Below are 57,209 nucleotides of genomic sequence, written 5' to 3' on the forward strand. Positions count from 1 at the left end.
CCCGGGCCTGGTGGCCGGGCCGCCGGTGGTGGTGGCGCCGGCCGCACCGGGCCGGATCTGAAGGTCCGTCATGGGCCCAGCCTGCGGCGCGCCCGGTACTGGTGGTTAGAGCCTGCCGATCCTGGTACTGGCAGCACCTGTCTCGGCCGCCCGGTCTGCGGCACGATGGCGGGTATGACCGTCCTGGACGACCGCACCGCCACCACCGTCGGACCGCGCCGGCAGGACCGCCGCCGCACCGAGCTGGCCGGCTACCTCAAGGCCTGCCGCGCCCGGGTCACCCCCGAGGAGGTCGGCCTGCCGCCGGGGCTTCGCCGCCGCACGCCGGGGCTGCGCCGGGAGGAGGTGGCGCAGCTCTCCGGGGTCGGCGTCACCTGGTACACCTGGCTGGAGCAGGGGCGGCCGATCAACGCCAGCGAGCAGGTGCTGGCGGCGGTGGCCCGGACGCTGCGGCTGGACGACACCGAGCGGGAGCACCTGTTCCGGCTCGCGGGGGTGTCCGCGAGCCCGAGCAGCCGGCCCGAGCCCCCCGTCCTCGACCCGTCCACCCAGGCCATCCTGGACGCCCTCGCGCCGCTGCCGGCCGCGGTCTCGAACACCCGGTTCGACGTGCTGATGTACAACCGGTCGTACGAGTCGCTGTTCGGGACGAACCGGAACGTCACGCCCAGCGGGCGGTTCAACAGCATCTGGTGCACGCTGCTCATGCCGCCGTGCTGCAACCCGTTCCTGAACCGCGCGGAGGCGCTGCCGCGGATGGTGGCGGTGCTGCGGGCCGCGTACGGCAAGCACGTCGGCGAGCCGGTCTGGGAGCAGCACATGCAGGGGCTGTCGGCGAAGAGCGAGCTGTTCCGGGACCTCTGGGCCCGGCAGGAGGTGGCGCCGCCGGAGACGTCGCTGCGGGTGTTCCGGCACCCGCAGGTCGGGGTGCTGCGGCTGAACGCCTCGTACCTGACGCTGCCCGGGGTGCCCGAGACCTATGTGGTGGTCTACCTCCCGGAAGGCGCCGGCGACCGTGAGCGGATCGAGGAGCTCGCCGCGCTGCCGCCCGGCGGCTGGCTGAACAGCTGCCACTCCTGAACGGCCGGGGGCCCGGCGCGCCTGCGTCCGGGGCCCGGGGAACGCCGAAGGCCGCCACCCGGTGGGTGACGGCCTTCTCGCGGTCTGTGGAGCTACGGGGAATTGAACCCCGGACCTCTTGCATGCCATGCAAGCGCTCTACCAACTGAGCTACAGCCCCGCGACACGCACGGCCCTCGCGGACCGCAGGTGCGGAGTGGAGCTACGGGGAATTGAACCCCGGACCTCTTGCATGCCATGCAAGCGCTCTACCAACTGAGCTACAGCCCCGCACTCACCGGATTTCCCGCTTCCCTTCCGGGCCGCGTTTCTTCCGTGCGAACGAGGAAGACTCTAACCGGTCAGGCCCGGAACTGCGAAATCCGTCCCCGCGCGGTGCCGGCGAACGGCGGGGGCGCGGCTCGACCGTCGCCGATCGGCCGTCGCCACCGGTCAGGTGCCGTCGCCGGTCAGGTGTCGTCGCCGATCACCGGCTGCGGGAGGGTGCCCGCGTTGTGCTCCAGCAGGCGCCAGCCGCGCGCGCCGCGGCCCAGCACGGACCAGCAGCAGTTGGACAGGCCGCCGAAGCACTCCCAGAGCTCCGGCTCCAGTCCGAGCAGCCGCCCGAGCATGGTGCGGATGGTGCCGCCGTGGCTGACGACCACCAGCGTGCCGTCCTCCGGCAGCTTGCCGACCGCGTCCAGCACCACCGGCACCGAACGGTCGGCGACCTCGGTGGAGAGTTCTCCGCCGCCGCGCCGGACGGGCTCGCCCTGCGCCCAGGCCTCGTACTCCTCCGGGAACCGGGCCCGGATCTCCGCGTTGGTCAGCCCCTGCCAGGAGCCGGCGTAGGTCTCGCGCAGCCCCTCGTGGTGCTGCACGTCCAGGCCGGTGATCACGGCCAGCTCGTCGGCGGTCCGCCGGGCGCGCTGGAGGTCCGAGGAGATCAGCAGGTCGGGGCGCAGGCCGGAGAGCAGCCGGGCCGCCCGCTGGGCCTGCAGGACGCCCTGGCCGGTCAGCTCGATGTCCGTGGTGCCCTGGAACCGCGATTCGAGGTTCCAGGAGGTCTGGCCGTGCCGCCAGAAGACGATGCGCGGGCCCCGCGCCTCCCGGCTCAGCTGTAGTCCTCGGCGCCGAAGTTGTCGGCCGGGGCGGCCTCGGCCGGGGCGAGGGCGTTGCCGGCCTCGTCGGTGTGCGCGTCGGGGCGGTTGCGCGAGGCCAGCGCGTCGGCCGGCAGCGGCAGCTCGGGGCAGTCCTTCCAGAGCCGGTCCAGGGAGTAGAAGGAGCGCTCCTCGGAGTGCTGGACGTGCACCACGATGTCCAGGTAGTCGAGCAGGATCCAGCGGCCGTCGCGCTCGCCCTCCCGGCGCACCGGCTTGATGTCCAGCTGCTCGCGCAGCTTGTCCTCGATCTCCTCGGCGATGGACTTGACCTGGCGGTCGTTGTTCGCGGAGGCGATCAGGAACGCGTCGGTGATCGACAGCACGTCGCTGACGTCGAACGCGATGATGTTGTGCGCCAGCTTGTCGGCCGCCGCCTGGGCGGCGACGTTGATGATTTCCTGGCTGTGCTCGGTGGCGGTCACGATGTTCTTCCGGCTCGGCGGCTTGGGGGCGATGCCCGGCACGCGGCCGGGCATCGCCTTCCAGGATCTCACGCCGCCCAGGTGGCCCAGGAACCGTTTACCGGCCCGCGCCCGCCGCGGCCCCGCCCCGAGCCCCCACGACCCTGCGTGGAGGAGGCGGGGCCGCCGACGCCCTACGGGGTCTTCGGCGGCTGGTAGTCCTTGCCGAGGACGACCACCAGGTCGGCGTTCTGCGCGTCGGTGACCTTCCTCGCCGCCGTCTCCGGCAGGTTGAGGCTCAGCGCCAGGGACTTCGCCGCGGCCTGCCGGGCGTCGTCGGTGTAGCGGATCTCACTGGCGGCCTGGGCCGCGGTCTTCGTCCCGCCGGGGATGAAGGTGAGGCCCGCGTTCACCACCTGGACCTGCGCGGCGGCGGCCGCCTGGTCGTTGCCGGTGGCGTCCTGGATCGAGACCCGGGCGGGGGTGTCGGCCGAGGTGGCGGACTTCACCGTGCCGCCCAGCACGTCCTTGACCTGCTGGCCGGCGGCGGCCTCGTCCAGCGAGCCGTCCGGCTTCACGGTCAGCACCGTGGTCCCGAGGTGGCCGTCCTTCGCCTGCTGGGCGAGCTGGACCAGCACGCCGGCCAGGGCGTCCTCGGGCAGCGACGGGTCGAGCACCGCGTTCATCCGGTGCACGTCGTCCTTGGCGTCCTTGAACTCGGTCGGCATGGTCCGCACCACCGCGTCCATCACCTGCCCGAACCGGGCCAGTTGGGCGTCGCGGCCCTCGCCGGCCCCCTGCAGGGTGGCGTAGGCGACCGCGGCCTTCCCGCTCAGCAGGGTGTTCTTGCCCGCGGCGGCGAGCAGCTTGCCGTCCGGCTTGCCGCCCTCGTGGGTCTCGGCGTTGGTGTCCACCCGGACCCCGCCGAGCTGGGCGACCAGCAGTTCCAGGTACGGCGTGTCGAGCCGCCAGGTGCCGGCCACCGGGGCGCCCAGCACGGTGGCCAGGGCGTCCCGGGTGGCGGACGGACCGACGCTGTCCATCGCCTGGCCGACCGTGGTGACCGGCGGGTCGCCCGGGCCGGGCAGGCGCAGCGTGTCCGGGAGCAGCAGCACGGTGCCCTTGTGCCCCGAGGCGTCGTTGACCAGCAGCGCGCTGGAGACCTTGCCCTGGAGGTCCCGCAGGTGCACCACGTTGACCTGGCGCGGGCCCGCGGCGGTCGCCGCGCTCTGCTTGTCGCCGGTGAACCAGAGGTAGCCGCCGGTGCCGGCCGCGGCGAGGGCTAGCACCACGCCGACGCCGACCAGCCGGTTGCGGAGCTTGCGGCGGCGCTCGGCGCGCACCTCGCTGCGCGACTCGGCGAACTTCAGCCAGTCGATGACGTCCTCGGTCTCCTCCGCCTCCTCGTCGACGAAGGTGAACTCACCGGTGGGGTAGTCGCCCGTGGGCGTCTTGCCGGCACCGCCGGCGGCCTTGGCCGCGCGGCTTCCGCCGACCTGCTCGGACGGCGCCGCGGGCCGGGCCGGCGCCGCCTCGGCGGGGGCCGGCCGGGGCGTCCGGGGTCGCGGCGGCGCCGGGGCGGCCTGCTCGGCCACCGGCTCGGTGACGACCGGCTGCGGCGCGGTCGCGTACTGCTGCTCGTAGCCGCCCTGCTGGTCGTACCCGCCACCCTGCTGCGGCTGCTGCTGCTCGTACGGCTGGTACCCCTGCTGGTACTGCCCCTGGTAGACCCCGGGCTGCTGGTACGCCTGGCCGCCGCCCTGCTGCGGCTGCCCGTACGGGTCGTACTGGTCGTACTGGTCGTACTGCTGCTGGTCGTACCCGCCGCCCTGCTGCGGCTGCTGCTGCTCGTACGGCTGGTACGCCTGCTGGTACTGGTCCTGGCCCTGCCCCTGGTAGGCGGTGTACTGGTCCTGCCCGTAGGGCTGCGCCGGCGGGACCGGCTGCCCGTACTGGTCGTACTGCTGCTCGTAGCCGCCCTGTTGCCGGGGCGGGTACTGCTGCTGGTACTGCCCGGTGGACCAGTCGTCCTGCTGTCCCCTGCGATCGGTCATCCGTCGGCCCCTCCGGGGATCAGGTCCGGTGCGGCGCGTAGAGCGCCCGCTTGTCGATGTAGCGGACCACGCCGTCCGGGACGAGGTACCAGACCGGTTCGCCCTTGGCGACCCGGTTGCGGCAGTCCGTGGAGGAGATGGCCAGCGCCGGGACCTCCACCAGGGAGACCCCGCCCACCGGAAGTCCGGCGTCCGACAGAGTGTGCCCCGGCCGGGTGCAGCCGATGAAGTGGGCGAGCGAGAAGAGCTCCTCGGAGTCCCGCCAGGAGAGGATCTGCGCGAGCGCGTCGGCGCCGGTGATGAAGAAGAGGTCGGCGTCCGGGTGGAGCGCGCGCAGGTCGCGCAGGGTGTCGACGGTGTAGGTCGGGCCCTCGCGGTCGATGTCGATCCGGCTGACCGAGAACTGCGGGTTCTCCGCCGTGGCGATGACCGTCATCAGGTAGCGGTCCTCGGCCGGCGTCACCAGGCGGTCGGTCTTCTGCCACGGCTGTCCGGTCGGCACGAAGATCACCTCATCGAGGTGGAACGCGCTCGCCACCTCGCTGGCGGCGACCAGGTGCCCGTGGTGGATCGGGTCGAAGGTGCCGCCCATCACACCGAGCCGCTTCTTCACCGGTTCCGGTCCGCCGGGATTCCCGGCCTGCTCTCCCATGGCGCCACACCTTACGCGACGCCCGTGACGGGGCGGGAACGACCGGGTGGCGGCCGCCGGGAGGACGCGTGAGGGAGCGGCCGGCGCTCCCGCCGGACGCTCCCCGGGCCGCCCCGGCGGGGGCTCGGTGCCCCGCTCAGCGGTCCCGGTTGAAGCGCGTGGTGACGTAGAGCAGCAGCAGCAGGATGAACAGCGCGGCGCCACCCGTCAGGTACGGGTTGAGGCTGTCGTGATTGCCCCCCTCGCCCTCGGAGGCGAGCAGGTTCAGGACGGGGAGTGCGGCGGCAGTGCTCATGGTCGGCGGACCTTCTCGGCTCGGATGACGGACCAGGGGTGTGCGGGCCGGTGAGGGCCCATCTGTCATCGTACGGGTGCCGACACGGCAACCGCTCGGCGGCCCACCGCGTCTGATCCGGCGTGAGCCGGGCGCCCGGCGGGGCCCGGCGGGCGGGTGCTCAGTTGTTGCGGCCGGCCCGCAGCAGGACCCACGCCAGCAGGCCGACGCCGACGAAGGAGGCCACCACGATGATCCGCAGGAAGAGCCCCGGGCCGTTCTCCGTGGAGATCGGGCCGGCCAGGCTGACAAGGGCGGAGGTGGACATCTGCGGGCTCCTCGGACTGCTCGGTACCGCGGCCAGGTCTGGTCTCGGCTCTCCAGGGCATTCAGGGTAAACCGGCCTCACACCCGCGACGGCCACCGCCCCCTGCGGCGCCGTTCGCGCCGCGTAGGGTGAGCGCGGGGACGAGTACGCAACCACGGACGTTGCACAGACAGTCGTTGCAGGCGAAGACCAGCGGGGGCCGGCCAGCTGCCGGGGCCGCCGTCGACCAGGAGGGTACTCACACCATGACCGATACGACCTCGAAGACCCCGAGCCGGCGCCGCCAGCGCTTCCCGGAGATCTCCACCCGCGCCTGGGAGCACCCGGCGGACCGCTCCGCGCTCGTCGCGCTGCGCAAGCTGACCGGCTTCGACGACATCCTGAAGAAGCTCGCCGGGCTGGTCTCCGAGCGCTCGATCCGGCTGATGTTCCTGGCCACCGCGGTGAAGACGTCCGAGCGGCAGTTCCCCGAGCTGCACGGGATGGTGCGCGACGCCGCGTACGTGCTGGACCTGGAGAAGGTCCCGGACCTCTACGTCTCCCAGGACCCGACGGTCAACGCCTACTGCATCGGCATCGACACCCCGATCATCGTGGTGACCAGCGGCCTGGTCGAGCTCCTGGACGAGGAGGAGCTGCGCTCCGTCATCGGCCACGAGGTCGGCCACGCGATGTCCGGCCACGCGGTCTACCGGACGATGCTGCTGATCCTCACCAACATCGCCGCCCGGATCGCCTGGGTGCCGCTCGGCAACCTCGCGATCATGGCGATCGTGACGGCCCTCAAGGAGTGGTTCCGCAAGGCCGAGCTCTCCAGCGACCGGGCCGGCCTGCTCGCCGGACAGGACCTCCAGGCCTCCATGCGGGCCCTGATGAAGCTGGCCGGCGGCCACAACCTGGCCGAGATGAACGTCGACGCCTTCCTGGAGCAGGCCGAGGAGTACGACAAGGCCGGGGACCTGCGCGACGGCGTGCTCAAGCTGCTGCAGGTGCTGCCGCAGAGCCACCCGTTCGCGGTGGTGCGGGTCGCCAAGCTGAAGAAGTGGGCGGAGAGCGAGGAGTACCGCTCGATCCTGGCCGGTGCCTACCCGCGCCGCTCCGACGACGGCGACACCTCGGTCGGCGAGCAGTGGAAGGCCGCGGCCGACCACTACACGACCTCGGTGAAGGAGAGCAAGGACCCGCTGATGGGCCTGATCCGCGACGTCGCCGGCGGCGCCGCCACCGTCGGCGGCAAGCTCCGCGACACCTTCACCGGCGCCACCCGCGCCAACGGCTCCTCGACGCCGCGCGACGAGGACTGATCCCGCGACGGCTCCCGACGGCTCCCGGCTTCCCGCCGGGGGCCGTCGGCGTCCCCGGCCCCGGCACCCGCCGTGCCCCGGCGGCGGCCCCGGTGTGCCCGAGCGGCCGGCCGCGACGGGGCCCGCCGCCGGACGTCAGCTGCCCGCCAGGACCCCGCAGACCTGCCAGGCCGGACGGGCGTGGTTGCCCGGATCGATCGGCTGCGCGCCCTCCGGCGACTGCGCGCCTTCCGTCGGCTGCGCACCGGTCACGGCGCCGTCCGCCCCCGCCAGCAGCGGCCGGACGTACCCGGCCAGCGAACCGGCGCACGGCGCCGGCCCGGCCTGGAGCACCGAGTCCACCAGCCGCAGCTGGGCGGAGGCCAGGTCGATCCGGTCGAACTGGAAGGTCAGCTGCCGCCGGACGGTCTCCAGCGTCACCGGTGCGCCGCTCGGGGTCCCGGCGGGCTTGAGCGCGTAGACGAAGGTGTGGTCGGTGGTGATCTGCAGGGTGGTGCTGTCCGCCTCGTCGATCCGCATCGCTCCGGCCACCTTCACGCTGTCGGCCGCCAGCGCGACCTGCGCCGGGTCGAACCGGACCACCCACCCGGTCAGCGCGTGGTGGCGGTCGTCGACGGGGTGCGCCGCACTGGCGTCGAACTGGGCCTGCTCGCCGGGCGTCACGAAGGCCCGCACATCGGCGGTCGACCCCTGGACCAGGGCCGTCGGCGCCAGCGAGGACGCCACCAGATAGCGCTGGACGGTGTCGAGCGCCTTGGTGACCTCGATCTTGCTGAAGTGCGCGGTGGCCGCCCCGGCGGGCGTCCCCAGCCCGATGGCACCGTCCCCGTAGCCGGGCGGCAGCGCGGCGAACGGGGCGGCCGGGTCGGCGACCGGCCGCACGGCCGACGCCGGGCTCAACGCCACCAGGCTGACGGTCAGTTGGCTGCCCTCGGGGCGGGAGGTCTGCCGGTTCGGCGTACTGATGCCGAAGTACACGGCGGCCGCGAAGGCCAGCAGGATCAACAGCAGCAGCGCGAGCGCCTGCCGCGGCACGGTGCCCAGCGGACCGAGCCGCACCCGCGGGCGGGTGGCCCGGCCGAACGAGCCCGCCAGCCGCTCCCGGGCGGAGAGCTCCTGGATCCGGGCAGCACGGACGAAGGATTCGTCGAAGACGACGGACCGGTACTCGTCATCGCTTCCGGAACCACCGTCGGGCGCACCCTCCGGAGGCTCTCGCGGGTCACCCATGACACCAGGGTAAGCCGCATCCGCGCCCCGCCACGAGGGTGTTCACCCAGATTCCCGGGAGCGCTCCGTGACCGGAGGCCCGGCGCGCGAACGCGCTCCGGCGCACTCCGGCGCAGCGTCCGCGAACCAGTGCCTCAGCCCGCCGGCGCGGTGACCACGAGCGACGGTTCGGCCGGCGTGGGCGCCGGATCGACACCCGCGCTGCTGCTCCCCGAGTCGGGCCGCCGGGGCGTACCGCCACCGGAGCCGCCCACACCCTGGTAGACCGCCGCGACCGCCACCGCGACCAGGCTCACGCCCATGATCACGGCGAGCACCCAGGCCACCGGCCGGTGCCAGCGCTGCTGGGCGACATAGCGCCCGCGCCGCGACCGGACCGGGTCGTAGACACTGTCCCGCCCCCAGCGCCCGGCCCGGCGCCCGACCACCCGGCCGGGGCCCGACCACGGATCGGGGTAGAGGCGGTCGTCGTCCAGTCCGCTCGGGTAGGGGCGCAGCTCCAGCGGCACCCCGTCCCCCACGGGAACGTCATAGCCCCAGCCCGGTACCACCGCGTCCGGCTCGAACCGGGCCTCGGCGGCGGCGAGCTGCCGCTCCTTGGCTGTCGGCTCGTGCACGGCGGCGGACCGGACGAAGGCCTCATCGAAGACCACGGTGGCGAACTCGTCGTCCGCACCACCGTGGTCGGCGCCGTCGGGGTACGGCAAGCCCCCCACATCGTCAGCCACGGATTCAGCGTATTACCGGTCGGGCGTTTTGTCTGTGGCTCCTCGCACTTGGTCCGTCACCCGTGTGACGCGGACCGCCCGCCGGGGGCTCCCGGCCGGCTCAGCCGGCGTCGGCCGCCCCGCCCACGGTCTGCGTCGCCTCGCCCCGGACATGCCCGTCACCAGTGACGATGTACTTGGTGCTGGTCAGCTCCGGCAGGCCCATCGGGCCGCGGGCGTGCAGCTTCTGGGTCGAGATGCCGATCTCGGCGCCGAAGCCGAACTCACCGCCGTCGGTGAACCGCGTCGAGGCGTTGACGGCCACCGTCGTCGCGTCGACCAACTGGGTGAAACGGCGGGCCGCGGCCTGCGAGGTGGTCACGATCGCCTCGGTGTGGCCGGAGGACCAGCGGCGGATGTGCGCGACGGCGGCCTCCAGTGAGGGCACCACGGCCGCCGCCAGGTCGTGGGAGAGGTACTCGGTCTCCCAGTCCGCCTCGGTGGCCGGCACCACGGTCGCCGCCGAGCCCTCGGCGGCCTTGAGGACCGCGTCGTCGCCGTGCACCGTCACCCCGGCCTGGGCCAGGGCCGCCAGCGCGAGCGGCAGGAAGGCTCCCGCGACGTCCTGGTGGACGAGCAGGGTCTCGGCCGAGTTGCAGACGCTGACCCGCTGCGCCTTCGAGTTCAGCAGGATGCCGACGGCCATCGCCAGGTCCGTCTCGGCGTCCACGTAGACGTGGCAGTTGCCCGTCCCCGTCTCGATCACCGGCACGGTCGAGCCCTCGACCACGGTACGGATCAGCGCGGCCCCGCCGCGCGGGATCAGCACGTCCACCAGGCCCCGGGCGCGCATCAGTTCCTGGACGGAGTCCCGGCTCTCGCCCGGGACGAGCTGGATCACGTCGGCGGGCAGGCCCGCCGAGACGACGGCGTCGCGCAGCACCGCGATCAGCGCGGTGTTGGAGCGGTAGGCCGAGGCCGAACCGCGCAGCAGTACCGCGTTGCCGGACTTCAGGCAGAGCGCGGCGGCGTCCACGGTGACGTTCGGACGGGCCTCGTAGATGATGCCGACGACGCCGAGCGGGACGCGGACCTGCCGCACGTCCAGGCCGTTGGGCAGGGTGTAGCCGCGCACCACCTCGCCGACCGGGTCGGGCAGGCCGGCCACGTCGCGGACGTCCGAGGCGATCGCGGCGATCCGCTCGTCGGTGAGGGTCAGGCGGTCGATCACCGACTCGGCGGTACCCGCCTCACGGGCCCGGGCGACGTCCTCGGCGTTGGCGGCGGTGATCTCGGCGCTCCGGGCCACCAGGGCGTCCGCGATCGCCGACAGCGCGGCGTCCTTCGCCCGGCGCGGGAGCGGGGCGAGCACGGCGGCGGCCTCCCGGGCTCGGCGCGCTACGGCGAGGACGGGGCTGTCGGCGGTGGCGAGGTCGCTGGTCATGCGCCAAGGGTAGCGAGTGCGCCGCCCCCGCCCGCCGGGCATTTCGCCCGGTGAGACATGGGCGCCCAGCAAGGCCCGCACGTGCCGTGCCCCGGGCAGGGCACACGTGCGTCAGTACGGGTGCACCCCGCCCGGATGGGGTGGCGGGCCGCCGAAGCCCTCGGCGACGCGCTTGTGGTACGTCGCCCGGTCGACCACCTCCAGCCCGACGATCTCCCACGGCGGCAGGTTCGCGGTCACCTTGTGCTCGCCCCAGAGCCGCAGCGCGATCGCCGCCGCGTCGTGCAGGTCCCGGGCCTGCTCCCAGTAGCGGATCTCCGCGTGGTCGGCCGCGTAGCGGGCGGTCAGGAAGAACGAGTGGTCGTGCGCCAGCCGCTCCAGCCCCGCCCGCAACGCGGACAGCGGGGTGGTCTGCCCCGCCACGCTCAGCACCACGTGCCAGAGCCGGGCCTGTTCGGGCACCGTGGGCGGCTCCCCCTCGTCCCGGCGGTCCGGCCGGACCCCGCGTAGCGCGCCGGGCTCCTGCGGCGGCGGACCGGCCGGCCCGGCCGGGGTGTCCGCCCCGCGCCCGCCGTCGATGCTGGTCAGCCGTCGGCCCGCCGTTCCTCCGGTCAGCGCTGCCTCGCGCCTGCGTTCCACCGGCGGCCTCCTGTTCGGCGATCTCGTGTCGTCGTACCCGCCGGCCCCGGTCCGGCGCGTACGGCTGCGCCCCCTCGCCCGCGGCAAGGCCCGCACCGCCGCCGCGCCCGCGGACCGGTCAGCCCCGCAGGACGACCAGGTCGTCGCGGTGGACGACCTCGCGCTCGTACGCGGCACCGAACTCCTGGGCCAGGTCTCGGGTGGACCGGCCGAGCAGCCGGGGCAACTCCCTCGCATCAAAGTTGACCAGTCCGCGCGCCACGATGTGGCCGTTTTCGCCAAGAAGGTCCACCGGATCACCCGCGGCGAACTCCCCGTCGACCTTGGTGACCCCGGCGGGCAGCAGCGAGGCACCCCCGGAGACGACCGCCGCGACGGCCCCCTCGTCCAGGTGGAGGGCGCCGCGCGGGCTGCTCGCGTGCGCCAGCCAGAGCAGCCGGTCGGAGGAGCGGCTGCCGGTGCGCAGGAAGAGCGTGCCGGTGGGCCGGCCGGCCAGCGCGTCGGCGGCCCGGCTGGCGGCGGTGAGCACCACGGGGATGCCCGCGCCGGTGGCGATCCGGGCCGCCTCCACCTTGGTGACCATGCCGCCGGTACCGACCCCGGCCTTGCCCGCGCTGCCGATCGAGACGCCGTCCAGGTCGTGCGGCCCGGCCACCTGGGCGATCCGGCTGGTGCCGGGGCGGCTCGGGTCGCCGTCGTAGAGCCCGTCCACGTCGGAGAGCAGCACCAGCAGGTCGGCCCGGACCAGGTGGGCGACCAGCGCGGCCAGCCGGTCGTTGTCACCGAACTTGATTTCGGCGGTGGCGACGGTGTCGTTCTCGTTGACGATCGGCATCGCGCCCATCGCCAGCAACTGGTCCAGCGTCCGGTAGGCGTTGCGGTAGTGGGCGCGCCGGCTGGCGTCCTCGGCGGTCAGCAGCACCTGGCCGACCCGGATGCCGTACCGGGCGAAGGAAGCGGTGTAGCGGGCGACCAGCAGGCCCTGGCCGACGCTCGCGGCGGCCTGCTGGCGGGCGAGGTCCTTGGGCCGGCGGTCCAGGCCCAGCGGGGCCAGGCCGGCCGCGATGGCACCGGAGGAGACCAGGACCACCTCGGGGGCGTCCGGGCCGCTGCGCACCTTGGCGAGCGCGTCCACCAGGGCGTCGACCCGGTCGGCGTCCAGGCCGCCGGCCGCCGTGGTGAGAGAGGAGGAACCGACCTTGACGACGATCCGTCGTGCGGTCAGGACCTCCTGCCGCAGTGAGTCCTCGCTCATCTCGCTGTACGCCCTTCCGGTGTGGTGCGGGTACGGCCGGGCCCGGGCCCGGCCGTCACCCCCGCAATCTACGCGATCGGCGCAGTCCGTCCGCAGGGCATTTCACCGGCTGGACCGCGCCCCTCCCCGGTCACGGGCCGGCCCGGACCGGTCGCGGGACGCCGGGCGGACCGCACCCGCCCGGCGGGCCCCGTCCCGCCACCCGGGCCGGGGGCGGTCCGCCAAGTCCGGCTCCCGCCAAGCGAAGTGACGTTCATCAACGCACCGACGCACCGACGCACCGCGGCCCCGCCTCCGGGAGGGAGGCGGGGCCGCGGCACTACACGGGTCGGACCGGCCGGTCCTACTCCTCGTCGTCGTCGCCCTCGACGGCGGCCTGGCGGCCACTGGAGAGCGCCTCGAAGGCGAGGAACTCGGACTCGGCCGCGTCCCGGTTCTTCAGCTTGTCGCGGCGGCGGTCGACCGCCGGACGCGGGCTCTCCAGGCGGTGGTCCTCACCGCGGCGGCCGAGCATCTCGGCGCCGGCGGCCATGGTCGGCTCCCAGTCGAAGACGACCGCGTTGTCCTCCGCGCCGATGATGACGGTGTCGCCCTCGTGGGCGCCGACCTTCCAGAGCTTGTCCTCCACGCCGAGGCGGGCCAGCCGGTCGGCGAGGTAGCCGACGGCCTCGTCGTTGGAGAAGTCCGTCTGGCGGACCCAGCGCTCCGGCTTGATACCGCGGATGCGGAAGGCGCCGTCCTCCTCGGTGATGGTGAAGCCCGCGTCGTCCACGGCGGTGGGCCGCAGCACGATCCGGGTGGACTCCTCCAGCGGCTTGGCGGCGCGGGCCTCGGCGACGATCTGCGCCATCGCGAAGTTCAGCTCGCGCAGGCCCTTGCGGGAGGCGGCGGACACCTCGAACACGCGGTAGCCGCGCTCCTCCAGCGAGGCCCGGGTGAGGTCGGCGATGTCCTGGCCGTCCGGGACGTCGACCTTGTTGAGCGCGACCAGTCGCGGCCGGTCCTCCAGGCCGCCGTACTGCGCCAGCTCGGCCTCGATGGTCTCCAGGTCGGTCAGCGGGTCGCGGCCGGGCTCCAGGGTCGCGCAGTCCAGCACGTGGACCAGCGCCGAGCAGCGCTCGACGTGCCGCAGGAACTCCAGGCCGAGGCCGCGGCCCTGGCTGGCGCCCGGGATCAGGCCGGGGACGTCGGCGACGGTGTAGACGAAGTCGCCGGCGGTCACCACGCCGAGGTTGGGGACCAGGGTGGTGAACGGGTAGTCCGCGATCTTCGGCTTGGCGGCGGAGATCACCGAGATCAGCGAGGACTTGCCGGCGCTCGGGTAGCCCACCAGGGCCACGTCGGCGACGGACTTGAGTTCCATGACGATGTCACGGGCCTCACCCGGCTCGCCGAGCAGCGCGAAGCCGGGCGCCTTGCGGCGGGACGAGGCCAGCGCCGCGTTGCCCAGGCCGCCCCGGCCGCCGGCGGCGACGACGAAGCTGGTGCCGTGGCCGACCAGGTCGGCGAGGACGTTGCCCTGCCGGTCCATCACGACGGTGCCGTCCGGCACCGGCAGGACGAGGTCGTGACCCTCGGCGCCGGTCCGGTTGCCGCCCGCGCCGGGCTTGCCGTTGGTCGCCTTGCGCTTGGGCGAGTGGTGGTACTCCAGCAGGGTGGTGATCTGCGCGTCCACGGTGAGGATGACGCTGCCGCCCTGACCGCCGTTGCCGCCGTCGGGGCCTCCCAGCGGCTTGAACTTCTCCCGGTGAACGGAGGCGCAGCCGTGGCCCCCGTTACCCGCGGCGACGTACAGCTCGACGCGGTCCACGAAGGTGGTCATGGTTGTGCCTCCAGTGCGAAGAAAGTGTTGCCTGCTTCTCAAGCATGAAGGGTGGACCGGATCATTCCGGCCCACCCTTCATTGTGAGTCTTGTCGGACTCAGGCCTCGACGGCCACGATGTTGACGACCTTGCGGCCGCGACGGGTGCCGAACTGCACCGCACCGGCGGACAGCGCGAACAGGGTGTCGTCGCCACCACGGCCGACGTTGGCGCCCGGGTGGAAGTGGGTGCCACGCTGGCGGACGATGATCTCGCCGGCGGAGACGACCTGGCCGCCGAAGCGCTTCACGCCGAGGCGCTGGGCGTTCGAGTCACGGCCGTTCCGGGTAGAGCTTGCGCCCTTCTTGTGTGCCATCTCGCTATCCCCTTACTTGCTGACGGAGTCGATGCTCGTGATCCGCACAGCAGTGTGCTGCTGGCGGTGACCCTGGCGGCGACGGTAACCGGTCTTGTTCTTGTAGCGCAGGATGACGATCTTGTCGCCCTTGGTCTGGTCGACCACCTCGGCGTGAGCCTTCACGCCGGCCAGCACCCACGGGTCGGAGGTGACAGCTTCACCATCGACGACCAGGATGGTGGAGAGCTCCACCGAGTCACCCGGCTTGGCCTCGATACGGTCGATCTCCAGCACGTCGCCGACGGCGACCTTGTGCTGGCGGCCGCCTGCGCGAACGATCGCGTACATGCGGTACCCACTTTCCTAACTCGGTCGGAGCTCCAGATGCCAGCCACCTGGGTACGGACACAGGGGCCTCTCCCCGACTCCTCTGACGAGGGGCCCGGAAGGTGATGTGTTCGGGAGCGACGGCGTAGACACGCCGAGGGTCAAGAATACGGACCGGCCCCCTCGGGGGCAAACCGGGCCGTCCCGGTCCGGGGCGGGCGCGAGCCCGCCCCGGACCGACGCACTACTCGGCTGCCGAATCACCCTCGGCGGCCGCGGCCTTCTTGGCCGCCGCGCTCGTCCGCTTGGTGGCGGTCTTGCGGGCGGTGGTCTTCTTCGCGGCGGCCGCCGTGGTGGTGGTCTTCTTGGCGGCCGTCTTCTTCGCGGTGGTCTTGCGGGCGGCCCGCTTCCTCGGGGCCGGCGCCTCCTCGGCGGGCTCCTCGGCCGGGGCGGCCTCGGCGGCGGGCTCCGGCGTACCGGTCTCCGCGGCCGGCTCGGGCTCCGTCGCGACCGGCTCGGCCGCGGCCGGGGCCTCGGCGGGCGTCTCGACGGCCGCGAAGGCCGCCTGCAGCGCCGCGTCGGCACGGGCCTGCAGCACCACGATCTCGGCCTCGGCGGGCGCCCCGGCCGGAGCCGTCGCCTTGCGCACCGCCCGGCGGCGGGTGCGGCCGGCCGGCGCCGCCGTGGCGGCGGGGATCTCGACCAGGCTCGGCTGGGCCGTCTCCTCGACGACCACCGGCTCGGTCACCGGCTGGGCCACCGGCTCGACGACGGCCTCGGCCTCGACCTCGGCCACCGGCACGTCGATCGCGAGCTGCCCCTCGACCTCCTCGTGCTCCGGAGCCTCGATGTCGGCCTCGACCACGGTCTGCGCCTCGTCCTGGGCGCCGCCGCCCTTGCCCCGGCGCCGGCGCTTGCCGCCGCCCGAGGCCGGCTCGCCCGCCGCGACGGCGTGGCCGCCACCGGTGTGGACGTGGCTGCTCGGCTGCTCCATGTGGACGATCACGCCGCGCCCGTTGCAGTGGACACACGGCTCGGAGAAGGACTCCAGCAGGCCCTGGCCGACCCGCTTGCGGGTCATCTGGACCAGGCCCAGCGAGGTGACCTCGGCCACCTGGTGCTTGGTCCGGTCCCGGCCCAGGCACTCCAGCAGACGGCGCAGCACCAGGTCCCGGTTGGACTCCAGCACCATGTCGATGAAGTCGATCACGATGATGCCGCCGAGGTCGCGCAGCCGCAGCTGGCGCACGATCTCCTCGGCCGCCTCGATGTTGTTGCGGGTGACGGTCTCTTCGAGGTTGCCGCCCTGACCGACGAACTTGCCGGTGTTGACGTCGATGACGACCATCGCCTCGGTGCGGTCGATCACCAGCGAACCGCCGCTGGGCAGCCAGACCTTGCGGTCCAGCGCCTTCATCAGCTGCTCGTCGATCCGGTAGGTCGCGAACACGTCGACCTCGGAGGTCCACCGCTGCAGGCGCTCGGCCAGGTCGGGGGCCACGTTGGAGACGTAGTCGTGGATGGTGTTCCACGCCTCGGTGCCGGAGACGATGACCTTGGTGAAGTCCTCGTTGAAGATGTCGCGGACGACCCGGACGGTCATGTCCGGCTCGCCGTAGAGCAGCGCGGGGGCGTTGCCGGTCGCGGCCTTCTTCTGGATCTCCTCCCACTGCTGCTGGAGGCGCTGGACGTCACGGGTCAGCTCGTCCTCGGAGGCGCCCTCGGCGGCGGTGCGCACGATGACGCCCGCGTCGTCCGGGACGATCTTCTTGAGGATCTGCTTCAGACGGGCCCGCTCGTTCTCGGGCAGCTTGCGCGAGATGCCGGTCATCGAGCCCTCGGGCACGTAGACCAGGTAGCGGCCGGGCAGCGAGATCTGGCTGGTCAGGCGGGCGCCCTTGTGGCCGATCGGGTCCTTGGAGACCTGTACCAGGACGGACTGGCCGGACTTCAGCACCGACTCGATCCGGCGCGGGCCACCGTGGCCGCCCAGCGAGCCGAAGTTCACCTCACCGGCGTACAGCACCGCGTTGCGGCCCTTGCCGATGTCGACGAAGGCGGCCTCCATCGACGGCAGCACGTTCTGGACCTTGCCCAGGTAGACGTTGCCGACGTACGAGGTGGCCTGCTCCTTGTTGACGTAGTGCTCGACCAGCACGCCGTCCTCGAGGACGCCGATCTGGGTGCGCTGGCCGTTCTGGCGCACCACCATGACGCGCTCGACCGACTCGCGACGGGCCAGGAACTCGGCCTCGGTGATGATCGGCACCCGGCGGCGGCCCAGCTCGCGGCCCTCACGGCGGCGCTGCTTCTTGGCCTCCAGTCGGGTGGAGCCCTTGATGGACTGCACCTCGTCCGGGTCGAACGACGGCTCGGTGGAGCGGCGGCGCGGCTCGCGCACCTTCACCACCGTGCGGACGCCGTCCTCGGTGGTCTCGGCCGCCTCGCCGGCACCGGCCTCGCCACTGCGACGGCGGCGACGACGGCGACGACGGGACGAGGCCAGGCCGGCCGACAGGTCGTCGTCGTCCTCGCCGTCCTCGTCCTCGGCCTCGGCGGCGGGCTCCTGGACGGGCTGCTCGGTCTCGGCCGTCTCGGCCTCGAAGTCCTCGGCCTCGCCACGACGGCGGCGGCGGCCGCCCCGGCGGCGACGGCGGGACGGACGACCGTCCTCCCACTCGTCCTCGGCCTCGGGACCGGCGGCGGGCGCCTCGACGGCGGCCGGGGCCGCGACCGGGGCGGGCGGCGCGACCGGGGCCTCGACCACGGGGGCGGCGGGCGCCACCGGAGCGGCGGCGGCGGCCGACTTGCGGCGGTTCGGGGTCTGCACCCGCACCTGGGTGCGGGTACGGCGACGGCGGCCGACGCCGCTGTACTCGTACTCGTCCTCCTCCGTGCTCTTCACGGCGGGGGCCTCGGCCGGAGCCGGGGTCTCGGCCGGGGCGGCCGCGGCGGGGGCGGCGGCCGGGGCCGACGGCGCGGTGTAGGGGGCCGGCTCCTGGAAGACGGGGGCCTGGAAGATCGCGGTGGACGGGCGGACCGCACGGCGGCGCACCCGGTGGGTCGGCTCGGCCTCGGCGACCGGCGCGGGGGCCGGGGCGGGCTCCGGCTCGGCCGCGGGCGCGACGGCCTCGGCCTCCTCGGCGGGCTCCTCCTCCGCGGCGGGCTCCTCGACCGGGGCCTCCTCGACGACCGGCGCGGCCTCGGCCACGCGGCGGCGACGGGGGCGGCGGGCGGGGGCCGCGGGGGCCTCCTCGACCGGCGCGGCCTCGGCGGCGGGCGCCTCGGCGGGTGCGGCCTCGACCGGGGTCTCGACGGGTGCGTCGGCCGCGGCGGGCGCGCTCACCGGCGCCTCGGCCCGCTTGCGGGTCCGGCGGGCCCTGGCGGGCTTCTCGGCCACGGGCTCGGCGGCCGGCTCGGCCGCCGGTGCCTTCACGGCGGGGGCCTCTGCGGCGGGCGCCTCGGCCTCGGCCGGGGTGACGACGATCGGGGTGGCCTCGGGCGCCCCGGCGGGCGCCTCGGCCCGCTTGCGGGTCCGGCGGGCCCGGACCGGCTTCTCGGCGGCCGGCGCCTCCACGGCGGGGGCCTCGGCGGCGGGCGCCTCGGCCGCGATGACCGTCTCGGCGCCGTCGGCGGCCGCGCCCTGCGGGGTGCCCGCGGGGCGGGACACCGCACGGCGGCGGCGGCGCGGCGGTGCGCCGGTCGTGCCGTCGCCGGTGGCGGCGGTGTTCTCGTTCGGTTCCGTCGCCGCGTTCTGCTGCGGATCGGTGTTATCGAGCATGCGGGTGGATCTCCCGTCAGGCCCCCGGGCTCCGTATCCGGGCACGGCGGGGCACCGGTGGCCGGCCGGCATCACGAGGATGCTCGGGCCGGACCCTTTCCTGGTGCCGCCGTGCGGACGCGAGGCCGCACAGGGGCTCGTAGTCTCGCTCGGCGCCCCGCACGCGGCGGGGTGTCGAAAGTCTTCTGGTCTGCCCAGTCTTCTGAGGTTTTCCCAAGCTGCGCCGTTCCCCAACCCCGGGTGGCTCCCGGACGGGGACCTCGGGCCCACCGACCATCCGGGTCGGCGGGCCGCAAGAGGCCGGCCTGTGCTTCGACGACGCTCGCTCCCCTGGGGAGCCGCGGGGGCCTGGAGGACCAACGGGTCCAGTGAGGCACTGGACCAGGCCTCCGCCCGCTAGGCGGACGCGGTTGCGCGCGGCTCGTCGGCGGCCACAGGGCCGGCCGGGGCCGCGGCGCGGTCGAGCGCCAGCGGGTCGGTCACCGTGCCGGTCTCCTCGTCGAGCGGCCCCTGCGCCAGCCTGGTCACCTCTGCGGGGACCGGCGGCGCCAGGTCAGCCGTCGCACGGAGACCGGACAATACGTCGTCGGGTCGTACGGCTGGTGTGGCGTGTCGTACTACCAGGCGCAGTATCGCACAGGCACGGCCGGTCCGAACATCGCGGGCCCCTTCGCCCTCCGTGTCCGCACCGTCGTCGACCTGCGGCGAGAGGATTTCCAGCGCCGCGACCGCGCCGCGCGCGTCGAAGACGCGCACGCCGTTCTTGGTGCGGCGTTCGACCTCGACCCGCTCCTCGGCGAGGAAGGCGGCGGCCGCGCGGGACGCCTCCGGCCCGGTGACACCGTCCAGCCGGACCTGCCATTCGGAGGCTTCCAGACGCTCGACGAAGTTCGGCGTCCGGACTTCGACCGCGTCGATGATGTCGAGGCCCTTCGGCAGCGACTCGTCCAGCTGCGCGCGCAGCTCCTCGGGGTCGCGGTGGGCCGCCAGGCCGATCTCCAGGTACTCCGCCTCGCTGGCCACCCCGGTGGGGGCCGCGTTGGCGTAGGACACCTTCGGGTGCGGTGTGAAGCCGGCCGAGTAGGCCATCGGCACGGCCGACCGGCGCAGGGCGCGCTCGAAGGCGCGCTGGAAGTCGCGGTGGCTGGTGAAGCGGAGCCGGCCGCGCTTGGTGTAGCGGAGACGGATCCGCTGCACCGTCGGCGCGGGCGGCGGACCGTCGGGCGTACGGCGTGCCAGAGTCGCTCAGTCCTTAGTCAGATGTCCCCGTCCGGCGTGACACGATCGCGCCACTCTCCGGACTCTGTCACCCAAAGGGTACGCGCCCGCGCGCCACCTTCGCTCCGCCCCTGGTCAGCCCGGATGCGCGAAACCCCGGCCGGAGCGCCCGGCCGGGGTCCCGCGATGGCGTGCGCCGCCCTACTTGACGACCGTCAGCGGCAGGAGCTTCTTGCCCGTCGGGCCGATCTGGATGGCCGTGTCCATCTGAGGACAGACACCGCAGTCGAAGCACGGGGTCCAGCGGCAGTCGTCGACCTCGACCTCTTCGAGGGCGTCCTGCCAGTCCTCCCAGAGCCAGTCCTTGTCGAGGCCGCTGTCCAGGTGGTCCCAGGGCAGCACCTCCTCGTAGGTGCGCTCGCGGGTGGTGTACCAGTCGACGTCGACGCCGGTGCCGGCCAGGCCCTTCTCGGCCGAGGCCATCCAGCGGTCGTAGGAGAAGTGCTCGCGCCAGCCGTCGAAACGGCCGCCGTCCTCGTAGACCGCCCGGATGACGGCGCCGATCCGGCGGTCACCCCGGGAGAGCAGGCCCTCGACGATGCCGGGCTTGCCGTCGTGGTAGCGGTAGCCGATGTTCTTGCCGTACTTGCGGTCGCCGCGGATCGAGTCGCGCAGCTTGGCCAGCCGGGCGTCGGTGTCCTCGGCGGACAGCTGCGGGGCCCACTGGAACGGGGTGTGCGGCTTGGGCACGAATCCGCCGATCGAGACGGTGCAGCGGATGTCGTTCTGGCCGGTGACCTCGCGCCCCTTCTGGATGACGTTCTTCGCCATCTCACCGATCTGGAGGACGTCCTCGTCGGTCTCGGTGGGCAGGCCGCACATGAAGTACAGCTTCACCTGGCGCCAGCCGTTGCCGTACGCGGTGGAGACGGTGCGGATGAGGTCCTCCTCCGACACCATCTTGTTGATCACCTTGCGCATGCGCTCACTGCCGCCCTCGGGGGCGAAGGTGAGGCCCGAGCGGCGGCCGTTGCGGCTGAGCTCGTTGGCGAGGTCGATGTTGAAGGCGTCGACCCGGGTGGACGGCAGTGACAGACCGATCTTGTCCTCGGTGTAGCGGTCGGCCAGGCCCTTGGCGATGTCACCGATCTCGGTGTGGTCGGCGCTGGACAGCGACAGCAGGCCGACCTCCTCGAACCCGGTGGCCTTCAGCCCGCGCTCCACCATCTCGCCGATGCCGGTGATGCTTCGCTCCCGCACGGGGCGCGTGATCATGCCGGCCTGGCAGAAGCGGCAGCCGCGGGTGCAGCCGCGGAAGATCTCGACGGACATCCGCTCGTGCACCGTCTCGGCGAGCGGGACGAGCGGCTGCTTGGGGTAGGGCCACTCGTCGAGGTCCATCACGGTGTGCTTGGAGACCCGCCACGGCACGCCCGGCGCGTTCGGCACCACTCGGGCGATCCGGCCGTCGGCCAGGTACTCCACGTCGTAGAACCGGGGGACGTACACGCCGCCGGTGCGCGCCAGGCGCAGCAGCAGCTCGTCGCGCCCGCCCGGGCGGCCCTCGGCCTTCCAGCCGCGGACCAGCTCGGTGATGTCCAGGACGGCCTGCTCGCCGTCGCCCACCACCGCGCAGTCGATGAAGTCGGCGATCGGCTCGGGGTTGAACGCGGCGTGGCCGCCGGCCAGCACGATCGGGTCGTCCACCGTCCGGTCGCGGGCCTCCAGCGGGATGCCGGCCAGGTCGAGCGCGGTCAGCATGTTGGTGTAGCCGAGCTCGGTGGAGAACGAGAGCCCGAACACGTCGAAGGCCTTGACCGGCCGGTGCGCGTCCACGGTGAACTGCGGGACGTCGTGCTCGCGCATGAGCGCTTCGAGATCCGGCCAGACGCTGTAGGTGCGCTCGGCGAGCACGCCCTCGCGCTCGTTGAGCACCTCGTAGAGGATCATGACGCCCTGGTTGGGCAGGCCGACCTCGTAGGCGTCGGGGTACATCAGCGCCCAGCGGACGTCGCAGGCGTCCCAGTCCTTGACGGTCGAGTTGAGCTCGCCGCCGACGTACTGGATCGGCTTCTGGACGTGCGGGAGGAGGGCCTCCAGGCGTGGGAAGACCGATTCGACAGTCATGTACTAGGAACCCTTACGACGTTGAATGGTGTCGCTGGCATCGGACCCGGTGGGGTGGTGCGCGACGGCTGGGAGGGGTGACCCTCAAGGGTAGCCGAATCCCGGGACGCTCCGGCCGGCCGCGGGCCTGGGCCGGCCCCCGAGCGGGGGTCGAATCGGCTGTTGACAGCCCCGGACGGCCCATGCGGTACTGGCAGGGCTCCGCCGGGAGGCCCTGCACGCCATCGGGACAAGGAAGTTGACCATGCACGACGGCACCGACACCGGCCTCCTGACATGACCGACACCGGCCGGCGGGTGCCCCAGTGCCACCCCGCGCCCGAGCAGGCGGACCGCTACCTCACGGTGGCCCGCGCCGAGGCGGCGGCCCGCCGGCTCGCCCGCCGCCATCCGGGCCGCTGCCGGCTGCGGGAGGTGGGCCGCTCCCGGGCCGGGCACCCGCTGCTGCTGCTCTCCGTGGACGCGGGCCCGGACGCCGTCCTGGTGGTCGGCGGCCCGCACCCCAACGAGCCGGTCGGCGTCAGCAGCGCCCTGCGGCTGGCCGAGCGGCTGCTGGACCACCCGCCCCGGCCGGGCGTCTCCTGGCACATCCTGCCCTGCCTGGACCCGGACGGCGCCGCGTTCAACGCCGGATGGCTGGACGGCCCGCTCACCATGCGCCGCCACTACGAGCACTTCTTCCGGCCCTCCTTCGAGGAGCAGCCCGAGCTGCTGCCGCCCGCCGGCGCCGACCGCGCGCCGATGCCGGAGAGCCTGGCGCTGACCGGTCTGATCGACGAGCTGCGGCCGTTCCTGCAGTGCTCCCTGCACGGCGTGGACTTCGGCGGCGCCTTCGTGCAGCTCACCGGGCCCGTCCCGGGCCTGTCCGAGCGCTTCGGCCGCTCGGCGGCGCGCGGCGCCGTCCCGCTGGACGTCGACTCGTACGACGCGGTCGGCTGGGCCAGCCCCGCCCCCGGGACGTACCTGATGCCCGCGCCCGGCGGCTCCGGCCTGTCCCGGGCGCTCCCGGACGAGCCCGAGCTGTCCACCTGGTCGTACGCCGGCCGCCACGGCGGGGTGACGGCCGTCCTGGAGGTGCCGATGTGGGCCGTCGACGCGGTGGGGGACGGCCGCCGGCACCCGGCCGTCCGGCAGGCGGTCGGGACCGCCGCCCGGGTGCTGCGGGACCGCGCCGAGGAGCTGTCCGGCCTGCTCGTACACGTCCCGCCGCACGCCCGTCGGGCCTACGGCCCGATGGTGCGCGCCGTGGAGTTCACGCTGGCGGTCTGCTCGCCGGTCGCCGACGAGTGGCTGGAGCAGTGGTGCGCCCAGCCTCTCACCGTCTCCCGGGTGACCACCGCCGGGCTCGCCGCCGCGCGGATCCCGCTGCGGGTGGCCTCGGTGCTGCTGCGCCTGCTGGCGGACACCGGGGGTCCGGCCGTGGACGCTGCCCGCGAGCGGGCGCTGGGGATCGTCACCGAGAGCCTGGACCAGTTGCGCCACCGCTTCGGCGCCCGCTGGGTGCCGGTGGAGGTCCAGACCGCCCACCAGACCCGCGCGGTGCTCGCCGCGGCCGCCTGCCTGCGCGGCCGGAGCCGGTAGCGGCGGGCCGCCCGCACGGCGGCGGGGCCGGTCCGGGGGGTGACCCCGGACCGGCCCCGCCGGTGCGTCCGTGCGCTCAGGCCGCTATCGGCCGCTGGCTCTGCACCGCCTGCAGCAGTCCGATCGCCACCCAGGTCGAGAACATCGACGACCCTCCGTAGGAGACGAACGGCAGCGGGATGCCGGCCACCGGCATGATGCCCAGGCACATCCCTATGTTCTCGAAGCCCTGGAAGGCGAACCAGGCGACCACTCCGGCGGCCACGATGGTGCCGTACAGGTCGGTGGCGTGCCGGGCGATCCGGCAGGCCCGCCAGAGCACCACGCCGAGCAGCAGGATGATGGCCATCGCCCCGAGGAAGCCCAGCTCCTCGCCGGCCACCGTGAAGACGAAGTCGGTCTGCTGCTCCGGCACGAACTGCCCGGTGGTCTGCGTCCCGTGGAACAGGCCCTTGCCGGTGAGCCCGCCCGAGCCGATCGCGATCCGGGCCTGGGCGGTGTTGTAGCCCACTCCGGACGGGTCCAGCGCCGGGTTGGCGAAGGCCGCGAAGCGGTCGATCTGGTACTTGCTCAGCACCCCGAGCTTCCAGATCGCCACGCAGCCGCCGACGCCGGCCAGGATCAGCCCGAACACCCAGCGGTTGGCCGCGCCGGAGGCGAGCAGGATGCCCAGCACGATGACGGCCATGACCATCACCGACCCGGCGTCCGGCATCAGCATCACGATCGCCATCGGCACGGTGGCCCAGACCAGTCCGCGGAAGACCGCCCGGTGCGAGGGGAACTCCCGCTCCCCCGCGTCCACCTGGTCGGACAGCACCACGGCCATCGCCAGCACGATCGCCAGCTTGGCGAACTCGGCCGGCTGGACGGAGAAGCCGCCGCCGAGCTGGATCCAGGAGTGCTGGCCGTTGATGGTCGAGCCGAGCGGGCTCAGCGTGGCCACCAGCAGCAGGATCACCGCGACGTACAGGAACGGCACCACCGTGCGGAACCGCCGGCTCCCTATCCCTATCACCACCGCGCACAGCACCAGTCCGATCACCACGTTGGTGAGGTGCCGGAACAGGAAGTACTGCGGATCGCCGTGGGTGAGCGAGTCCCGCCCCCGGGTGGCGGACCAGACCAGCAGCGAGCTGCCCAGCGACAGCACCATCGCGGCCAGCAGCAGTATCCAGTCGATCCGCCAGAGCGGGGAGTCCTTGGCGAGGGCCTTCGAGACCCCGCTGCGCTGCGGGGCGAGCCGCAGCTGGCGGTACGAGCCGTAGGAGGTCATGTCCGGCTCCTTCCGGTGCTCCGGTTGGGCTCGACGGCGGCGGCGTCCACCGCGGCGAGCGCGATCGGCGGGCCGGCCGGCGGTGCCGGGTCCAGGAAGACCCGCGGGGAGCCGCCGGTCACGCCCGGGTCCCCGGCGGCGGCGGTGAAGCCGGCCGGCTTGATGATGGCGGTGCCGTCCGCGTTGAACTTCGGCAGCTCGGCCTGCGGCTTGGGCAGCAGTGCCTTGCCGTTGTCGATGTTGCCCTTGTCGTCGACGCCGTAGAGCGACTGGTAGATCCGTCGGATCGCGTCGCCGGAGCCCCCGGAGCCGGTGCCGCCCTGGCTTATCGTCATCACGACCGCGTAGTCGCCGCTGTAGGTGGTCAGCCACGAGGTGGTCTGCTTGCCCTCGACCTCGGCGGTGCCGGTCTTGGCGTGCAGCTCGATCTTGCCCTGCGGCCAGCCGGCGCCGGTGAACTTCCAGGCGGCGGTACCGCTGGTGACGACGCCCGCGGTGGCCTGGTCGATGTAGCTCAGCAGCTTCTGGTCGCCGGGGAACTTGGCGTCCTCGTGCGGGGCGATCTCGCGGACGAGCTCCCCGCCCGGGCTTATCACCGCCTTGGCGACGGTCGGCCGGTAGAAGGTGCCGCCGTTGGCGAGCGCCGAGTAGATCCGGGCCATCTGGATCGGGGTGACGAGGGTGTCGCCCTGGCCGATCGCGAAGTTGACCGAGTCACCGGCGCGCATCTGGTAGCCGTCGACGCAGTTCTCCCGGGCGATCTGGTCGGAGAAGGTGTTGCCGCCCTTCTCCGCCTGCCGGCACCAGGCGTCCTTGTTGTTGTCGTAGAAGGACTGCTTCCACTGCCGGTCCGGCACCCGGCCGGTGACCTCGCTGGGCAGGTCGATGCCGGTCTTGGCGCCCAGGCCGAACTGGTGGGCGGTCTTGAAGAACCAGTCGGCGGTCTCCTTCTTCGGCTTGATGCCGCCGTCCTTCATCCACTGGTCGTAGGCCAGCCCGTAGAAGACCGTGTCGCAGGAGACTTCGAGCGCCTTCTCCAGCGTGATCGAGCCGAAGCTCTCGCTCTCGAAGTTCTTGAACTCACGGCCGCCGATGGTCATGCTCTTCGGGCACGGGTACGTCCCGTCCAGCGAGTAGCCGGCCTGCACGGCGGCGGTGGTGGAGATGACCTTGAAGGTCGAGCCGGGCGCGGACTGACCCTGTATGGCCCGGTTCAGCAGCGGGAAGTTGGAGTCCTTGCTGGTCAGTGCCTGGTAGTCCTTGCCGGAGATACCGCCCTGCCAGAGGTTGGGGTCGTACGTCGGCGCGCTGGCCATCGCCACGATCCGCCCGGTGTGCACGTCCATGACGACCGCGGCGCCGGAGTCGGCCTCGTAGTTGCGGTTGGTCACCTTGTCGAAGGTCTTCCTGGCGTCGTTCATCGCCTGCGCCAGGTTGTCCTCGACGACCTTCTGCACCCGGGCGTCGATGCTGGTCACCAGGTTGTTGCCGGTCTGCGGCTCGACGATGCCGGCGTTGCCGATCACCCGGCCGAGGTTGTCCACCTCCAGCTTGGTGATCCCGGCCGTCCCGCGCAGGTCGCGGTCGTACACCGACTCCAGGCCGGCGCGGCCGATCTGGTCGGCCGGCAGGTAGCGGTCCAGGCCGGTCTTGTCGGCGGTCTTGCTGACCTCCTCGTCCGTCACCGGCGAGAGGTAGCCGAGCACCTGGGCCATGTTGGCGCCCTCGACGCCGGTGTAGTGGCGCACGGCGGTGGGCTGCGCGGTCACCCCGGGGAAGTCCTCGCGGCGCTCCATCATCTGCAGCGCCTGCTGGGTGGTCGCCTCCTTGGTGACCGGGATCGGCTGGTACGGCGAGCCGTTCCAGCACGGCTGCGGCGTCTTGGCGTCGCAGAGCCGGACCTTCTCCTGGACGTCCTTGGCCGGCATGCCGAGCACCTCGGCGAGCCGGCCCAGCACCGCCTTGCCGCCGTCCTTCTGCTGGAGCAGCGAGGTGCGGCTGACCGAGACCACCAGCCGGGTCTCGTTGCCGGCCAGGATGCGGCCCGAGGCGTCGAGGATCTCGCCGCGCACGGCGGGTTCGACGACCTCGCGGATGTGGTTGCCGGTCGCCTTGGCGGTGTAGACGCTGGCGTTGCGGATCTGCAGGTACCAGAGCCGGCCACCGAGGGTGGCGAGCAGCGACAGCACCAGGATCTGCAGTACCACCAGACGGATCGTCACCCGCCGGGTACGGCCGGTCTCGGGGATGTTGCTCACGTCTCGTGCGCTCCAGAGTGCGGGGTTCCGGGGTTCATGGGCGAGGGCGGGGGCTACGGCCGCTTGGCGAAGCCGAGCGAGCGCCGCTTCTTGTAGCCCGGCCCGGACGAGGTCTCACGGGTCGTCCGGTAGCGGGCGAGCGTGCCCAGCCCGGGGCCGCCCTCGTCGTCACCGGCCGCGGCGGCCACCGGGTCGCGCCCGAAGCGGCGGCCGATCAGCATCACCGCCGGGACGACGAACGGCGCCAGCAGCAGGTCGTACAGCAGGGCGGTGAGCACCAGGCTGCCGAGGCCGACGTGGCGGGCGGCGGTGTCGCCGACCAGGGCGCCGACCATCGCGTACAGCAGGGTGGAGGCGACCGCCGCGGCGGCCACCACCAGCAGCGCGCTGGAGACCGAGCGCTGCCGGCCGTGGTCGGGGCGCAGCAGTCCGGCGGCGTAGCCCATCAGGCAGAGCACCAGCGCGTAGCGGCCGATCGCGTGGTCGGACGGCGGCGCGAGGTCGGCCAGCAGGCCGGCGGCGAAGCCCACCAGGCAGCCGCCGGTCGGCCCGTAGACCATCGCCAGGCCGACCACCACGAGGAGCAGTATGTCCGGTGTGGCGCCCGGGAGTTGGAGCCTGCCGAAGACGCTGACCTGAAGGATCAGACCGAGCAGGACGAGGACGGCGGTGACGGGGACGCGGGCGAGGCGCATGGTTCAGTTCCCCCCAGTGGTCTTGGCGGGCGGGGCGGCGGCGGCCGGGACGGCGGGCGCGGCCGGGGCCGGTGCCGCCGCCTGGCCCTGGGCGGCCGGGGCCGGCGGCAGGACGGCGTCGCGCGGGTCGGTGCGCGGCGGCACGACCACCACGCCGACCAGGTCGAGCCGGGTGAACTGGACGAAGGGCTCGACCAGGATCGTCTTGGTCAGCTGGCCCGGGGTCGCCTCGACCTGGACCACCTTGCCGACCGGGACTCCGGGCACGAACGGGCGGCCGCTCTGCGAGCCGAAGGTGACCAGCCGGTCGCCCTCCTTCACCTGGGCCTTGCCGTTCAGCAGGGAGACCTTCATCGCGCTGGTGCCGCCGCCGGAGGCGAAGCCGATCTCCCCGCTGCCCTCCAGCCGGGCCCCGGCGCTGAAGCCCGGGTCGGAGGCGAGCAGGACGGTGGAGGTGGTCGGGGCGACGGTGGTGATCCGGCCGACCAGGCCCTGGCCGTTGATCACCGTCATGTCCCGGGTGAGGCCGTCGTCACCGCCGGCGTCGATGGTGATGGTCCAGGAGAAGCCCTGCGCCGGCCCGATCGCGATCACCTGGGCGGCCTTGACGGTGTACCCGCCGGAGCCGGCGGTGCGCAGCAGGTCGTCGAGTTGCTTGGTGCGTCCGCCGGCCATGTCGGAGGAGGCCAGCTTCTGGCGCAGCTCGGTGTTCTCGCGGGCCAGCTGGTCGGTGCGGCCGCTGTGGCCGGTGGCGTCGCGGAAGGCGCGGACGGTGTCGGCCACCGGGTCGACCACCGTGGCGGCGCCGCGCTCGACCGGGCCGAGGACGCCTGCCGCGGCGCGCCGGGCGCCGCCGAGCGGCGAACTCTCGCCGCCCTTGATGTCCACGGTGATCAGCGCGAAGGCGACGGCCACCAGCAGGATGAGCAGCAGCCGGCTCTCTCGTGTGTCCCTCACGGTGCTGGTACTGCCCCTTCGTACCTGGCCGCCCACCCGGGCTGTGGGCCCGGGCGGGGGCCGTTCAGTTGACTACAAGGTCTGACGTTCCTGCTAACGGCGCGGCTGGGCGTCGAGTACCTGCTGGAGGGCCTCGAACTCCTCGACGCACTTGCCGGAGCCGAGCGCCACGGAGTCCAGCGGGTTCTCGGCGATGTGGATCGGCATGCCGGTCTCGCGGCGCAGCCGCTCGTCCAGGCCGCGCAGCAGGGCGCCGCCGCCGGTGAGCACGATGCCGCGGTCCATGACGTCGCCGGCGAGCTCGGGCGGGCACTGGTCGAGGGTGGTCTTGACCGCGTCGATGATCGAGTTGACCGGCTCGTCGATGGCCTCGCGGACCTCGGCCGCCGAGATGACGACGGTCTTGGGCAGGCCGCTGACCAGGTCGCGGCCGCGGATCTCGGCGTGCTCGTCCTTCTCGCCCTCCAGCGCGAAGGCGGAGCCGATGCTCATCTTGATCTGCTCGGCGCTGCGCTCGCCCAGGAGGAGCGAGTACTCCTTCTTGATGTGCTGGACGATCGCGTTGTCCAGCTCGTCGCCGGCCACCCGGATCGACTGCGCGGTGACGATGCCGCCGAGCGAGATCACGGCCACCTCGGTGGTGCCGCCGCCGATGTCGACCACCATGTTGCCGGTGGCCTCGTGGACCGGCAGGCCGGCGCCGATCGCGGCCGCCATCGGCTCCTCGATGATGTGCACCTGGCGCGCGCCGGCCTGCGAGGAGGCCTCGATCACGGCGCGGCGCTCGACCCCGGTGATGCCCGAGGGAACGCAGACCACGACGCGGGGGCGGGCCAGGTAGCGGCGGCGGTGGATCTTGAGGATGAAGTAGCGGAGCATCCGCTCGGTGATCTCGAAGTCGGCGATCACGCCGTCCTTGAGCGGGCGGATGGCGACGATGTTGCCGGGCGTGCGGCCGATCATCTTCTTGGCCTCGGCGCCGACCGCCAGGATGCCGCCGGTGTTGGTGTTGACCGCGACCACGGACGGCTCGTTGAGCACGATCCCCTTGCCCCTGACGTACACCAGCGTGTTGGCGGTTCCGAGGTCGATCGCCAGATCGCGGCCGATGAACGACAGGTTGGTTGCCATGGGGTGTAGGTGCCTTCCCGGGCTCGGAGTCATTGCGGGGGGTGGACGAGGGAGCGCGCCCACGGCTTGGGCGAAGACGAGCTGACCAGCCGTACCGGGCCCATGAGTCGCGTCCATCGTAGTCACGCCCGCCAGTACGGACGTCGACGTGGGGCATACCGTCCATTGTCCGGAGCGTGATCGCTTCTCCGAGCATTGGGACGCCGTGTCGGCGTCCCCAGTTCCCTATTTCACGATAAGAATGCCCCGGCCGGGCCAATGGTCCCGACCGGGGCACCCGAAGGTCCTGGGTGGTTCTCAGGCGTGCGTCGGGAAGAAGATCTTGATCTCGCGCTCGGCGGACTCCGTGGAGTCGGAGGCGTGGATCAGGTTCTCCCGGGTGATCGTCGCGTAGTCGCCGCGGATGGTGCCGGCACCGGCCTCCAGCGGGTTGGTCGCACCGGCCAGCATCCGGATGCCGGGGACGACCTCCTCGCCCTCGACGATCAGCGCGATCGACGGACCGGAGGTCATGAACTCCAGCAGCGGCTCGTAGAACGGGCGGCCGACGTGCTCCGCGTAGTGCTGCTCCAGCGTCGCCCGGTCGAAGGTCCGCAGCTCGACGGCGGCGAGCCGCCAGCCGGCCTTGCGCTCGATGCGGCTGATGATCTCGCCGGCCAGGCCGCGCTTGACGGCGTCGGGCTTGAGCAGGACGAGAGTGCGCTGGGACACGGTGCGTCTCCTGGGAATTCGGTTCGGCGCGCACCCGGTTCGCGGTGCGGAGTGCGACTACCGCAGAGGTTACCTTGCGTGAGCAGCGGGCCTTGGGCGAGCCCGGGCCCTATGCCGCCGGGACCGCGCCGGCCGCGCGGGCGGCCTTGAACTCGTCGATCTTCCGGCCGTAGTGCACCGAGCACCACCAGAGTCCGGCGAAGACCACGCCCAGGCCGAACATGGTCGGCAGGATGAAGCCGCTGGCGATCAGGCCGAGCTGGAGCACCCAGCCGATCGCGACCGCGCCGGGGCGGGTGATCATGCCGCAGAGCAGCACGCACAGCGCCATCGCGATGCCCGTCACGGTCCACACGGTGGCGGTCGGCACGTCGGACAGCTGCATGGCCACCAGCCCGGCGAAGAGCGCCAGCAGCGCCTCGCCGATCAGCGTCGAGGAACAGAGCGTCCTCATCGTCACTTCCTCCCGAGCAGCAGGCGGGCCTCGCCCACCGTGATGACCGAACCGGTGACCAGCACCCCGGCGCCGCCGAGGTCCCCGTCCTCCTCGGCGAGGGTGACGGCGGCGGCGATGGCGTCGTCGAGCCGGGGCTCGACCTGGACGCGGTCCTCGCCGAAGACCTCGACCGCGAGCGCGGCCAGCGCGTCCGCGTCCATCGCGCGGTGGGTGGAGTTCTGGGTGATGACGACCTCGGCCAGGATCGGCTCGAAGGCCTCCAGCAGGCCGGCCACGTCCTTGTCGCCGCTGGTGCCGATCACGCCGACGAGCCGGGTGAAGCCGAAGGACTCGCCGATCGCGGCCACCGTGGCGCGCGCGCCGTCCGGGTTGTGCGCGGCGTCCAGGACGATGGTCGGGCTGCGGCGGACGACCTCCAGGCGGCCCGGCGAGGCGACGCCGGAGAACGCCTGCCGCACCTTGTCCGCGTCCAGCTGCCCGCCGCGCGCGCCGCCGACACCGAAGAAGGCCTCGACCGCCGCGAGCGCGAGCGCCGCGTTCTGCGCCTGGTGGGCGCCGTGCAGCGGGAGGAAGACGTCCGTGTACTCCTCGCCGCCGAGCCCGCGCAGCGTCACCAGCTGGCCCCCGATGGCGACCTCACGGCGGATCACCCCGAACTCCATGCCCTCGCGGGCCACCGTCGCGTCCACCTCGACGGCGCGCCGCAGGATGTTCTGGGCGGCGTCCAGCTGCTGCTGGGCGACGACCGCGATGGAGCCCGGCTTGATGATCCCGGACTTCTCGACCGCGATCTCGCCGGTGGTCTCGCCCAGCTTGTCGGTGTGGTCCAGCGAGATCGGGGCGATCACCGCGACGGCGGCGTCGATCACGTTGGTGGCGTCCCAGGAGCCGCCCATGCCGACCTCGATCACGCCGACGTCCACCGGGGCGTCGGCGAAGGCCGCGTAGGCCATGCCGGTCAGCACCTCGAAGAAGGACATCGCGACCGGCTCGCGCTCGTCGACCATCCGGACGTAGGGCTCGATGTCCCGGTAGACCTCGACGAACCGCTCGGGGGTGATCGGGGCGCCGTCCAGGCTGATCCGCTCGGTGACGGACTCCACGTGCGGGCTGGTGTAGCGGCCGGTGCGCAGCTCGAAGGTGTTGAGCAGCTGCTCGACCATCCGCGCGGTGGAGGTCTTGCCGTTGGTGCCGGTGATGTGGATCGAGGGGAAGGACCGCTGGGGCTGGCCCAGGATGTCCATCAGCGCCTCGATCCGGTCGAGCGAGGGCTCCAGCTTGTTCTCCGGCCAGCGCTTGGAGAGTTCCACCTCGACGTCGCGCAGGGCGTCGCCGGAGCCGTCGTCGGCGGGGCGGAGGGTGTACGGGTTCGGGTCGGCCTTGTCGCTCACGAGCACAGTCTACGGAGCGGCGTCGCGCGCTCCCGACGGGGTGAGAACCACCACTTTGCCCTGACTTTCCGATTCACCCGATTTACTATTGATTCAGCGAGTTCAGACGGCAATGAAGCATCGATTCGCACCCCAGGGAGACGCATCACCTTTGATCACCAGGAGGACAGTCCCATGCCCGACGCCCTGCGCGAGTCGTTCCTGGTCCATCGGAGCGGTGTCGTCCAGCTCGCCGAGCTGCTGTCGCTGGTGCTCCTCGCCTACATGGTCCTGGTGTTCGGCCGCTTCCTCCTCTACTGGGCCGGCTCCCGGCACGCCTTCCGGCACGACCGGCCCGCCGAGCCGGGCGATCCGGCCGCCTTCCAGTGGCACCTGCTGATCCCCTGCCGGGACGAGGAGGCCGTCGTCACCCAGACCCTCGCCGGGCTGCGCGCCGCCGCCCCCGAGGCGCACCTGTGGGTGATCGACGACGACAGTGAGGACCGCACCCGCGAGCTGGTCCTGGCCGCCGCGGAGCGGGACGACCGGATCCACCTCGTCCAGCGCCGCCGTCCGCACGCGCGGATCGGCAAGGGCGCCGCGCTCAACGCCGCCTACCGGAGCGTCGACGCCTGGCTGCCCGAGGACGCCGACCGCGCCCGGGTGATCATCGGCGTCGTCGACGCCGACGGCGAGCTGGAGCCCGGCACCCTGGGCCTGGTCTGCTCCGAACACGCGCTGGCCCGCCCCGACACCGGCGCCGTGCAGATCGGCGTCCGGATGCGCAACGCGGACGACGAACGGCCGCTGCCCGGCCGCGGCCGGACCGCCAACGCGCTGGCCCGCGCGCTGGTCCGGATGCAGGACGTCGAGTTCCAGGCCAACAACGCCGGCATGCAGCTGCTGCGCCGGCGCACCGGCAGCGTCGGTCTCGGCGGAAACGGCCAGTTCGTCCGGCTCACCGCGCTGGACTCGCTCACCGCCGACGAAGGCCGCGAGGGCCGCCCCTGGCCGGAGCGGGCCCTCCTGGAGGACTACGAGTCCGGTCTCGAACTGCGGCTGGCCGGGTGGCGGTTGACCCACGTGACGGAGGCCCGGGTGTCCCAGGAGGGGCTGGTCTCGCTCCGCCGCCTCCTCACCCAGCGCACCCGGTGGGCCCAGGGCAACATGCAGTGCCTGCGCTACACCGGGCGGGTGCTGCGCTCGCCGCACTACCGCTGGGCCGGCAAGGCCGAGGTGCTGTACACCTTCCTGCAGCCGGTGGTCTGCGTGCTGCTGGTGGTGCTCACCCCGCTGTCGCTCGGGATCACGGCCGCCGGACTGGCGCTGTTCCCCGAGGACACCGTCGACTTCCAGGCCCGGTTCGGGCCGCTGATGGCCGCCGCCTTCGTGATCGCGACGCTGCCGATGGTGCTCTGGGGCTTCGCCTACCGCCGGCGCGTGCACCCCGACCGGAGCCGGCTCACCGGCCTGCTCTGGGGCGTCCTGGTCTGGCTCTACGCCTACCACCTGTTCCTGGTCGCCACCCGGGCCGCCGTCCGCCTGCTGCTCGGCCGCAACGGCTGGGCCAAGACCAGGCGCAACGCCGAGAAGGTCGCGGTGGGCGCCCCCACCGCCCTCGAAACCTGAGCCGCGCCCGCTCCGCCCTCCACCCGCTTCCGCCTCGACATCCTCGACATCCTCGACGCCCTCGATGCCCGCAGGCGATCCCGCCGTCCCGCCCAGACCCGTCCGGAGTTCCACCGTGTCCCCGTGCCTTCCCCCGCTGCCGCCCGCCAGTGTCGCCGTCGTCCTCGGCACCCGCCCCGAGCTGGTCAAGCTCGCCCCGCTGATCCACGAGCTCGGCGCCGCGACCCGGCTGGTGCACACCGGCCAGCACTGGGACGAGGCGCTGTCCGGCCGCTTCCTGCGCGACCTCGACCTGCCCCGGCCGGAGCTGCTGACCGGGGTCGGCGGCCGCCCGCGGGCCGGCCAGATCGCCCAGTCGCTCGGCCAGCTGGACGCCGCCTTCGCCGAGGACCGGCCCGCCGCCGTCGTCGTCCAGGGCGACACCAACGCCACCCTGGCCGGCGCGCTGGCCGCCAACGCCCGGGAGATCCCGCTGGTGCACGTCGAGGCCGGGCTGCGCAGCTTCGACCGGGCGATGCCCGAGGAGCACAACCGGGTGATGGTCGACCACGTCTCCGACCTGCTCTGCGCCGCCACCGCGGAGAACGCGGCCAACCTGCGCGCCGAGTCGCTGGACGAGGAACGGATCACCGTCACCGGCAACACCGTCGTCGAGGTGGTCCACCGCCGGCTGCCCGACCGGGCCGCCCGGACCGCGCTGCTGGCCTCGCACGGGCTGGAGCCGGACGGCTACGTCCTGGCCACCGTGCACCGACCGGAGAACACCGACAGCGCCGAGGCCCTGGGCGCCGTCCTCGCCGAACTGGACCGGATCGCCCGGGCCGGCACCCCCGTCCTGTTCCCGATGCACCCGCGGACCGCGGCCGCCGTCGAGCGGTTCGCGCTGGACGGCCTGCTGGAGCGGATCGCCGTGACCGCGCCGGTCGGGTACGCGGAGTTCCTGGGCCTGGCCCGGCACGCGGCACTGCTGGTCTCCGACTCCGGCGGGGTCCAGGAGGAGTGCACCGTACTCGGCCGCCCGCTGCTGGTGGTGCGCCGCTCCACCGAACGCCCGGAGGCCGTCGACGCGGGGTTCGCCGCCCTGGTCGCCCCCGGCGAGGAGCTCGGCGGCCTGGCCCGGACCTGGCTGGCCGACACCCCCGAGCGGCTCGCCCGGCTGGCGGCCACCCCGAGCCCGTACGGGGACGGCCTGGCCTCCGCCCGGATCGCCCGGCTCACGGCAGGGCTCGCCGCGCGCTCGGAGCCCGCCGCCGCCTGACGCCCGGACAGGCACTCTTGACAGCCGGATTGGTCTACTCCACCTTGTGAGGGCAAGTCTCCTCCCCCGACAGGGACTTGAGTTGTCGGTAGCTCCCGCACCAGCGACAGCCGGACGGCTCTCCCCCACGTGAGCCGACGGTCTCCCCCCACAGGAGATGGAGTCATGCCACCTGCCCGACACCGGCGCGCCCGCGTCGTCCACACCCTGCTCGCCGGCGCCTCGGCGATCGCCCTGGGCCTGAGCGGCCTGGTCGTCGCCACCAGCGCCTCCGGCGCGGCGACCGCCGACGTCGACGTGATCGACAACGGCGGCTTCGAGGCGGCCGACCACCTCGGCCACTGGACCTGTCCGTCCGGCGCCGCCGCGGACACCGCCACCGTCCACTCCGGCTCGTACGCGCTGCGCGCCACCCCGGGCTCGGGCGACACCGGCGAGTGCACCCAGACCGTCACCGTGAAGCCCTCGTCCACGTACGCCCTGAGCGCCTGGGTGCAGGGCTCCTACGTCTACCTGGGTGCCCGCGGCACCGGCGGCACCGACCCCGGCACCTGGACCAACTCGGCGGGCTGGTCCAAGCTCTCCACCACCTTCACCACCGGGGCCGCCACCACCAGCGTCACGGTCTACCTGCACGGCTGGTACGGCCAGCCCTCCTACCTGGCCGACGACGTCTCACTGATCGGGCCGGGCGACCCGAAGCCCACCCCGACCGGGACCGCGACCCCCACCGCGACGCCGACCCCGACCCCGACCACGACCCCGACGCCCACCGGGACTCCGACGGTCACCCCGACCGTCACGCCGACCCGGCCGGGGCTGCCCAAGCACCTGCTCACCGGCTACTGGCAGAACTTCGACAACACCGCCACGGTGCAGCGGATCAGCGACGTCCCGGCCGCGTACGACATCATCGCGGTCTCCTTCGCGGACGCCACCGGCACGCCCGGGGGCCTGAGCTTCACCCTGGACCCGGCCCTGTCGGCCAAGCTCGGCGGCTACACCGACGCGCAGTTCAAGTCCGACATCGCGGCCAAGAAGGCGGCCGGCAAGAAGGTGGTGCTCTCGATCGGCGGCCAGAACGGCACCGTCTCGGTGAACAGCTCCGCCTCGGCCACAACCTTCGCCAACACCGCCTGGGCCCTGATGCAGAGCTACGGCTTCGACGGGATCGACATCGACCTGGAGAACGGCGTCAGCGCCACCTACATGGGCCAGGCCCTGCACGCGCTGGCGGCGAAGGCGGGCAGCGGGTTCGTCCTCACCATGGCGCCGCAGACCATCGACATGCAGTCGACCGGGATGGAGTACTTCAAGCTGGCGCTGAACGTGAAGGACATCCTCACCATCGTCAACATGCAGTACTACAACTCCGGCGCGATGCTCGGCTGCGACGGGCAGGTGTACTCCCAGGGCAGCGTCAACTTCCTGACCGCGCTCGCCTGCATCCAGCTCAAGGGCGGGCTGCGGCCCGACCAGGTCGGGCTCGGGGTGCCCGCGTCAACCAGCGCGGCGGGCGGCGGGTACGTCAGCCCGTCCGTGGTGAACAACGCCCTGGACTGCCTGGCCGCCGGCACCAACTGCGGGAGCTTCAAGCCCGACACCAAGTGGCCCGGCATCGGCGGGGCGATGACCTGGTCGACCAACTGGGACGCCAAGGCCGGCGGCGGCATCGCCGGCACCGTCGGCTCGCACCTGCACGCGATGCCGTAGGCGCGGCCCCCTGGGTCCGGGCCGGGTCTCAGACCCCGGCCCGGGCCTCCGGGATCTCGGGGCAGGGGCCGCAGTGCCGGCGCCGCAGTTCGGCGGTGATCTCGGCCAGCTCGCCCTCGGGCAGCAGCGGCAGCATCATGGCGACGCCCTGGAGCAGGCCGCCGAGCAGGAAGGTGGTGTCGGCGGTGGCGGCCACCAGGCCGCGCACCTCGGTCACCTCGCCCGCCGCCACCGCCTCGATCAGGCGGGCCGCGTCGGCGGTGTCCTCGTCCACCGCCACCGCACCGCAGTCGGCCGGGGCGCGACGGGCCATCGCGTGCAGCACCCGGTCACCCACCTCGGGCGCGTACGCCTTGCGGACCGCCTCGGCGGCGATCCAGGCCAGCAGGGTGGTCACCTCGCGCTCCGCGTGCTCCTCGAAGAGCCGGTCCAGCGCGTGGTCGAAGGCGAGCTGGTTCCCGTGCCGGAACGCGAGCAGCAGCGTCGCCGCCCTGCCCTTGGCCTCCTGGACCGCTTCCACCGGCAGTTCGTCGGCCAACTTCTCGGTCACCATCACGCCATGCCCTCCCGTCGGTCGTCGGCTGGCGAAACTCCGTCACACCGTACACAGCCGACCTGCAAACTTCCGCGAACCCGCGCGGGCAAGACCGGAATGAATTCGGGCGGAATAGGACTTCACCCGGTCCATGATGAATATTCGCCGGAACAGAGCAATGGCACTGGGCTATTAGAGGGCCCATTTCACCGTTCGGCCGGAGCGGTCGGCCGGAGCGCTCCCACCGCCCCGGCCGGCGCCCGGCCGAAAGCCCGCGCGAACGCCGAGGGGCCGCACTCCGCGTCGGCGGAGTGCGGCCCCTGGTGAGCCGGCCGGTCAGGCCTGCGGCAGCGCCGCGAGCTGAGCGGTGATCCGGACGATGTCGGCCTCGGCGGCCTCCTGACGGGTCCGGATCTTGGCGACCACGTCGTCCGGCGCCTTGGCGAGGAACGCCTCGTTGCCGAGCTTGCCGGCCGTCTGGGCCTTCTCCTTCTCGGCGGCCGCGAGGTCCTTGGCGAGGCGCTTGCGCTCCGCCGCGACGTCGATGGTGCCGGAGAGGTCCAGCAGCACGGTCGCGCCCGCGACCGGGAGCGAGGCGGTGGCCGAGAAGCCCTCCTCGGGAGCGGTCAGCCGCAGCAGCGAGCGGATCGCGTCCTCGTGGACGGCCAGCACGGTACCGGCCACCTCCAGCCGGGCCGGGACCCGCTGACCCGGCTTCAGGCCCTGGTCGGTGCGGAAGCGCCGGACCTCGGTGACCACCTGCTGGAGCGTGGCGATCTCGGCCTCGGCCGCCGCGTCGCGGTAGCCGCTGTCCGCCGGCCAGTCGGCGATGACCACCGACTCGGCGCCGGTGAGCGTCGTCCACAGGGTCTCGGTGACGAACGGGACGATCGGGTGGAGCAGCCGCAGCGTGACGTCCAGGACCTCGCCGAGCACCCGGCGCGCGGCGTCGGCCTGCGGGCCGCCCTTGGCGAGGGTGGTCTTGGAGAGCTCGACGTACCAGTCGAAGACCTCGTCCCAGGCGAAGTGGTAGAGCGCCTCGGACAGCTTGGAGAACTGGTAGTCCTCGTAGAGCGCGTCCACCTCGGCGACCGTGCTGTTCAGCCGGGACAGGATCCAGCGGTCGGCCGCGGTCAGCTCCTCCGGCGCGGGCAGCGGGCCCTCGACGGTGGCGCCGTTCATCAGCGCGAAGCGGGTGGCGTTCCAGATCTTGTTGGCGAAGTTGCGGGCCGCCTGGACCCAGTCCTCGCCGATCGGGACGTCGACGCCCGGGTTGGCGCCGCGGGCCAGCGTGAAGCGCAGCGCGTCGGAGCCGTACTTGTCCATCCAGTCCAGCGGGTTCACCACGTTGCCGAAGGACTTCGACATCTTCTTGCCGTTCTGGTCACGGACCATGCCGTGCAGCGCGATGGTGTGGAACGGCGGGGTGCCGTCCATCGCGTAGAGGCCGAACATCATCATCCGGGCGACCCAGAAGAAGAGGATGTCGTAGCCGGTCACCAGGACGGCGTTCGGGTAGAACTTCGCCAGGCTGTCGGTCTGCTCGGGCCAGCCGAGGGTGGAGAAGGGCCACAGGCCGGAGGAGAACCAGGTGTCCAGGACGTCGGTGTCCTGGTGCCAGCCCTCACCGGTCGGCGGCTGCTCGTCCGGGCCGACGCAGACGATCTCGCCGGCCGGGCCGTACCAGACCGGGATCCGGTGGCCCCACCAGAGCTGGCGCGAGATGCACCAGTCGTGGAGGTTGTCGACCCAGTCGAAGTAGCGCTTCTCCATCTCCTGCGGGTGGATCTTGACCTTGCCGTCGCGGACCGCGTCGCCCGCGGCCTGGGCGAGCGGGCCGACCTTGACCCACCACTGCATGGACAGCCGCGGTTCGATGGTGGTCTTGCAGCGCGAGCAGTGGCCGACCGAGTGGACGTACGGCCGCTTCTCCGCCACGATCCGGCCCTCGGCGCGCAGCGCGCCGACGATGGCCGAGCGGGCCTCCAGCCGGTCCAGGCCCTGGAACGGGCCGTGCACGGTGATGACCGCGTGCTCGTCCATGACGGCGATCGACGGCAGGCCGTGGCGCTGGCCGATCTCGAAGTCGTTCGGGTCGTGGGCCGGCGTCACCTTGACGGCGCCGGTGCCGAACTCCGGGTCGACGTGGGCGTCGGCGACGACCGGGATGCGGCGGCCGGTCAGCGGCAGCTCGATCTCGGTGCCGACCAGGTGGCGGTAGCGCTCGTCCTCCGGGTGGACCGCGACGGCGGTGTCGCCGAGCATCGTCTCGGCCCGGGTGGTGGCGACGACGATCGAGGCGTCGCCCTCGCCGTAGCGGATGGAGACGAGCTCGCCGTCGTCGTCCTGGTACTCCACCTCGATGTCCGAGATCGCGGTGAGGCAGCGCGGGCACCAGTTGATGATGCGCTCGGCGCGGTAGATCAGCTCGTCGTCGAAGAGCTTCTTGAAGATGGTCTGGACGGCCTGGGAGAGTCCCTCGTCCATGGTGAAGCGCTCGCGGGACCAGTCCACGCCGTCGCCGAGGCGGCGCATCTGACCGGAGATCTGGCCGCCGGACTCCGCCTTCCACTGCCAGACCCGGTCGACGAAGGCCTCCCGGCCGAGGTCGTGGCGGGACTTGCCCTCCTTGGCCAGCTCGCGCTCGACGACGTTCTGGGTGGCGATGCCGGCGTGGTCCATGCCGGGCTGCCAGAGGGCCTCGTAGCCCTGCATCCGCTTGCGGCGGACGAGGGCGTCGATCAGCGTGTGCTCGAAGGCGTGGCCCAGGTGGAGGCTGCCCGTGACGTTCGGCGGCGGGATGACGATGGTGTACGGGGGCTTGTCGCTCTTGGCGTCGGCCGTGAAGTAACCGCGCTCTACCCAGCGCTCGTACAGCTCGCCCTCTACGTCCGCCGGGGCGTAGGTCGTCGGGAGGGTGGCTGCGTCGTCCCCGGCGTGAGTGCTCACGGGGCGCTGGTTCGTGGTGTCGGTCACGACGCACAGTTTACGTACCTGGGGACGTGGGTTACGAACCGCTTTCGGTCCGGGCCCCTCGCGCCCGGCCCGGGCGGGCCGTCGGCCCTGTGCGATAACGTGCCCGCACAATCGTCCGGTCCTTGGTAGGGACACGGAGGACTTCATCACGACAGGCCGCGGGTGCGGCGGGGGAGCACAGGCAGATGTACGGCCAGGGTCAGCAGTATCCGCAGGGTCAGCCGCAGCCGTACGGGGCACCGCAGCCCTACGGCGCACCGCAGCCGCAGCCGCCCTACGGCCAGCCGCCGCAGCAGTACGGCTATCCGCAGCAGGGGACCCCGGCCCCGCAGTACGGCGCGCCCCAGCCCCCGTACGGCGCCCCGCAGCCGCCCTACGGCGCGGCGGCGCCGCAGGCCCCGTACGGCGCGCCCGGCTACCCGGTCGCGCCGCCGCCGAAGAAGAGCAGGGCCGGGCTGGTGGTCGGTCTGGTGATCGGGGCCCTGGTGCTGGGCGGCGGCGGCTTCGGCCTCTACAAGGTCCTCGGCGGGGACACCGGCGGGAAGTACAAGATCACCGCCGCCCAGTCGCTGCCGGACGGCTACACCCAGAAGTCCGCCAAGGAGCAGGCCGCCGACCCGAGCAAGGCCGAGACCTCCAAGCTCGGCACCGACCTGCACGTGCTGGTCGCCAGCTACGCCAAGGGCGCGGACCCGCTGGACACCATCAGCGTGATCGGCGTCTACGGGAACCTCGACGACCCGGACAAGATCATGAAGGACTCCGAGAAGCCCGGTGAGGGCGGCAGCTGGACCACCCCGCTGGCGGAGTTCCCGGCCCAGGACAGCCACAACTCCTCGGCCAAGCTCTCCTGCGGCGTCTACGGCGTGCTCGGCGGCAAGTCGCAGTCCACCGTCTGCATCTGGGCCGACAAGTCGACCACGGCCCGGGTCTCCTTCCTGAAGGCCAGCCTCACCGGCGCCGCCCAGACCGCGCTCACCCCGGCCCAGGCCGCCGAGAAGACCCGGGCGATCCGCTCCGCCATGGTCGTCGCCAAGTAGCCCCGGCGCCGCTCACCCTCACACCTGCCACCCGGCTCCGGGTGGGAGTGCGTCACGTCCGCCGTCCCGTCCCCTCCCGTCCCCAGAAAGGGCCATCGTGACCGATCAGACCCCGTACGGAGCCCCGCCGCCGCCCGCCGGACAGCCCCAGGGCGGCGCTCCCGTGCCGCCCCAGCCCGGCTACGGCGCGACGCCCCCGCCGCCCCCGGCCGACCAGGCCTGGGGCGCCGTCCCGCCGCAGGGCACGCCGCCCGGCTTCCCGCCGGCGGAGGGCCAGCCCGGCTACCCGGGCTACGGCGCGTACGCCCCGGTTCCGCCGCGCAAGTCCCGCAAGACGCTCTGGATCCTGCTCGGCGTGTTCGTCGGCGTGCTGGCGCTGATCGGCGGCGGTCTCGCCTACTTCGTCTTCGACGTGACGTCCAACGCGGGCACCCAGAAGATCGTCCTGCCGGCCACCTTCAAGGACCTCACGAAGGACACCGACAACGAGATCGCGGACGCGATGGAGAAGGAGATCACCTCCGAGTTCGGCAAGGGCGACGGCGCCTGGAACCCGACCGGCGTCAGCGCCGTCTACCAGGACTCCTCGGAGGAGCCCCAGCTCATCGTGGTCGGCGGCTACGGCAAGGTGCTGCTCCCGAAGCAGGAGCTGGACGCCATGTTCAAGGGCTTCTCGTCCGGCGGCCCCGCCGTCACCGACCGGCACGCGGTCGACGCCGGCTCCAAGGGCGGCACCATGGAGTGCGCCAAGGCCACCCAGTCCGGCACCGACCTGGGCATCTGCGCCTGGGCCGACAACAGCACCCTGGTGCTGCTGATGCAGGCGCCCGAGGACGGCAAGGCGCCGGACCTGGAGAAGCTCGCGGCCGACGCCCGCGACCTGCGCGCGGTCGCCGAGGTGGCGAAGTAACCTCCTCCGCCCGCGGCGCGGAACGCGAGGGCCCCCGGAGACCGACCGACGGTCTCCGGGGGCCCTTTCACGCGGAAGGTCAGGCGCTCTTGTCGCGCCGCTCCCGCTTGATCATGTCACGCGGGACGAGCGTGGGGATGGCGTGCTTGGAGACGACGTCCCCGGTGACCACCACGCGGGCGACGTCCTGACGCGAGGGCACCTCGTACATCACGGACATCAGCACCTCCTCCATGATGGCCCGCAGGCCGCGCGCGCCGGTGCCGCGCAGGATCGCCTGGTCGGCGATCGCCTCCAGCGCGTCGCGGGAGAACTCCAGCTCGACGCCGTCCAGTTCGAAGAGCTTGCGGTACTGCTTGACCAGCGCGTTCTTCGGCTCGGTGAGGATCTGCAGCAGCGCCTCGCGGTCGAGGTTGTGCACGCTGGTGATCACCGGGAGGCGGCCGATGAACTCCGGGATCATGCCGAACTTGACCAGGTCCTCCGGCATCACCTGACGGAAGTGGTCGCTGGCGTCCTGCTCCCGCTTGGAGCGGATGTTCGCGCCGAAGCCGATGCCCTTGGCGCCCGCGCGGCCCTCGATGATCCGCTCCAGGCCGGCGAACGCGCCACCCACGATGAACAGCACGTTGGTGGTGTCGATCTGGATGAACTCCTGGTGCGGGTGCTTGCGCCCGCCCTGCGGCGGCACCGAGGCGGTGGTGCCCTCCAGGATCTTCAGCAGGGCCTGCTGCACGCCCTCGCCGGAGACGTCCCGGGTGATCGACGGGTTCTCGCTCTTGCGGGCGACCTTGTCGATCTCGTCGATGTAGATGATCCCGGTCTCGGCCTTCTTGACGTCGTAGTCGGCCGCCTGGATCAGCTTCAGCAGGATGTTCTCGACGTCCTCGCCGACGTACCCGGCCTCGGTCAGCGCGGTGGCGTCGGCGATCGCGAACGGCACGTTCAGCATCCGGGCGAGCGTCTGCGCGAGCAGCGTCTTGCCGGAGCCGGTCGGGCCGAGCAGCAGGATGTTGGACTTCGCCAGCTCGATGGCGTCCTCACGGCCGTTGCCGCCGCTGCGGCCGGCCTCGCCCGCCTGCACGCGCTTGTAGTGGTTGTACACCGCCACCGACAGCGCCTTCTTGGCGAGGTCCTGGCCGACCACGTACTGGTCCAGGAACTCGTAGATCTCGCGCGGCTTCGGGAGCTCCTCGAAACGCACCTCGGAGGTCTCGGCGAGCTCCTCCTCGATGATCTCGTTGCACAGGTCGATGCACTCGTCGCAGATGTACACGCCTGGGCCGGCGATCAGCTTCTTCACCTGCTTCTGCGACTTGCCGCAGAACGAGCACTTGAGCAGGTCGCCACCGTCTCCGATGCGTGCCACGAGGTGCTTCCCCTTCGCCAGGGGCCCCGCGGGGGTTCCGGGGCCTGGTGCTGTGGACCGTACACGCCGACGGCGCCCGGTCTCGCTATCCGACGGTACTCTGCCGGGCCCCTGATTCCGTCCTCTTCGCCAGGTCTGCCCTACGCCCTGGGCGAATTGATACCGAACAGATGCCGGCGGCCGCGCCGCCGATGCGCCGGGGGCGGGGCGCGCGACTCCTTGCGCGCCCCGCCCGGGAGCTTCGCCCCGCCCCCACGGGGCAGGGCGGGAGAGTGCCGGCCTCAGGAGGTCAGCGAGGCCTTGCGGGTGGAGATGACGAGGTCGACCAGACCGTACTCGACGGCCTCCTCGGCCGTGAGGATCTTGTCGCGCTCGATGTCGTCGCGGACCTGCTCCACCGACTTGTTGGAGTGCTTGGAGAGCATCTCCTCCAGCTGCTCGCGCATCCGGAAGATCTCGCGGGCCTGGATCTCCAGGTCCGAGACCTGGCCGCGGCCGGTCTCGGTGTACGGCTGGTGGATCAGGATGCGGGCGTTCGGCAGCGCCATCCGCTTGCCGGGGGTGCCGGCCGCGAGCAGCACGGCGGCGGCGGAGGCGGCCTGGCCCATGCAGACGGTGGTGATGTCCGGCTTCACGTACTGCATGGTGTCGTAGATGGCCGTCAGCGCCGTGAACGAGCCGCCGGGCGAGTTGATGTACATCTGGATCTCGCGGTCCGGGTCCATCGACTCCAGGCAGAGCAGCTGAGCCATGATGTCGTTCGCGGAGACGTCGTCGACCTGCGAGCCGAGGAAGATGATGCGCTCCTCGAACAGCTTGGCGTACGGGTCGTACTCACGGATGCCCTGCGAGGTGCGCTCGACGAAGCGCGGGACGATGTAGCGGCCCTCGGCGCGCATGTCCTCGACGCGTGCCTTGGCGCTGGACAGGCTGGGGATGTTCATGGGGGTTCTAGTCCTCCGGAGCGTTGTGGCTGTGGTCTCGTGGGAGCCGGGCCGAGGCTCAGGCGCCCGTGCCGCCGCCGCCGGGGACGTCCGCGGCGCTGTGCATGATCGCGTCGATCAGGCCGTACTCCAGGGCCTCCTCGGGCGTGAACCAGCGGTCGCGGTCGGAGTCCGCGGTGATCTGCTCGAAGGACTGGCCGCTGTGGAAGGCGATCAGCTCGGACATCCGCTTCTTGGTGCGGAGCAGCTGCTCCGCCTGGATGCGGATGTCCGTGGCCGAGCCGCCGAGACCGGCGGACGGCTGGTGCATCAGGATGTTGGCGTTCGGCAGCGAGAAGCGCTTGCCCTTGGCGCCGGCGGTCAGCAGGAACTGGCCCATCGAGGCGGCCATGCCCATCGCGATGGTGACGACGTCGTTCTTGATGTACTGCATGGTGTCGTAGATCGCCATGCCGGCCGAGATCGAGCCGCCCGGGGAGTTGATGTAGAGGAAGATGTCCTTGTCCGGGTCCGCGGCCAGCAGGAGCAGCTGGGCGGTGATCTTGTTGGCGATGTCGTCGTCGACCTGCTGGCCGAGGAAGATGATCCGCTCGTTGAGCAGCCGGTTGTAGACCTGGTCGCCCAGGCCGCCGAGCACGTCACCAGAGGCGGCGTGCGGCGCCATCGGGCCAGGCATCTGCATCTGCGGGAACGTCACTTAGCCACCTGCTCAGTCGATTTGGAGGGCCGTGCCACGGCCCTCACGGTGTCGCACAGCTTCCGGGTATCACGGTGTGATTGTTGCTGTCCAAGGACCCTAACGCGCAGGCCGGGCCGCAGAATCCCTCACGCCGAACTGTTCGCTGTGAGCGCAGGGTTCACGGCGCGGCCGGGGCGTCCGGCCGCCGCGCCCGGCGGGGAACGCGGTCGGCCGGGGAACGCGACGGGCCCGGACGCCGCGTACGGCGTCCGGGCCCGCTACTGCGTCAGTCGGACCGGGGCGGTCAGGCCTCGGTCTTCTCCTCGGCGTCGGCCTCGGCGGCCGGCGCCTCGGCGGCGACGGTCTCGGCCGACTCGTCGGTCTCGTCGTCGTCGAAGTTGATCTCGTTGCCCTCGGTGTCGACCACCTTGGCGGCCTCGACCACGGTGGCCAGCGCCTTGCCGCGGGCGACCTCGCCGACCAGCAGCGGCACCTGGCCACCCTGGACGACCTGCTGCGCGAACTGGTCCGGGGTCAGGCCCGAGCCGGCGGCGCGGCGGATGAGGTGCTCGGTGAGCTCCTGCTGGTCGACGCCCAGCTCCTCGTCGGCGACGATCTGGTCCAGGACGAACTGGGTCTTGATGCCCTTCTTCGCCTGCTCCTCGGTCTCCGCGAGGAACTCCTCCTCGGTCTTGCCCTGGGTCTCCAGGTAGGTCGCGAGGTTGAGGCCCATCGGCTCCAGCTGGTGGTGCTCCAGGTTGTGCTTGCGGGTCTCGATCTCGTCCTTGAGGAGCTTCTCCGGGAACTCGATCTCGACCAGCGCCAGCAGCGCGTCGAGCACCTTCTCCTGGGCCTGGGTGGCCTGGTCGTACTCCTTCATGCGCTCCAGGCGCTTGCGGGAGTCGCCGCGCAGCTCCTCCAGCGAGTCGAACTCGCTGGCCAGCTGGGCGAACTCGTCGTCCAGCTCGGGGAGCTCCTTCTCCTGGACGGCGGTGACGGTGACGGTGACCTCGGAGGTCTTGCCCGCCTGGGTGCCGCCCTTGAGCTCGGTGGAGAAGGTGGCGGTGCCACCGGCCTCCAGGCCGACGACGGCGTCGTCGATGCCGTCGATCAGACGGCCGGAGCCGATCTCGTAGCTGACGGCCTTGGCGATGCCGTCCTCCGGCACCTCGCCGTCGACCTTGGCCTCCAGGTCGACGACCACGATGTCGCCGGCGGCCGCGGCGCGCTCGACGTCCTTGACCGAGGAGAAGCGCTCGCGCAGCTGCTCCAGCGACTTGTCGACGTCCTCGTCGGTGACCACGATCGGGTCGACGGTGACCTCGATGGTCGAGAAGTCCGGAAGGGTGATCTCGGGACGAATGTCGACCTCGGCGGTGAACTTCAGGTCACCGCCGTCGGCGATCGTCTCGACACCCTCGATGTTGGTGATGTCGGGCTGGCCGAGGACCTCGATCTTGCCCTCGTCGACGGCCTGCGTGTAGAAGCGCGGGAGGGCGTCGTTGACGGCCTCCTCCAGCACGGCGCCACGACCGAAACGCTGGTCGATGACACGGTTCGGGATCTTGCCCTTGCGGAAGCCCGGGACCGAGACCTGCTGGTTGATCTTCTTGTACGCCGCGTCGAGGCTGGGCTTGAGCTCCTCGAAGGGCACCTCGACGGTGAGTCGAACCCGGGTCGGGTTCAGAGTCTCGACGGCGCTCTTCACGGTTTGGTCTCCTATGGGCTTGCGGTCAGGTTGCCTCCGCCCTCCCCATCGACGCCGGCCTGGGCCGGTGCGGGCGGGTCGGGCGAGACGGGCGATGGGCGGTTGGAGCTGCATCTCCCGTGGGGGGTGGACGGTGAGCGTGACTCCTCGCCCTCGTGCGGTTGACCTGGGTTGACGCCACAGGGACTACCGCCAGCGCCCCATCCTACCGGTACCACGAAAGGCGGACGCCAGGACGTCGCCGCCGGGGGTCGCTCAGCCCTTCCCGACGGGCTCCGCGACGGATTCGGCCGCCCCCTCGCCGGTACCCCCGGCCGGTACCGCGCGCATGGTGGCGGCGGCGTCGGAATCCCGTACCAGCAAGGAGATCGCGGCCGCCGCCAGCGCCAGGCCGGCGGCGGTGAGGAAGGCCGCCCGGTAGGCGGCGAGGTTCGCCACGGGCGTACCCGAGGCGTTCACGGTGACGGCCCCCACGGCCGTCAGCACGGTGCCGAGCACCGCGACCCCGAGCGCGGAGCCGAGCTGGCGCTGCGCGTTGTAGAGGGTGGAGGCGGCCCCGGTGTCGCGGGCGCCGATCGTGGCGAAGGCGGCGGTCTGCGAGGGCATGAAGACGTGCGACATCGCGTACCCGGTGACGAACATCAGGGCGCGGACCGCCCAGAGGTTGCTGTCCGGCCCGATCGTGGCCATCAGGGCCAGGCAGCAGGCCACCACGGCGGAGCCGGTGGCCAGGATCCGGCGCGGGCCGATCCTCGGGTACAGGCGGCTCGCGATCTGGGAGGCGAGCATCACCCCGAGCGCCTCGGGGAAGACCATCAGACCGCTGTGCAGGGCGTCCATGCCGAGCGCGTCCTGCATCAGCAGCGGGAAGAGGTAGAGCATGCCGAGGAAGGCGGCGCCGGAGAAGAGCGAGAGCAGGTTGGTGGTGCGGAAGATGCGGTCCCGGAAGAGCCGCAGGTCGAGCATCGGCTCGGGCAGGCGCAGCTCGACCACGACCAGGGCCGCCAGCGCGCAGCCGCCGGCGAGCGCGGAGGCCACGATCCGCGCGCTCCCCCAGCCCTGCGACGCGCCCTCGGAGAGCGCGTACATCGCGGCGCCGAAGCCGACGGCGGAGAGCAGGAAGCCGGCCGCGTCGAAGCGCCCGGCCCGCTCGGCGCGGTAGTCCGGCAGCGCGAGCAGCCCGAAGACCAGGGCGGCGAGGCCGACCGGCACGTTGACGATGAAGACCCAGTGCCAGGACCAGCCGTCCACCAGCCAGCCGCCGAGCACCGGCCCGGCGGCCGGCGCCACGGCGGTGGGCAGCATCAGGATGCGGGTCGCCCGCATCCGCTCCTCCTGCGGGAAGGCCCGGAAGAGCATGGTCATCCCGACCGGGGTGAGCAGGCCGCCGGCCGCGCCCTGGAGGATCCGGTAGAGGGTGAGCGAGGTCATCGAGCCGGCCGCGCCGCAGAGCAGCGACGCGACGGTGAACAGGGCGAGCGAGGCGAGGAAGACCCGCCGGGTGCCGAAGCGGTCCCCCAGCCAGCCGGAGAGCGGGACGAAGACGGCCAGGCTGACCAGGTAGCCGACGTTGATCACGCCGACCCCGGCCGGATCGGTGCCGAACTCCCGGCCGATCGCCGGCAGGGCGACGTTGACGATCGTGGTGTCCATGATCGACATGAAGAGCGAGGCGACGAAGACGACTCCGACCGCGATCTTGGGGTTCATCCTCATCGGGCTCATCCGGGCTCCAGCATTTGGTGAAAGGTCAACCATTCACCATGCCGGACCGGGCCGAAAAGGACAACAGGCCCGATCTTCCGCGCCCACGGGCCGGCGACCGGACCCCTCGGGACCCCCGGAGACGCCAACAGGGCCCCGCCGAGGACGAGACCCTGCCGCACTGTCGGGGTGACCGGATTCGAACCGACGGCCTTCCGCTCCCAAAGCGGACGCGCTACCAAACTGCGCCACACCCCGTGGTGCCGAGAGGAAGCGTACACGCCGGGCCCCGCCCGGTCGGCGACATATCCGGGGCCCCGGAACGAATGTGGTGTGCGCTCGGGCGACCGGACCAGGTACGCTGTTCCCGACCTTCCGTCCGGCGACGGCCGGAGGATCGCGCGGGTGTAGCTCAATGGTAGAGCCCTAGTCTTCCAAACTAGTCACGCGAGTTCGATTCTCGTCACCCGCTCCGACCGCCCGGCCCCGGAACGACATCACCGTCGTTCCGGGGCCGTCGCGTTTCCCGGCCTCCCGTCAGCACCCGGGGCCGCCCGGCGGCACCGGGGCCGCCCGGCGGTCCGTCAGAGGCCGAGCCGTCCGGCGCGGGCCGCCGCCCGGTCGAGCAGCTGGTGGACGTCGGCCTGCCGGGTGGTGGGCCGGTCGTTGTACTCGTCCGGGGAGGCCGCGGGCCGGCCGGTGGCGTGCAGCACCTCCATCAGCTGCGTCCGGGCGGTGCGGACGGTGTCCGGGGTCCCGTAGCCGTGGGCGAGGACGGCGGCCTGGGCGCCGAGCAGGCAGACCCGGCCGGCGCCGTCCCACATCGCGCCCTGCAGCCAGCCGGCCGCGCCGATGTAGCGGGAGGCCAGCCGCAGGTGCTCGGCGGCGCTCACCGGCACCGGACGGGGCGGCCGGCGCAGCGCGCGGTCCAGCAGCGTGGCCCGGGGCGAGGGGTGGCCGGCGTGCCACGGCTGCACGGTCGAGCCGAGCGGGCAGACGTACGGCGGCCGGAGGTAGGGCGCCGGAGTGCGCGCCGGAGCGGGCAGCGTGGCGAGGTACGCCTCGATCTCGGCGACCAGGCCGGTGCCGTCCGGGGTGAGCAGCGGCGGAGCGGGCGTCAGGTCGGTGCGGGGCATGCGGTTCTCCAGGCGGTGGCCTACGGTTGCCGCTACCCAAAATGGTGCATAAGGGACATTTCTGCGACCGGAGAGCCGGGCTCACGCCGACGGGCGGCGGTCCGCTTCGGTTTCCCGGCAGGGCTCCGGGCCGATAGCCTCGGCGGCGTTCGAAAGTAGTTCGAGAGCAGTTCGAGAACGCTGCGAACCCGAGGGTGGAGGAGTGTCCGGTGCGTCCCCAGGACCGACTGGCCGTCATACAGCGCTCTGTGGTCCGGGAAATGGCACGCTTCGGGCAGGAATTCACCGTCGACGGCGAGGTGGTGCGCGGTCCGGGCACCACCGCGGTGGCCGTCCGGGAGCACCCCGGCATCGACGGCGCCGGCCACGTCGACCTGGGCTTCGTGCTGCGGCTGGGCCGGGCGGACGCGCCGGTGGTCTGGGACTGCTCGGCCGGCCTCGGCAAGACCGAGGAGGAGAAGCTCGACAACGCGGTGCGGATGTGGGCGACCACCACCGCGGCGGCGCTGGTCGAACTGCGGGAACGCCGCGGCGAGTACGCCGACCACGCCGATCACGCGGAACTGCCCGGCTGGCACGCCGTACAGGGGCCGGCGGCGGTGTTCGGCTTCGGCAACGAACGGCTGGCCGGCTGGCTGGCGGAGCACCGGGTGCTGCCCGCCCTGGCGCCCGCGCTGCTGCCGGACCTGGCCGGGCGGCAGTTGAACGGGGTGAAGCTCTTCCTCGGCGGCAAGTCGGGGGACGACGTCGCCGAGGTCCGGGTCAACGGCGAGGTGTCGGAGGCCGCGTCGGCGGCGCTGCGCGCGCTGGACTGGCCGCGCGGCGAACGGCTCTGCTGGGCACGGCTGTTCGTGCTGCTGACGGCCCCGGACACGGCGGTGGTGACGACCGCGCCGACGGGCGTGGCGGCGCCCGTCACGGTTCGGCCGCGGACCCTGGCGGCGGCCCGGGCCCGCGGGCTGTTCGCCCGCTGGCGGCAGGCCAGACGGGCCGACCGGTGACCCGGACGGCCGGCCTCCTCCCCTACTGAACCCGCTCTCGGGGCCCCGACCGGGGCCGGGGGTCAGCTGGCGATGTTGGAGATGCTCTTGGCGATCTGGCTCAGGAAGTCCTGGATCGGCTTGGCGGCCGTGCTCTGGTTGAGCATGAAGCCGAACAGGGCGGCCAGGATCGCGTGCCCGACCTTCAGTTGCTTGTTGCGGATGAAGATGAAGCAGATGACGCCGAACAGGACCAGTGCGGAGACGGAGAGTGCCACCCGGACTCACTTCCTCGTTTCATAGCGGGGCGCCATCGGCTGACCCCTGCGAAGCCGGACCCCGGCCTGTCCGACGGTCCCGAGGCGGAACGGCAGTTCGTCCGACGTGTCGCGGCCGGAAGGAGAGTCCGGTACGGCCGGACGGTGTCCGTCGTGCCGCATGTGGCGCCCCCATCCCCCGAATCCTGACCATCCCGCCCGGACTCAGTGTGGTCGACCGTGCCGATTGCGTAAAGGTCTGACTGTCAGCCGAACGCCGATATCCTGCGATGCGAGACGAGTTTCCGCCGACCGAGACGATAGCGGAGCCGTTCTGACGAATCGTCGGTGGGGCGCCGCTGAGCGGCCGGGAAACGGTCGGCGGGCCGGACCGGAACGGGCTGGTCCGCTCCGGTGACGGCGGGTCGGAAATGGCCGAAGATCAGCTCCCAGGCTTGACAGCAGCTGCCCGCGGCATGTGCCCGGGAACCGCCCGCCCGCCCGTCGGGGGGAACCGGCCCGGTCAGGGCCTCCCCGGGCCGGGCCGGCGGGGACGCGCGCGGTCAGTCGCGCCAGAGCAGCAGGACGGCGCGGTCGTCATTGATGTCCCGGGCGACCGTCTCGATCAGCCGGGCGGCAGCGCCCGCGCCGGCGCCGGGACCGCCGCCGGGGACCAGCCGGTCGGCCTCGCCCATCAGCCGGTCCATCCCGTCCGAGAGGTCCCGGCCGGGCGCCTCGACCATGCCGTCGGTGCAGAGCATCAGGACGTCGCCGCGGTTGAGCCGGCCCCGCACGCCCTCGAACTTGGCACCGTCGTAGATGCCGAGCAGCGGACCCTCGGTGGTCTCCTTGATCTCCCAGCGCCCGGCGCCCGCGAGCCGCTGCATCCCGGGCAGGTGGCCCGCCGAGAGGAGCTCGTACTCCCCCGTGTCCAGGTCGAGGACCAGGTGGACGGCGGTGGCGAAGCCCTCCTCCCAGGACTGGCGGAGCAGGTAGCCGTTGGCGGCGGGCAGGAAGTCGTGCGCGGGCAGCGAGCCGACCAGGCCGCCGAAGGCGCCGGAGAGCAGCAGGGCCCGCGAACCGGCGTCCATGCCCTTGCCCGAGACGTCCGCCAGGACCACCTCCAGCACCCGCTGGGCGGGGCCGGTCCGGGCGGCGACCACGAAGTCCCCGGAGAAGGACTGCCCGCCGGCCGGACGCAGCGCCATGTCGGCGTGCCAGCCGTCCGGCAGCTCCGGGACGCGGCTCTGCACCCGCAGCCGCTCGCGCAGGTCGAAGAGCATCGTGGAACCGCCCCACCAGGGGACGCCGACCCGGCTGCGGAACTGGGCCAGCAGCAGGCCGCCGACCCCGGCCGCGCCGACCACCAGGGCGGCGCCGGGGGTGACGCCGTAGGTGTAGGCGTCCGGATCGGCGCTGGCGACCCGCTGGCCGGTGTGGATCACGGACTCGGCGGAGAGGCCGAGCGCGGCCAGCGCGTAGAGCACCACCAGGCTGCCGGGGCGCAGCAGCAGGGCGGCGGCCAGGATCGGCAGGACCAGAGAGGTGGGCGGGACCCAGGCGGGGATCCAGATGTTGAGCAGGATCAGCAGCGGGACGAGCAGGGCCAGCACGCAGAGCACCGGCCAGTCGGCGGCGCCGCCGCGGAAGTAGTCGACACCGGCGGTGCGCAGCCTTCGGCGGACCCGGCGGAGCTTCTTGCGCAACCGGGCCGTCACGGGGTCGGGCGCCGTGGCGGCGCCGGGCCTCGTCGCAGTCGTCTGGGGCGTTTCGCCCGGCGGTCTGCCAGCCATGGGGACCGACCATATCCACCGGTACGGGTCGGCGTCGACGGCCCGGGCGCGGGCGGCGCCGCCGTGGCGCGGGCGCGTCAGCGGGTTTCGGCCGATCGCGGCGGGCGTCGGCCGCTGCGTCAGGAGGCGTACGCCGGTTGGGCGTACGAACCGTGCGGGCCGCACCCGCGCGCCGGGCGCGGCGCCGTCGGCGCGCCGGACGGGCGGGGCGGGCGCTGTGGCCGATCACACAGGACGGCGCGCGGGCCCGCAGACGCGCCGGCCGGCCGCGCTGGGGAGCGCGGCCGGCCGGTGGAGGTGGTCGACGGGGTGGATCAGCCCTGCGGGTGGTGGGCCGGGATCGGCGGGAGCTCGCCGGTGACCTCGTACTCGCTCAGCATCGTGATCCGGCGGGTGTGCCGGGCGTCGCCGCTGTACGGGGTGTTGAGGAAGACCTCGACGAAGCGGGTCGCCTCCTCCTGGGTGTGCATCCGGCCGCCGACGGAGATCACGTTGGCGTTGTTGTGCTCGCGGCCGAGCGAGGCGGTCTGCTCGCTCCAGGCCAGCGCCGCGCGGACGCCCTTGACCTTGTTGGCGGCGATCGCCTCGCCGTTGCCCGAACCGCCGATCACGACGCCCAGCGCCTCCGGGTCCGCCGCGGTGCGCTCGGCGGCGCGCAGGCAGAACGGGGGGTAGTCGTCGGCCGCGTCGTAGATGTGCGGCCCGCAGTCGACCGGCTCGTGGCCGGCCTCCTTGAGCCACTCCACGAGGTGGTTCTTCAGTTCGTATCCGGCATGGTCCGAGCCCAGGTACACGCGCATGCCATGAGTGTGGCACGTGCGTGCACCCGGGCCGCGCAGGGGGCGGCCGAGCGGGCCCGCGGGGCGCCCGGCCCGGGAGCGGACCGGTCAGCGCCTGCCGAGCAGCTTCCAGGCGAGCGGCAGGACGCCGGCCGCGAGGACGGCCTTCAGCGCGTCGCCGACCAGGTACGGGTAGAGGCCGAGCTCGGCGGCGCGGGACAGCGGGACACCCAGCGAGAAGGCGAGGTACGGCACGCCGACGGCGTAGATGGCGAGGGTGCCGAGCGCCATCGTGGCGGCGGTGTTCAGCGGGGTGCGGTCGGCGCCCCGGCGGGCCAGCGCGCCGGTGAGGGCGGCGGCCAGGACGAAGCCGATCATGTAGCCGAGGGTGGGGATCGACCAGCCGGAGGCGCCCTCGGCGAACCAGGGCAGGCCCGCCATGCCGGCCAGCAGGTAGAGGCCGAGCGAGGCGATCCCGCGGCGGGCGCCGAGCGCGGTGCCGACCAGCAGCGCGGCGAAGGTCTGGCCGGTGACCGGCACCGGGGAGCCGTGGACGGTCACCGAGAACTGGGCGGCCAGACCGGTGAGGGCCGCGCCGCCGGTCACCAGGACGAGGTCGCGGGCCTGGGCGCCGAACCGGCCGGACGCGGCGGGCAGCAGGTCGGCGAGGACGCCGCGGCTCAGTATCGACGTGGTGGCAGTCGGGGTGGTGGCAGTGGCCATCGGGGTTTCCTCCGCACGGGGACGGTCGGCGATCGGACGATCAGGTGAGTGAACACCTGTGAACCTACGTGGTGATCGCCTCCGGCACCGTCAGGGAACCGGACAAAGCCCCGACGGCCGTGATTGTCGGGTCCGTCCCCGTCGCGGCCACGGACCGTGAGCGATCCGGCCGAATACCGTCACGATCCGGTCCGTATCGTGAGCCCGGGCGCGTCATTCTTGGCATGGACAGCGGTGCCCCCGGATATTGGGCAATTCGCACCGCATTCCGAACAGTCTGGATTCCCACCTCATGGCCCGTACCTCCGCGCCCACGGCGCCCGGGACGACCTCCACCGCCGAAGCACCGGCCGGCGGGCAGCAGCTCTCGCACGGTCTGAAGCAGCGCCACCTCTCGATGATCGCGCTCGGCGGGGTCATCGGCGCCGGCCTCTTCGTCGGCTCCGGGGCGGGCATCGCGGCGGCCGGACCCGCCATCATCCTGGCGTTCACCCTCTCCGGCCTGCTGGTCATGCTGATCATGCGGATGCTCGGCGAGATGTCGGCGGCCCGCCCGGCCTCCGGCTCGTTCTCGGTGCACGCCGAGAAGGAGATCGGCCCGTGGGCCGGGATCACCGCCGGCTGGATGTACTGGGTGATGCTCTGCTGCGGCGTCGCGGCCGAGGCCACCGCCGCCGGCAAGATCGTCAACGGCTGGGTCCCCGGCGTCTCCGCCTGGGTCTGGGTCGGCCTCTTCATGGTCTTCTTCTGCGCCAGCAACCTCACCGCGGTGAAGAACTTCGGCGAGTTCGAGTTCTGGTTCGCCACCATCAAGGTCGCCGCGATCGTCGCCTTCCTGGTGATCGGCACGCTGGGCGTCACCGGGGTGCTCGGCCCCGGCGCTCCCGGCACCACCAACCTCACCGGCCAGGGCGGCTTCCTGCCCACCGGCGTCAGCGGCCTGATCGTCGGCCTGCTCGCCTCGGTCTTCGCCTACGGCGGCCTGGAGACCGTCACCATCGCCGCCGCCGAGTCCGACGACCCCAAGCGCAACGTCGCCAACGCGGTGCGCACGGCGGTCTGGCGCATCGCGATCTTCTACATCGGCTCGATGGCCCTGGTCGTCACGCTGGTCTCCTGGAAGGACCCGTCGGTCGTCGAGAACGGCCCCTACGTGACCGTCCTGCAGCACCTGGGCGTGCCCGGCGCCGGCACCATCATGGAGGCCGTGGTGCTGATCGCCCTGCTCTCCGCGATGAACGCCAACATCTACGGCTCCTCCCGGATGGCGTACTCGCTGGTCTCCCGCGGCCAGGGCCCGAAGGCGCTGGCCAGGGTCAGCGGCGGGGTGCCGCGACTGGCCGTGGTCGCCTCCTGCCTGTTCGGCTTCGGCGCCGTGCTGGCCTCCAAGTTCTGGCCCGACACCGTCTTCACCTGGCTGATGAACACCACCGGCGTCGCCATCCTGGTGGTCTGGTTCTTCATCTGCGTCGTCCAGCTGCGGATGCGCCGCCGGCTGGAACGCGAGGCGCCCGAGCTGCTCACCGTCCGGATGTGGGGCTTCCCGTACCTGACCTGGGTGGCGATGGCCGCCGTGGTCGGCATCCTGGCGCTGATGACCACCACCGAGGGCAACCGGCAGCAGCTGTACGCGGCCGGCGTGCTCGTCGCGCTGCTGATCGGAGCCGGCCTGCTCAAGCAGCGCCGGGACGCCGCAGCGGCCCGCTAGGGCTCGTCCGACAGGTCCCGCCGCGCGCGCGAGGGCCCGGTACCGCTCCTCGGCGGTACCGGGCCCTCGCGCGTGGCGCCCGCCGGTGCGGGCGGGCCGTCCGCTACTCGAAGGACGGACCCGCGGTACGGGTGCGCTTGATCTCGTAGAAGCCCGGGGTCGACGCGACCAGCAGGGTGCCGTCCCAGAGCCGGGCGGCGGCCTCGCCGCGCGGGGCCGGGGTGACCACCGGGCCGAAGAAGGCCACCCGCTCGCCGTCCGCGCCCTCGACCGCGATCACCGGGGTGCCGACGTCCTCGCCGACCAGGGTGATGCCCTCCTTGTGCGAGGCGCGCAGGGCCTCGTCGTACGCGTCCGTGTCGGCGGCGTCCGCCAGCCCGGCCGGCAGGCCCGCCGCGACCAGCGCCGCCTCGACGGTCTCGCGGGTCCGGGGCAGGCCCTGGTTGTGGAAGCGGGTGCCCAGCTCGGTGTAGAGCCGGCCGAGCACCTCGTCGCCGTGCTGCTGGGCGGCGGCGATGCAGACCCGGACCGGACCCCAGGCGCTGTCCAGCAGCTCGCGGTAGTCCTGCGGGAGGTCACGGTGCTCGTTCAGCACGGACAGGCTCATCACGTGCCAGTTCACGTCCACCGGGCGCAGCTGCTGGACCTCGATCAGCCAGCGGGACGTCATCCAGGCCCACGGGCAGGCCGGGTCGAACCAGAAGTCGGCGGTCTTGCGCTCAGCGGCAGTCGTCACGGCTGTCGTCCTTCGGTGAGATGCGGGGCGGTCCCCGGCACGGGGCCCACCCGATCCCGAACGCCCGCGCGG

General features: G+C 72.6%; 49 protein-coding genes and 4 tRNA genes (1 of these 53 cut by a window edge). 11 read left to right on the forward strand and 42 right to left on the reverse strand.

Annotated features, from left to right (window positions below):
• Positions 1-72: the start of an MFS transporter gene (locus tag OG618_RS13225; protein WP_329487609.1), read on the reverse strand. It extends 1,371 nt beyond the left edge of the window; 72 of the gene's 1,443 nt are visible here — the first part of the coding sequence; it begins with the start codon at positions 70-72; the stop codon falls past the left edge of the window.
• Between the two features lie 102 nt (positions 73-174).
• Between OG618_RS13225 and OG618_RS13230 the strand changes: the two genes are divergently transcribed.
• Positions 175-1,080: a helix-turn-helix transcriptional regulator gene (locus OG618_RS13230; RefSeq protein ID WP_329487610.1), complete on the forward strand. Its 906-nt coding sequence runs from the start codon at positions 175-177 to the stop codon at positions 1,078-1,080.
• A gap of 87 nt (positions 1,081-1,167) precedes the next feature.
• Here OG618_RS13230 and OG618_RS13235 read toward each other — a convergent pair.
• The 8 genes from OG618_RS13235 to OG618_RS13270 all read right to left on the reverse strand — a co-directional run bounded on the left by OG618_RS13235 (position 1,168) and on the right by OG618_RS13270 (position 5,931).
• A tRNA-Ala gene (locus tag OG618_RS13235) sits at positions 1,168-1,240 on the reverse strand.
• A 37-nt stretch (positions 1,241-1,277) separates the two neighbouring features.
• A tRNA-Ala gene (locus OG618_RS13240) sits at positions 1,278-1,350 on the reverse strand.
• A gap of 179 nt (positions 1,351-1,529) precedes the next feature.
• Complete coding sequence (locus tag OG618_RS13245; RefSeq protein ID WP_329492096.1) at positions 1,530-2,177, reverse strand: histidine phosphatase family protein; 648 nt, start codon at positions 2,175-2,177, stop codon at positions 1,530-1,532.
• The gene (rsfS, locus tag OG618_RS13250; protein WP_329492097.1) at positions 2,174-2,644 is read right to left on the reverse strand and encodes a ribosome silencing factor; all 471 of its coding nucleotides are present in this window, start codon (positions 2,642-2,644) and stop codon (positions 2,174-2,176) included. Before rsfS ends, OG618_RS13245 begins: the two co-directional genes overlap by 4 nt.
• A gap of 173 nt (positions 2,645-2,817) precedes the next feature.
• Positions 2,818-4,677, reverse strand: a complete 1,860-nt coding sequence (locus tag OG618_RS13255) for an LCP family protein (protein WP_329487611.1) — start codon at positions 4,675-4,677, stop codon at positions 2,818-2,820.
• 19 nt (positions 4,678-4,696) lie between these two features.
• Positions 4,697-5,329 carry a nicotinate-nucleotide adenylyltransferase gene (nadD, locus tag OG618_RS13260; RefSeq protein ID WP_329487612.1) on the reverse strand — a complete coding sequence of 211 codons (633 nt, stop codon included), beginning with the start codon at positions 5,327-5,329 and terminating at the stop codon, positions 4,697-4,699.
• 136 nt (positions 5,330-5,465) lie between these two features.
• Positions 5,466-5,624, reverse strand: a complete 159-nt coding sequence (locus OG618_RS13265; RefSeq protein WP_329487613.1) for a hypothetical protein — start codon at positions 5,622-5,624, stop codon at positions 5,466-5,468.
• A gap of 160 nt (positions 5,625-5,784) precedes the next feature.
• Complete coding sequence (locus OG618_RS13270; protein WP_329487614.1) at positions 5,785-5,931, reverse strand: hypothetical protein; 147 nt, start codon at positions 5,929-5,931, stop codon at positions 5,785-5,787.
• A gap of 245 nt (positions 5,932-6,176) precedes the next feature.
• Here OG618_RS13270 and OG618_RS13275 point away from each other — a divergent pair, with 245 nt between their 5' ends.
• Positions 6,177-7,235 carry a M48 family metallopeptidase gene (locus OG618_RS13275; protein ID WP_329487615.1) on the forward strand — a complete coding sequence of 353 codons (1,059 nt, stop codon included), beginning with the start codon at positions 6,177-6,179 and terminating at the stop codon, positions 7,233-7,235.
• A 135-nt stretch (positions 7,236-7,370) separates the two neighbouring features.
• On the opposite strand, the gene OG618_RS13280 is transcribed toward OG618_RS13275, so the two are convergent.
• From OG618_RS13280 to OG618_RS13330, 11 genes are all read right to left on the reverse strand, one after another.
• Positions 7,371-8,465, reverse strand: a complete 1,095-nt coding sequence (locus tag OG618_RS13280) for an SCO2583 family membrane protein (protein WP_329487616.1) — start codon at positions 8,463-8,465, stop codon at positions 7,371-7,373.
• A 134-nt stretch (positions 8,466-8,599) separates the two neighbouring features.
• A complete protein-coding gene (locus OG618_RS13285; RefSeq protein WP_329487617.1) occupies positions 8,600-9,193 on the reverse strand; it encodes an SCO2584 family spore wall biosynthesis protein in 594 nt (197 codons plus the stop codon).
• Between the two features lie 100 nt (positions 9,194-9,293).
• Entirely contained in the window at positions 9,294-10,616 is a 1,323-nt protein-coding gene (locus OG618_RS13290) for a glutamate-5-semialdehyde dehydrogenase (RefSeq protein WP_329487618.1), read from the reverse strand.
• A 111-nt stretch (positions 10,617-10,727) separates the two neighbouring features.
• Entirely contained in the window at positions 10,728-11,255 is a 528-nt protein-coding gene (locus tag OG618_RS13295) for a hypothetical protein (protein ID WP_329487619.1), read from the reverse strand.
• Positions 11,256-11,373: 118 nt separating this feature from the next.
• The gene (gene proB / locus OG618_RS13300) at positions 11,374-12,510 is read right to left on the reverse strand and encodes a glutamate 5-kinase (RefSeq protein ID WP_329487620.1); all 1,137 of its coding nucleotides are present in this window, start codon (positions 12,508-12,510) and stop codon (positions 11,374-11,376) included.
• A 343-nt stretch (positions 12,511-12,853) separates the two neighbouring features.
• A complete protein-coding gene (gene obgE, locus OG618_RS13305; protein ID WP_329487621.1) occupies positions 12,854-14,332 on the reverse strand; it encodes a GTPase ObgE in 1,479 nt (492 codons plus the stop codon).
• 99 nt (positions 14,333-14,431) lie between these two features.
• Positions 14,432-14,689, reverse strand: coding sequence for a 50S ribosomal protein L27 (gene rpmA / locus OG618_RS13310; protein WP_329487622.1), 258 nt, complete (start codon positions 14,687-14,689; stop codon positions 14,432-14,434).
• A gap of 12 nt (positions 14,690-14,701) precedes the next feature.
• On the reverse strand, positions 14,702-15,019 hold the full coding sequence (rplU, locus tag OG618_RS13315) for a 50S ribosomal protein L21 (protein WP_030397424.1): 318 nt from the start codon (positions 15,017-15,019) through the stop codon (positions 14,702-14,704).
• A gap of 223 nt (positions 15,020-15,242) precedes the next feature.
• Positions 15,243-18,779, reverse strand: a complete 3,537-nt coding sequence (locus OG618_RS13320; RefSeq protein WP_329487623.1) for an Rne/Rng family ribonuclease — start codon at positions 18,777-18,779, stop codon at positions 15,243-15,245.
• Between the two features lie 396 nt (positions 18,780-19,175).
• Entirely contained in the window at positions 19,176-19,976 is an 801-nt protein-coding gene (locus OG618_RS13325) for a TIGR03936 family radical SAM-associated protein (RefSeq protein ID WP_329487624.1), read from the reverse strand.
• A 222-nt stretch (positions 19,977-20,198) separates the two neighbouring features.
• The gene (locus OG618_RS13330) at positions 20,199-22,124 is read right to left on the reverse strand and encodes a TIGR03960 family B12-binding radical SAM protein (RefSeq protein WP_329487625.1); all 1,926 of its coding nucleotides are present in this window, start codon (positions 22,122-22,124) and stop codon (positions 20,199-20,201) included.
• Between the two features lie 276 nt (positions 22,125-22,400).
• On the opposite strand from OG618_RS13330, the gene OG618_RS13335 reads away from it, so the two are divergent.
• The gene (locus OG618_RS13335) at positions 22,401-23,705 is read left to right on the forward strand and encodes a M14 family zinc carboxypeptidase (RefSeq protein WP_329487626.1); all 1,305 of its coding nucleotides are present in this window, start codon (positions 22,401-22,403) and stop codon (positions 23,703-23,705) included.
• Positions 23,706-23,781: 76 nt separating this feature from the next.
• On the opposite strand, the gene rodA is transcribed toward OG618_RS13335, so the two are convergent.
• The 8 genes from rodA to folC form a co-directional block, all read right to left on the reverse strand.
• Complete coding sequence (gene rodA, locus OG618_RS13340) at positions 23,782-24,981, reverse strand: rod shape-determining protein RodA (protein ID WP_329487627.1); 1,200 nt, start codon at positions 24,979-24,981, stop codon at positions 23,782-23,784.
• On the reverse strand, positions 24,978-27,239 hold the full coding sequence (gene mrdA, locus OG618_RS13345) for a penicillin-binding protein 2 (RefSeq protein WP_329487628.1): 2,262 nt from the start codon (positions 27,237-27,239) through the stop codon (positions 24,978-24,980). The genes rodA and mrdA overlap by 4 nt, the downstream gene beginning before the upstream one ends.
• Positions 27,240-27,292: 53 nt before the next feature.
• Entirely contained in the window at positions 27,293-27,934 is a 642-nt protein-coding gene (mreD, locus tag OG618_RS13350) for a rod shape-determining protein MreD (protein ID WP_329487629.1), read from the reverse strand.
• Between the two features lie 3 nt (positions 27,935-27,937).
• Positions 27,938-28,891, reverse strand: coding sequence for a rod shape-determining protein MreC (mreC, locus tag OG618_RS13355; protein ID WP_329487630.1), 954 nt, complete (start codon positions 28,889-28,891; stop codon positions 27,938-27,940).
• 93 nt (positions 28,892-28,984) lie between these two features.
• Positions 28,985-30,010, reverse strand: coding sequence for a rod shape-determining protein (locus OG618_RS13360; RefSeq protein ID WP_305067939.1), 1,026 nt, complete (start codon positions 30,008-30,010; stop codon positions 28,985-28,987).
• Positions 30,011-30,319: 309 nt separating this feature from the next.
• The gene (gene ndk, locus OG618_RS13365) at positions 30,320-30,733 is read right to left on the reverse strand and encodes a nucleoside-diphosphate kinase (RefSeq protein WP_329487631.1); all 414 of its coding nucleotides are present in this window, start codon (positions 30,731-30,733) and stop codon (positions 30,320-30,322) included.
• 109 nt (positions 30,734-30,842) lie between these two features.
• Entirely contained in the window at positions 30,843-31,187 is a 345-nt protein-coding gene (locus OG618_RS13370; RefSeq protein WP_329487632.1) for a DUF4233 domain-containing protein, read from the reverse strand.
• A 2-nt stretch (positions 31,188-31,189) separates the two neighbouring features.
• Entirely contained in the window at positions 31,190-32,581 is a 1,392-nt protein-coding gene (gene folC / locus OG618_RS13375) for a bifunctional tetrahydrofolate synthase/dihydrofolate synthase (protein ID WP_329487633.1), read from the reverse strand.
• A 174-nt stretch (positions 32,582-32,755) separates the two neighbouring features.
• On the opposite strand from folC, the gene OG618_RS13380 reads away from it, so the two are divergent.
• From OG618_RS13380 to OG618_RS13390, 3 genes are all read left to right on the forward strand, one after another.
• Complete coding sequence (locus OG618_RS13380) at positions 32,756-34,189, forward strand: glycosyltransferase family 2 protein (RefSeq protein WP_329487634.1); 1,434 nt, start codon at positions 32,756-32,758, stop codon at positions 34,187-34,189.
• Positions 34,190-34,304: 115 nt separating this feature from the next.
• Positions 34,305-35,447, forward strand: a complete 1,143-nt coding sequence (gene wecB, locus OG618_RS13385; RefSeq protein ID WP_329487635.1) for a non-hydrolyzing UDP-N-acetylglucosamine 2-epimerase — start codon at positions 34,305-34,307, stop codon at positions 35,445-35,447.
• 165 nt (positions 35,448-35,612) lie between these two features.
• Positions 35,613-37,160 (forward strand): chitinase, encoded by a 1,548-nt coding sequence (locus OG618_RS13390; protein WP_329487636.1) that lies wholly within the window; start codon positions 35,613-35,615, stop codon positions 37,158-37,160.
• Between the two features lie 28 nt (positions 37,161-37,188).
• Here the strand turns inward: OG618_RS13390 and OG618_RS13395 are convergent, their stop codons facing one another.
• Positions 37,189-37,716 carry a hypothetical protein gene (locus tag OG618_RS13395; protein ID WP_329487637.1) on the reverse strand — a complete coding sequence of 176 codons (528 nt, stop codon included), beginning with the start codon at positions 37,714-37,716 and terminating at the stop codon, positions 37,189-37,191.
• Positions 37,717-38,031: 315 nt separating this feature from the next.
• Positions 38,032-40,644, reverse strand: a complete 2,613-nt coding sequence (locus OG618_RS13400) for a valine--tRNA ligase (RefSeq protein WP_329492098.1) — start codon at positions 40,642-40,644, stop codon at positions 38,032-38,034.
• Positions 40,645-40,856: 212 nt separating this feature from the next.
• On the opposite strand from OG618_RS13400, the gene OG618_RS13405 reads away from it, so the two are divergent.
• Both OG618_RS13405 and OG618_RS13410 read left to right on the forward strand, forming a co-directional pair.
• Entirely contained in the window at positions 40,857-41,711 is an 855-nt protein-coding gene (locus OG618_RS13405; RefSeq protein ID WP_329487638.1) for a hypothetical protein, read from the forward strand.
• A gap of 97 nt (positions 41,712-41,808) precedes the next feature.
• On the forward strand, positions 41,809-42,621 hold the full coding sequence (locus OG618_RS13410) for a hypothetical protein (protein WP_329487639.1): 813 nt from the start codon (positions 41,809-41,811) through the stop codon (positions 42,619-42,621).
• Between the two features lie 79 nt (positions 42,622-42,700).
• Here the strand turns inward: OG618_RS13410 and clpX are convergent, their stop codons facing one another.
• The 6 genes from clpX to OG618_RS13440 form a co-directional block, all read right to left on the reverse strand.
• Complete coding sequence (gene clpX / locus OG618_RS13415; protein ID WP_030397392.1) at positions 42,701-43,990, reverse strand: ATP-dependent Clp protease ATP-binding subunit ClpX; 1,290 nt, start codon at positions 43,988-43,990, stop codon at positions 42,701-42,703.
• Between the two features lie 281 nt (positions 43,991-44,271).
• Complete coding sequence (locus tag OG618_RS13420) at positions 44,272-44,934, reverse strand: ATP-dependent Clp protease proteolytic subunit (protein WP_327676905.1); 663 nt, start codon at positions 44,932-44,934, stop codon at positions 44,272-44,274.
• A 58-nt stretch (positions 44,935-44,992) separates the two neighbouring features.
• Complete coding sequence (locus OG618_RS13425) at positions 44,993-45,610, reverse strand: ATP-dependent Clp protease proteolytic subunit (protein ID WP_305067940.1); 618 nt, start codon at positions 45,608-45,610, stop codon at positions 44,993-44,995.
• A gap of 307 nt (positions 45,611-45,917) precedes the next feature.
• On the reverse strand, positions 45,918-47,321 hold the full coding sequence (tig, locus tag OG618_RS13430; protein ID WP_329487641.1) for a trigger factor: 1,404 nt from the start codon (positions 47,319-47,321) through the stop codon (positions 45,918-45,920).
• Positions 47,322-47,576: 255 nt separating this feature from the next.
• Positions 47,577-49,046: an MDR family MFS transporter gene (locus OG618_RS13435; RefSeq protein ID WP_329487642.1), complete on the reverse strand. Its 1,470-nt coding sequence runs from the start codon at positions 49,044-49,046 to the stop codon at positions 47,577-47,579.
• 163 nt (positions 49,047-49,209) lie between these two features.
• A tRNA-Pro gene (locus OG618_RS13440) sits at positions 49,210-49,283 on the reverse strand.
• 143 nt (positions 49,284-49,426) lie between these two features.
• Here OG618_RS13440 and OG618_RS13445 point away from each other — a divergent pair.
• Positions 49,427-49,497, forward strand: a tRNA-Gly gene (locus OG618_RS13445).
• A gap of 112 nt (positions 49,498-49,609) precedes the next feature.
• Here the strand turns inward: OG618_RS13445 and OG618_RS13450 are convergent.
• Positions 49,610-50,161: a DUF6197 family protein gene (locus tag OG618_RS13450; RefSeq protein WP_329487643.1), complete on the reverse strand. Its 552-nt coding sequence runs from the start codon at positions 50,159-50,161 to the stop codon at positions 49,610-49,612.
• Positions 50,162-50,421: 260 nt separating this feature from the next.
• On the opposite strand from OG618_RS13450, the gene OG618_RS13455 reads away from it, so the two are divergent.
• Entirely contained in the window at positions 50,422-51,162 is a 741-nt protein-coding gene (locus tag OG618_RS13455; protein WP_329487644.1) for a DUF6348 family protein, read from the forward strand.
• A 62-nt stretch (positions 51,163-51,224) separates the two neighbouring features.
• Here the strand turns inward: OG618_RS13455 and OG618_RS13460 are convergent, their stop codons facing one another.
• From OG618_RS13460 to OG618_RS13475, 4 genes are all read right to left on the reverse strand, one after another.
• Positions 51,225-51,419 carry a hypothetical protein gene (locus tag OG618_RS13460; RefSeq protein ID WP_329487645.1) on the reverse strand — a complete coding sequence of 65 codons (195 nt, stop codon included), beginning with the start codon at positions 51,417-51,419 and terminating at the stop codon, positions 51,225-51,227.
• A 542-nt stretch (positions 51,420-51,961) separates the two neighbouring features.
• Positions 51,962-53,191 (reverse strand): PP2C family protein-serine/threonine phosphatase, encoded by a 1,230-nt coding sequence (locus OG618_RS13465; protein WP_352289197.1) that lies wholly within the window; start codon positions 53,189-53,191, stop codon positions 51,962-51,964.
• 314 nt (positions 53,192-53,505) lie between these two features.
• Entirely contained in the window at positions 53,506-53,991 is a 486-nt protein-coding gene (locus tag OG618_RS13470; RefSeq protein WP_329487647.1) for a ribose-5-phosphate isomerase, read from the reverse strand.
• An 87-nt stretch (positions 53,992-54,078) separates the two neighbouring features.
• Positions 54,079-54,693, reverse strand: coding sequence for a biotin transporter BioY (locus OG618_RS13475; RefSeq protein WP_329487648.1), 615 nt, complete (start codon positions 54,691-54,693; stop codon positions 54,079-54,081).
• Positions 54,694-54,985: 292 nt separating this feature from the next.
• Between OG618_RS13475 and OG618_RS13480 the strand changes: the two genes are divergently transcribed.
• The gene (locus tag OG618_RS13480) at positions 54,986-56,401 is read left to right on the forward strand and encodes an amino acid permease (protein WP_329487649.1); all 1,416 of its coding nucleotides are present in this window, start codon (positions 54,986-54,988) and stop codon (positions 56,399-56,401) included.
• Positions 56,402-56,504: 103 nt separating this feature from the next.
• On the opposite strand, the gene OG618_RS13485 is transcribed toward OG618_RS13480, so the two are convergent.
• Positions 56,505-57,137, reverse strand: coding sequence for a mycothiol-dependent nitroreductase Rv2466c family protein (locus tag OG618_RS13485; protein ID WP_380393711.1), 633 nt, complete (start codon positions 57,135-57,137; stop codon positions 56,505-56,507).
• Between the last annotated feature and the right edge of the window lie 72 nt (positions 57,138-57,209).

This window comes from Kitasatospora sp. NBC_01246 (assembly GCF_036226505.1).
Taxonomy (GTDB): Bacteria; Actinomycetota; Actinomycetes; order Streptomycetales; family Streptomycetaceae; genus Kitasatospora.

What these genes read in the sequence shown, in the direction of transcription:
- OG618_RS13230 (WP_329487610.1), top strand. Translation starts at nt 175, where the DNA reads ATGACCGTCCTGGACGACCGCACCGCCACCACCGTCGGACCGCGCCGG.
- OG618_RS13255 (WP_329487611.1), bottom strand. Translation starts at nt 4,677, where the DNA reads ATGACCGATCGCAGGGGACAGCAGGACGACTGGTCCACCGGGCAGTAC.
- nadD (WP_329487612.1), bottom strand. Translation starts at nt 5,329, where the DNA reads ATGGGAGAGCAGGCCGGGAATCCCGGCGGACCGGAACCGGTGAAGAAG.
- OG618_RS13265 (WP_329487613.1), bottom strand. Translation starts at nt 5,624, where the DNA reads ATGAGCACTGCCGCCGCACTCCCCGTCCTGAACCTGCTCGCCTCCGAG.
- OG618_RS13270 (WP_329487614.1), bottom strand. Translation starts at nt 5,931, where the DNA reads ATGTCCACCTCCGCCCTTGTCAGCCTGGCCGGCCCGATCTCCACGGAG.
- OG618_RS13275 (WP_329487615.1), top strand. Translation starts at nt 6,177, where the DNA reads ATGACCGATACGACCTCGAAGACCCCGAGCCGGCGCCGCCAGCGCTTC.
- OG618_RS13280 (WP_329487616.1), bottom strand. Translation starts at nt 8,465, where the DNA reads ATGGGTGACCCGCGAGAGCCTCCGGAGGGTGCGCCCGACGGTGGTTCC.
- OG618_RS13290 (WP_329487618.1), bottom strand. Translation starts at nt 10,616, where the DNA reads ATGACCAGCGACCTCGCCACCGCCGACAGCCCCGTCCTCGCCGTAGCG.
- proB (WP_329487620.1), bottom strand. Translation starts at nt 12,510, where the DNA reads ATGAGCGAGGACTCACTGCGGCAGGAGGTCCTGACCGCACGACGGATC.
- obgE (WP_329487621.1), bottom strand. Translation starts at nt 14,332, where the DNA reads ATGACCACCTTCGTGGACCGCGTCGAGCTGTACGTCGCCGCGGGTAAC.
- rpmA (WP_329487622.1), bottom strand. Translation starts at nt 14,689, where the DNA reads ATGGCACACAAGAAGGGCGCAAGCTCTACCCGGAACGGCCGTGACTCG.
- rplU (WP_030397424.1), bottom strand. Translation starts at nt 15,019, where the DNA reads ATGTACGCGATCGTTCGCGCAGGCGGCCGCCAGCACAAGGTCGCCGTC.
- OG618_RS13320 (WP_329487623.1), bottom strand. Translation starts at nt 18,779, where the DNA reads ATGCTCGATAACACCGATCCGCAGCAGAACGCGGCGACGGAACCGAAC.
- OG618_RS13330 (WP_329487625.1), bottom strand. Translation starts at nt 22,124, where the DNA reads ATGACTGTCGAATCGGTCTTCCCACGCCTGGAGGCCCTCCTCCCGCAC.
- OG618_RS13335 (WP_329487626.1), top strand. Translation starts at nt 22,401, where the DNA reads ATGACCGACACCGGCCGGCGGGTGCCCCAGTGCCACCCCGCGCCCGAG.
- rodA (WP_329487627.1), bottom strand. Translation starts at nt 24,981, where the DNA reads ATGACCTCCTACGGCTCGTACCGCCAGCTGCGGCTCGCCCCGCAGCGC.
- mreD (WP_329487629.1), bottom strand. Translation starts at nt 27,934, where the DNA reads ATGCGCCTCGCCCGCGTCCCCGTCACCGCCGTCCTCGTCCTGCTCGGT.
- OG618_RS13370 (WP_329487632.1), bottom strand. Translation starts at nt 31,187, where the DNA reads ATGAGGACGCTCTGTTCCTCGACGCTGATCGGCGAGGCGCTGCTGGCG.
- OG618_RS13380 (WP_329487634.1), top strand. Translation starts at nt 32,756, where the DNA reads ATGCCCGACGCCCTGCGCGAGTCGTTCCTGGTCCATCGGAGCGGTGTC.
- OG618_RS13390 (WP_329487636.1), top strand. Translation starts at nt 35,613, where the DNA reads ATGCCACCTGCCCGACACCGGCGCGCCCGCGTCGTCCACACCCTGCTC.
- OG618_RS13405 (WP_329487638.1), top strand. Translation starts at nt 40,857, where the DNA reads ATGTACGGCCAGGGTCAGCAGTATCCGCAGGGTCAGCCGCAGCCGTAC.
- OG618_RS13420 (WP_327676905.1), bottom strand. Translation starts at nt 44,934, where the DNA reads ATGAACATCCCCAGCCTGTCCAGCGCCAAGGCACGCGTCGAGGACATG.
- OG618_RS13425 (WP_305067940.1), bottom strand. Translation starts at nt 45,610, where the DNA reads ATGCCTGGCCCGATGGCGCCGCACGCCGCCTCTGGTGACGTGCTCGGC.
- OG618_RS13435 (WP_329487642.1), bottom strand. Translation starts at nt 49,046, where the DNA reads ATGAGCCCGATGAGGATGAACCCCAAGATCGCGGTCGGAGTCGTCTTC.
- OG618_RS13450 (WP_329487643.1), bottom strand. Translation starts at nt 50,161, where the DNA reads ATGCCCCGCACCGACCTGACGCCCGCTCCGCCGCTGCTCACCCCGGAC.
- OG618_RS13455 (WP_329487644.1), top strand. Translation starts at nt 50,422, where the DNA reads ATGGCACGCTTCGGGCAGGAATTCACCGTCGACGGCGAGGTGGTGCGC.
- OG618_RS13465 (WP_352289197.1), bottom strand. Translation starts at nt 53,191, where the DNA reads ATGGCTGGCAGACCGCCGGGCGAAACGCCCCAGACGACTGCGACGAGG.
- OG618_RS13470 (WP_329487647.1), bottom strand. Translation starts at nt 53,991, where the DNA reads ATGCGCGTGTACCTGGGCTCGGACCATGCCGGATACGAACTGAAGAAC.
- OG618_RS13475 (WP_329487648.1), bottom strand. Translation starts at nt 54,693, where the DNA reads ATGGCCACTGCCACCACCCCGACTGCCACCACGTCGATACTGAGCCGC.
- OG618_RS13480 (WP_329487649.1), top strand. Translation starts at nt 54,986, where the DNA reads ATGGCCCGTACCTCCGCGCCCACGGCGCCCGGGACGACCTCCACCGCC.